The sequence below is a fragment of the Pseudomonas sp. ADAK18 genome (genome assembly GCF_012935695.1).
GTDB lineage: Bacteria > Pseudomonadota > Gammaproteobacteria > Pseudomonadales > Pseudomonadaceae > Aquipseudomonas.
Genome location: NZ_CP052859.1, coordinates 165,001 through 222,671 on the forward strand (window position 1 = coordinate 165,001; position 57,671 = coordinate 222,671).

Below are 57,671 nucleotides of genomic sequence, written 5' to 3' on the forward strand. Positions count from 1 at the left end.
AACCGAATAGGGGAGGCGTAGCGAAAGCGAGTCTTAATAGGGCGTCTAGTCGCTGGGAATAGACCCGAAACCGGGCGATCTATCCATGGGCAGGTTGAAGGTTGGGTAACACTAACTGGAGGACCGAACCGACTACCGTTGAAAAGTTAGCGGATGACCTGTGGATCGGAGTGAAAGGCTAATCAAGCTCGGAGATAGCTGGTTCTCCTCGAAAGCTATTTAGGTAGCGCCTCATGTATCACTGTAGGGGGTAGAGCACTGTTTCGGCTAGGGGTCATCCCGACTTACCAAACCGATGCAAACTCCGAATACCTACAAGTGCCGAGCATGGGAGACACACGGCGGGTGCTAACGTCCGTCGTGAAAAGGGAAACAACCCAGACCGTCAGCTAAGGTCCCAAAGTTATGGTTAAGTGGGAAACGATGTGGGAAGGCTTAGACAGCTAGGAGGTTGGCTTAGAAGCAGCCACCCTTTAAAGAAAGCGTAATAGCTCACTAGTCGAGTCGGCCTGCGCGGAAGATGTAACGGGGCTCAAACCATACACCGAAGCTACGGGTATCACGTAAGTGATGCGGTAGAGGAGCGTTCTGTAAGCCTGTGAAGGTGAGTTGAGAAGCTTGCTGGAGGTATCAGAAGTGCGAATGCTGACATGAGTAACGACAATGGGTGTGAAAAACACCCACGCCGAAAGACCAAGGTTTCCTGCGCAACGTTAATCGACGCAGGGTTAGTCGGTCCCTAAGGCGAGGCTGAAAAGCGTAGTCGATGGAAAACAGGTTAATATTCCTGTACTTCTGGTTATTGCGATGGAGGGACGGAGAAGGCTAGGCCAGCTTGGCGTTGGTTGTCCAAGTTTAAGGTGGTAGGCTGGAATCTTAGGTAAATCCGGGATTCTAAGGCCGAGAGCTGATGACGAGTTACCTTTTAGGTAACGAAGTGGTTGATGCCATGCTTCCAAGAAAAGCTTCTAAGCTTCAGGTAACCAGGAACCGTACCCCAAACCGACACAGGTGGTTGGGTAGAGAATACCAAGGCGCTTGAGAGAACTCGGGTGAAGGAACTAGGCAAAATGGCACCGTAACTTCGGGAGAAGGTGCGCCGGTGAGGGTGAAGGACTTGCTCCGTAAGCCCATGCCGGTCGAAGATACCAGGCCGCTGCGACTGTTTATTAAAAACACAGCACTCTGCAAACACGAAAGTGGACGTATAGGGTGTGACGCCTGCCCGGTGCCGGAAGGTTAATTGATGGGGTTAGCTAACGCGAAGCTCTTGATCGAAGCCCCGGTAAACGGCGGCCGTAACTATAACGGTCCTAAGGTAGCGAAATTCCTTGTCGGGTAAGTTCCGACCTGCACGAATGGCGTAACGATGGCGGCGCTGTCTCCACCCGAGACTCAGTGAAATTGAAATCGCTGTGAAGATGCAGTGTATCCGCGGCTAGACGGAAAGACCCCGTGAACCTTTACTATAGCTTTGCACTGGACTTTGAATTTGCTTGTGTAGGATAGGTGGGAGGCTTTGAAGCGTGGACGCCAGTTCGCGTGGAGCCAACCTTGAAATACCACCCTGGCAACTTTGAGGTTCTAACTCAGGTCCGTTATCCGGATCGAGGACAGTGTATGGTGGGTAGTTTGACTGGGGCGGTCTCCTCCTAAAGAGTAACGGAGGAGTACGAAGGTGCGCTCAGACCGGTCGGAAATCGGTCGTAGAGTATAAAGGCAAAAGCGCGCTTGACTGCGAGACAGACACGTCGAGCAGGTACGAAAGTAGGTCTTAGTGATCCGGTGGTTCTGTATGGAAGGGCCATCGCTCAACGGATAAAAGGTACTCCGGGGATAACAGGCTGATACCGCCCAAGAGTTCATATCGACGGCGGTGTTTGGCACCTCGATGTCGGCTCATCACATCCTGGGGCTGAAGCCGGTCCCAAGGGTATGGCTGTTCGCCATTTAAAGTGGTACGCGAGCTGGGTTTAGAACGTCGTGAGACAGTTCGGTCCCTATCTGCCGTGGACGTTTGAGATTTGAGAGGGGCTGCTCCTAGTACGAGAGGACCGGAGTGGACGAACCTCTGGTGTTCCGGTTGTCACGCCAGTGGCATTGCCGGGTAGCTATGTTCGGAATAGATAACCGCTGAAAGCATCTAAGCGGGAAACTAGCCTCAAGATGAGATCTCACTGGGACCTTGAGTCCCCTGAAGGGCCGTCGAAGACTACGACGTTGATAGGTTGGGTGTGTAAGCGCTGTGAGGCGTTGAGCTAACCAATACTAATTGCCCGTGAGGCTTGACCATATAACACCCAAGCAATTTGCGTCGAAAGGCCAGATTGCGGTGTGTGAAGACGATACAAACCGAAAGTTTGCGTAACACACAAATCTATTACATACCCAATTTGCTGAAGCGAGGCCATCAGGCCGCGACTCAGTACCCGAATTTCTTGACGACCATAGAGCATTGGAACCACCTGATCCCATCCCGAACTCAGTAGTGAAACGATGCATCGCCGATGGTAGTGTGGGGTTTCCCCATGTGAGAGTAGGTCATCGTCAAGATTAAATTCCGAAACCCCATTTGCGAAAGCAGATGGGGTTTTGTTTTGCGCGATCGGAAAGTCAAAAAGCAGCTACGAGCAGTCCGACAAATTTGCACAGTTATTTCTGAACCAGAACACTAGAATAGGCACCTGGTTTTTTTAGAGTCCGAGCCCTATATGCCCGATCCGGTTGATGCCCTCGCGGTATCAGACTTACCGCTGGAAGACTTGGTGGCATGCCATGAGTGCGATTTGCTGATGCGCAAGCCAACGCTTGCCCGCGGCGAGAAGGCCCAATGTCCGCGCTGCGGTTACGAGCTATATGCTCACCGCCACAACGTCGTTGAGCGCAGCCTTGCCTTGGTACTGGCCGCACTGTTGTTGTACGTCCCTGCGAACTTTTTACCCATTATGGAGCTCAATCTACTCGGGCAGTCCTCTCAGGACACCGTGTGGAGTGGCGTTGTCGGTCTGTTTGATACCGGCATGGAAGGCGTTGCCGCAGTGGTTTTCCTCTGCAGCATGGGTATTCCCCTGCTCAAATTGCTGTGCCAATTGGTAGTGCTGCTGAGCATCCGCTGGAACATTGGCCGCAGCTACGGTTTATTGCTGTACCGCATTTATCACCACCTGCGGGATTGGGGGATGCTTGAGGTCTACTTGATGGGCGTGCTGGTCGCCATCGTAAAGCTGTCGGACATGGCTTCCATCAATGTGGGCTTGGGCTTGGCCTGTTTTATCAGTCTATTAATGGTTCAAGTCTTGCTGGAGGTGGTGATGTCGCCTCACCAGATATGGGAAGCGTTGTCAGGGGAGGATGTTCATGCGGGCGATTGATGCGGGCATTCTGATCTGTACTGAATGTCACGAACTGAACAAGCAAGACCCGGACGCTGATGAGCAAACGTGTACCCGTTGCGGTGCTTTGGTCCATGCGCGTCGCCCGAACAGTTTGATGCGCACCTGGGCCTTGCTGATCACCGCCGCCATTCTGTACGTCCCAGCCAACCTGTTGCCGATCATGACCGCGAGCTCCCTGGGTCAGGGTGACCCCAGCACCATCATGTCCGGGGTGATTCAGTTGGCTCAACATGGCATGTATCCCATCGCCGCGGTCGTGTTTATCGCCAGTATCCTGGTACCGACCTTCAAGCTGGTGGGCATTGGTCTACTACTGTTCTCGGTGCAACGCCGCCAGCCACTTTCCGCGCAACAACGCATTATCATGTACCGTTTTATCGAGTTCATCGGCCGCTGGTCCATGCTGGATATCTTCGTGATTGCCATCTTGGTGGCGGTCGTAAACTTTGGACGGCTTGCCAGCGTCGAGGCCAATCTCGGGGCCGTGGCTTTCGCCAGTGTGGTGATTTTGACGATGCTTGCCGCAGTAACTTTCGATCCCCGACTGATTTGGGATAACACGGAGTCGGACGACGACGATGAATGATTTGCCTAAGGCTAAAACCCGCCCAGCTTCCAACTGGTCGGCCATTTGGGTGTTGCCTTTGATTGCTCTGATCATCGGCGGCTGGCTGGGATGGCGTGCCTATCACCAGCAAGGCATCGAGATCCAGGTCCGTTTTGAAAGCGGAGAGGGCATCCAGGCCAACAAGACCGAAGTGGTCTATAAAGGCATGTCCGTGGGCAAGGTCAAAACTCTGGCCCTGGATGATGAGGGCAACAATCGCGGAGTGATTGCCACCATCGAGATGAATAAGGACGTCGAGCAATATCTCCGGACCAACACCCGCTTCTGGTTGGTCAAGCCCAGCGTCAGCCTGGCGGGGATCACCGGCCTCGAAACGCTAGTCTCAGGTAACTACATCGCGGCCAATCCTGGCGATGGCGAACCAACGCGCAAGTTCAAGGCACTCTCCGAAGAGCCTCCATTATCCGATGCCAAGCCAGGCCTGCACGTGACCCTAAAGGCCGAACGACTCGGTTCGTTGAACCGTGGCAGCCCGGTGTTCTACAAACAGATCCAAGTGGGCCAGGTCAAAAGCTACCTGCTCTCCGAAGATCAGACCACCGTCGAAATCAAGGTCTACATCGAGCCAACCTACGCTAACCTGGTGCGCAAACATACGCGTTTCTGGAATGCCAGTGGCATCAGCATCGACGCCAACCTCTCCGGCGTAAAAGTGCGCAGCGAGTCCCTCTCCAGCATCGTCGCCGGCGGTATCGCCTTTGCTACGCCGGAGAACCGCAAGGACAGTCCGCCCACTGACCCGAGCCTGCCATTCCGTCTGTACGAAGACTTCGACGCCGCCGCCGCAGGCATCCGGGTCAAGGTCCAACTCAGCGACTTCGAAGGGTTGCAGGCAGGTCGCACCCCCGTGATGTACAAAGGCATCCAGGTCGGCAGCCTGAAAACCTTGAAGGTCGCCTCCGACCTCTCCAGCGCCAATGCCGAGTTGACCCTGGATCCATTGGCCGAAGATTACCTGGTGCAAGATACCCAGTTCTGGGTGGTCAAACCCTCGATCTCCCTGGCCGGTATCACCGGTCTCGAAGCGCTGGTTAAAGGTAACTACATTGCTATCCGCCCGGGTGACAAGGGCAGTGCGCCGCAACGGGAATTCATCGCTCGGGCCAAGGCACCACCGCTGGACCTGCGTTCCCCCGGCCTGCACATGGTGCTGCTCACCGACAGCCTCGGTTCGCTGGAGGTCGGCAGCCCGATTCTCTACAAGCAGGTCAAGGTCGGCTCGGTGCAGAGCTATCAGTTCTCCCGCAAGAACAAGCAACTGGTGATCGGCGTTCACATCGAGAAAGAATATGAAGGCCTGGTCAATGGTTCGACCCGCTTCTGGAATGCCAGTGGCGTGACGCTCACTGGCGGTCTTACCGGCGGCATCCAAGTGAAGAGTGAGTCTCTGCAAAGCCTGATGGCGGGCGGTATCGCCTTCGAAACGCCTGAGCCGAACGTGCCGCTGAAACACCGTATCCCACGTTTCCGCTTGTTCCCTGACCGTGAAGCCGCCCACAAACGAGGCACTCTGGTGACCATCAAGGTCGACCGCGCCGATGGGTTAAGCACAGGCACGCCAGTTCGTTTTAAGGGCCTGGATGTGGGCAAGATCGAAAGCGTAGACCTCAGCGCCGATATGCAATCGGTACTGCTCGGTGCACGAATCACCGAAGTACCGGAGCGCATTGCCCGCGTCGGTAGCCAGTTCTGGGTGGTCAAGCCAGAGTTGGGGATAATGAAAACCTCTAACCTGGAAACCCTGGTCACCGGTCAATACATCGAAGTCCTGCCTGCCGTGAAAAGCACCGGGCCACAGAAAGACTTCGTCGCCTTGGCACAACCGCCTGAGACCAACGTGCAGGAAGCCGGTTTGAGCCTGGTACTCAGCGCCGCCCGTCGTGGCTCGCTGAAAATCGGTGTACCAGTGACCTACCGTGAAGTCACGGTGGGCAAGGTCACTGGCTACGAGCTAGGCCAAACTGCGGACCGCGTGTTGGTTCATGTGCTGATCGAACCCAAATACACACCATTGGTGCGCAGCGGCAGTCGTTTCTGGAACACCAGCGGCTTTGGTGTCGACTTCGGCCTGTTCAAGGGCGCGACGGTGCGCACCGAGTCCCTGGAGACGTTGATCCAGGGCGGCATCGCCTTTGCGACTCCGGACGGCGAGCGTATGGGCAACCCGGCCCGTCCCGAGCAGACATTCCCGTTGTTCGACCAGTTTGAAGACGAGTGGCTGACCTGGGCACCGAAGATTCCGCTAGGCAAATAGGCTGTATTGCGGTCATCGCGGGCAAGCCCGGCTCCCACATTTGATCGCATCCCAATGTGGGAGCCGGGCTTGCCCGCGTTGAGGCCATCAGAAACACCATAAAATATAAAGATCACAAAAAAAGGCCGCGATCCATTGGATCGCGGCCTTTTGCGTTTCAGTGCAGCCGATCAGACTTCGTCCAGCTCCGGCTCATCTGCCTGCACGTTAACCGTCGCCTTCACCACATCATGCCGGCGAATGTATTTCCAGTCCGCCTCATCAATGTAGATACCGTTTGGCCCGCTGCCACCTTCCAGGTCAATCGCCACCTGGGCGGAAACCTGCGGCTTCACACTGGCCAGGATCGGCACAAAGCCCAGTTGCAAACTGGTTTCCAGCAATGCCGCCTGGTTCTTCTCGTCGATGTCCGCCGCCTCGTCGAGGTAGTAAGGCAGACGCACACGACCGGCCTGGTCGCGGTCCATCAAGTGCAGCAACAAGTACATGTTGGTCAGCGCCTTGATGGTCATGGTGGTGCCGTTGGACGCGGCGCCATCGATGTCGGTGTGAATAATCGGCTGGCCGTTGACCTTGGTGATCTCGAACGCCAGCTCAAACAGGTCCTTGAGACCCAACTGGTTATGATTCGCCGCTACCAGGCGTGCTAGGTATTCCTTGGCCTCTTCGTTCTTGTTGTCCTGCTCGGCACTTTGGCTCAGGTCGAACACCGACAGGGTTTCGCCTTCTTCATACTGACCTGCACTGTGGATGATCTGGTCAATATGTTTGAGGGCTTCCTTGTTCGGCGCCAGCACGATGCGGAAGCTTTGCAGGTTGGAGACCTGACGCTTGTTGATCTCGCGGTTGAACAACGCCAACTGGTGCTCAAGGCTGTCGTAGTCGCTGCGGATATTGCGCAAGGTTCGCGCGATATCGGTCACCGCCGCACGGCGTGCCTTGCCCAAGGTCAGGGCTTCGTCGGTACGGTGTGCATACGCGTTGATCAGCAGGTGCAGACGGCGCTCCATATCATCTTCGCTGTCGAACTTGGCCACACCTTTGAGGCGCACCTGTGCGTACAGCGCGTCGATCTGGCCATCAGCGCGCTGCAAACCCTGCCAACTGTCCTGATAGTCATTGAGCAGCGGCAGCAGGTTATCCATGGAGTCGTCGACCGGGTCCATGAATGGCGTACCAAACGGCAAGTCCGCCGGCAGCAACTGGCGACGACGCAAGGCATCATCCAGCGTGCGCTGCTTGGCTTCCATGTCGCCGATCTGCCGGCCCACCAACTGCAGCTTGGCCGACAGTTGTTGGACGCGTTCGGTAAAGGCATCGCTGGAACGTTTCAACTCATCTTGCGCTGCTTCCATCTGCGCCAGATTTTCCAGCTTCTCGCCTTCCTCGGCGGTCAAGGTCTGAGCGCGACGGAAGTCTTCCAGGGCTTTCTGCGCATCCAGTACTTGCTGGTACAGCGCTTCGGTCTGGGTCTTGCTCGCCGCGCGGTCGGAGGCGACGGCTTGCTGGGTTTTCAGTTGCTTGAGTTCTTTTTCCAGACGCTCTTTCTGGTCGCGCAAGGCTGCGCGGTCGGCCAAGGCCTGCAACGCCGGCGGCTCGATGTGCGAGATGTCGATGGACAGGCCCGGCACTTCAAAACGCTCACCTTTGAAGCCATCGAGGATCAGCTCCAGGGATTTGACCCACTGACCGTCCTCATCCAGCGCGATGCCGTGCTCACCCAGCGGCAAGCTGAACAACGAACTGTTGAACAGACGCATCAGACGCTCGACGTCCTGCTGTGAGAACTCTTCGCGCAGCTTGGCGTAGCTGTTGTTATCCGCGTGGTCGAGTTGCTGCTTGACCGACTTCAAGCGTTTTTCCAGGTCCCGCAGACGCTCATCCAGATCCTCGGCGCTGAACTGCCGGGACTGCGCCAGGGCGCCCGCCAACTCATCGTGGGCATCCTTGGCCGCCAGCAGTTGCTGTTCCAGAACCTTGACGTTATCCACCAGGGCAAAGCGATGCTTGAGCACCGACAACTCGCCCAGCCAGCGCTGGATGCCGCTGATTTCCCGCTCCAGACGCATCAGTTCCTGAGTGCCGCCGCGCTGATCGTTCTGCAGGGCATCTTGCTCGTTACGGTAGTGCTCGGCCTGGATCGTCAGCTCTTCCTTGCGCGCACTGGCATAGTCCGACCAGGTCCCCAGCAGCGAGTCCAGCAACGGCGACAGGCGATGCAGTTTGCCCCGCAGGATCTCCCGCTGCTTTACCCCGTTGGAAAGCGCCTCCACCAGCGGACCGGCGGCCACCAGCGAGTTGTAGTCCTGTTCCATCCGTCGTACATCGCGGAAGGCTTCTTCGCACGCGGCGATGTAATCGACACTGCCGGAACGCAGGCTGTGTTCGAAGGCATCGAGGAACAATTGCTTGAGCTTGGCCGCAGTGATTTCCCGCATGTGCAGCAAGTTGATAAACAGCGCACGGAAGGTCTTCAGGCTCTGTTCGCTGGTGGAGCGTAGCGGAATCAGGGTCAGGTCCAGCGGGATCGAAGTGTGACCCCCCACCAGCAAACGACGCAGTTCATCGGGCTTGAGCTCATAGGCTTTCAGGCCTTCGCGCTCAAGGTTGGTGAACAGCTCTTTCTGGCGCAGACAGGTATCGTTTTTCTGATAATGAGCCAGGTCCAGCTTACCGGCGTAGGCAAAGAATTGGTGCCCGAAACCGCCGCCCGGGCCGCGCCCGACAACACCAATCACGTGTGGGCCGTGGGGCAAGGCCACTTCCACCAGGATGTAGCTGGTGTCGGTAGCAAAGTAGAAACGCCGGGATTGCTCCAGGGTGTACTTGCCGAAGCTCATGTCTGACATGCGCGCCAGAATCGGGAACTGCAGGGCGTTGATCGAAGCCGATTTACCGAGGTTGTTTGCGCCATACACCGACAGCGGTTCTTCCAGCGGGAACAAGCCCAGGCTGTAACCGGCGGTGTTCAAAAGGGCGAAGCGGCGAATGCCGTAGCGTTCCTTGCTCATGCGTCGGTCTCCTGTTCTTCGGCAATGGCGCGGGCCATGGCGTCTTCTTCGCTTTCTTCAGCGAAGCCACTCAAATCCAACGGATCGTCTGTTTTCAGCAGTTTTTCATCGCTGTCTTCGTCGATCAGTACTGGCACTGGCAAAGGCAACACACTGTGCAGGCTGGCAGCCAAATCACGGTCTTGCTGTACGGAGAGGCAAACGTCGAGGAAGCGGTGCATCGGCGGCAGGAAGCGGTAGATACCGTTCTCTTCACTGGCAAAACCGAGCTGGGTCATGCGGCGCATGATTTTTTCTTCCAGCTCTTCCTGGGTCTGCACTTCGGCCTGGATAAACAGGTCGCGGTACTTTTCCAGCAAGGACGGCAATTCATCACGGCCCAGGCTGCCGCCGTCGAGCACGGCAATCGGGTCGCGGCCCTGGTCGGCCAGGTGTTCGACGATAATGAAGGTGAACAACGCCAGGCGCTGGGCGGTCTTGTTGACCTGCGCGGCGGCAACGGCGGTGTCCGGGACGAAGTAGTAGAAACCCCGGGTGTCACACACCAGTTCAAAGCCCAAGGCCTTGAACAGCGTGCGGTACTGGTCCTGGAAGTTCGACAGTTGTGCGTACAGCTCCGGGTCGCGGCGGCTGACGTGGTAACCCTTGAACAGCTCGCGAAAGATCGGTGCCAGTTGGGACAGTTCGGATAGATCAAGATGCATAAGGGGTGCTCGCAGAATTCTCGGCCGCATCAATGCTGGCCGGGAGCAGGGCGAAGGAGCGCAGGCTGACCTGGTGCTCGTGAGTGTGGTAATCCCGTCGTTCCAGACGTTCGCGCTTGAAGCGTTTCTCCCGCGACAGGCGTGAGAACCAGTACAGCAACTCGTCGGTCGCGCCGTCCGGTTCCTGCTCCAGCAGCCAGGTCATCAGGTCTGGCATTGGCAGGGCGTCTTCGCAACGTTCGAGCATTTCCTTGACCGTGCGTGGCGCACGCGGGGCTTCGCCCTTGTGGGATTTGTGAGCCTTGGGGAATCGCGCCGGCTTGGGCTCGAAGTTCGCCAGGGCGTAAACGTAGGCTTCGACCTGGCTGGCACTGCCCAGGAAGGTGCTTTGTGGCCGGGTAAACATTGGCATCGCCGCTTGCGGCACCGCGTCCAGGCCCTTGCGACGAATGGCCGACAACGCCAGTGCAGCGCCACGGGTCACGGCGTTGTGCCGGCGCGCTTCTTCACGCAGCGGCAGCAGCAGTTCGCGGGCATGGCGCAAGGTCAGTTGGGCGCTGGTCTGCATTTCGAGGATGCGCGCATGGGTGCGCAGCAGCATGTCGTCGTCCACCAGGTGACCGAGGCGTTGCTGCTCGGTGAGCATGCGCAACAGCACGTTTTCGACCTTGCGCACGCCTTGTTCGAAGGCACCGTCGGCGTTGACCAGTTGAATCATCGGTTCGACGTATTCGTCCCAGGTCGCCAGTACTTCGGCGTAACGTTGGCGCAACGGGATCTGCCGGTCGCTGGTCTTGGCGCGATCGGCCACGGCTGCGAGGGCTTGCTCGTCGTTGGCGAGTTTTTTCAGCACATCGCGCACGCGCATGTCCAGCAAGCGCAGTTGCCGGGCCAGGTCGTGGCCGTCGCGGATGTCGAAGGCGTCCTGGATATAACCGGCCAGACGCTCAAGGTGGCGCAGGTAGGCTTCGATTTCCAGGCACAGGCCTAGCCGGTGCTCCTTGCGAAGATAGGCGAGGAAGTCGTGGATCTGCGCGTTGAGCTCGAAACGGTTCGGGCTCTTGGCGACAGGCACCAGGATATCCAGGCGAATCCACACGTCCAGCAGGCTGGTGATGTCCTGTGGCGTGCTGTCCAGTTGTTGGGCGGCCAGTTGCGCGCGCAGCTCGGCAAGGCTCAGGGTGCCTTGGTCGAAGTGTTCGCACAGTGGCTCAAGCAGGGCCCAGTGTTCGGCGAGGGCGCGCAAGACGCGCTTGGGTTCGATCATGGGAATGGCCGGCTGGTTGGCGATTAAAAGCAGCGATTGTACTGCATCCTAGGTGGGATTTATCCACAGCCGGTCAGGGCGCGGTCGGGTGATGTTTTAAACGATCAACTGCGGGCGATCTTCGTCGAAGGGCGGTAGAATCCCCGTTCTTTAGTTATCCACAAGTGGCCGACCCTTGCTTATCGAGTCCCGACGCCGTGCCTACTTGACCGCCATGCAGGTGGTCAACTGGCTGCCGCGCACCGAACTGCCCTTTGCCGCACCTTCGCGGCCCGAGTTGCTGGAGGCCCTTGAACCGTTCGAGGCCTTCGAGTCTTCGGGTGAGGAAGCGGCTGTGCCTGTAGCGCTGGTCAAGCCGGCTGCTGAGGTGGTTGCAAGGCCTGCGGAGCGGGTTAAGGTTGAAGTGCCGCGCCCGTCGCCGCTTGCCAAACCTGCCGCTGCAGAAGAGGGGGCTCCCGTGGTCAAGGCCCCAGTCGTGCCGCCGCCACGCTTTGCTCTGCAACTGCTGCGGGCCGGGGGCTGCCTGTTGCTGGTGGAACTGCCCACCGGCGAGCGCTTCCAGACCCGCGACCCAGCCTATCTGCTGCTCAAGGACATGCTGCGCGCCGCCGGCCTGCCGGACAGCCCGCAAATCGTCGGCGAGCCGGTGCGTTGGCCGCTGTTGGTGCGTGGCACGATGGACCAAGGCCCGGAAGCTGCGCGGGATTTCGTACAAGGATTTGTGTCGGCGCGTCTGGAAGATGAGCCGTGCGTTTGCCTATGGCTGATCGGCTTGCCCGCCGTGCGTTTTGCCGGGGAAGCGGATGCTGAAGCCTGGTACCGCGAACTGCAGGTTGAAGGCCTGGGTTCAGTCTGGGCCCTGCCGGGCCTGGAATTATTAATGGAAGAGCCACAGCGTAAGGCTGATGTCTGGCAAGCCATGCGCCGGCTGATGGCGCGTTGGAAAAGTACCGATGAGTGACGCTGTATCCTTTCGCCCGATGACCGAGGCGGACCTCGACGCCGTACTGAAAATCGAATACGCAGCGTTCAGCCATCCCTGGACCCGCGGGATTTTTCTCGATGGGCTGGGCAAGTACCAGATTTGGCTGATGTTTGACGGTGAGCAACAGGTGGGCCACGGCGTGGTGCAGATCATCCTCGATGAAGCCCATTTGCTGAACATCACCGTCAAACCGGAAAACCAGGGCTGCGGCCTGGGCCTGAAATTGCTGGAACACCTGATGTCCCGGGCCTATGCGGCCAATGCGCGGGAATGCTTTTTGGAAGTGCGTGACAGCAATGCCGGCGCATTTCGGTTGTACGAGCGTTATGGGTTCAACGAGATTGGTCGCCGGCGGGATTACTACCCTGCTGTCGGTGGTCGCGAAGATGCAGTGGTCATGGCCTGCACCCTGGTGGATTAAACGCAACAGCCCATGTGGGAGCGGGGCTTGTGTGGGAGCGGCGGTGCGACGATTCGACTTGCTCCCACATTTAGAACAGTGGTACTTCAACGATTGCCGTCTACCGGATCCTGCTCCGCCATCTCCGCTTCATCCAACCCGTTCCCGCCGCCGATATCATCCTCATCGACGATACTCAGGTCCCAATCGGCCTGCTCGCCTTCACCTGCTTCATGGGCATCCCGTGCGCCATCCTCAAGGATCAGCGTCTCCGGGCTCATGTCGTCATCGGTCGACTCATGATCATCGGTCGAAGCCCCGGTCATACCGGCCTCTCGGAACCGTTCGTCGGGCATCAGGTGTTTGCGCTCCCGGCGTGGAGTTTCATTGCCGATCTCCGCCGTCGGCTCCTCCTCGTCAAAGTCCAGCTCCCGCATCGAGCCCATGCGGTCCTCGTTGTCATCAATCGGCTCCGGTTGCGGTGCACCGTAGGGACGTCGTGATTCAGTCATGACCATTCCTCATACTGTGGGGCTTATAGTGTGTGGACAGGCACTACCCACTAAGATTCAAGGTATTTACGGTTTGGCTATCTGCATCCCGGGCGTGACCCCGACGGGCGGTCGTCTGTCAAAGCTGCGCATCATTCCTGAGGCTTTCCCTGATGAACGAACTACAAGACCTGCTTGATAACAACGAACGCTGGGCGGATGCGATCAAACAGGAAGATCCCGAATTCTTCGCCAAGCTCGCCCGCCAGCAAACCCCGGAATACCTGTGGATCGGCTGTTCGGACGCCCGTGTGCCGGCTAACGAAATCGTCGGCATGCTGCCCGGCGACCTGTTTGTGCACCGCAATGTGGCCAACGTCGTGCTGCACACCGACCTCAACTGCCTGTCGGTGATCCAGTACGCGGTCGACGTGCTCAAGGTCAAACACATCCTGGTCACGGGTCACTATGGCTGTGGCGGCGTGCGCGCCTCGATGCAGGACCGTCAGTTGGGCTTGATTGACGGCTGGCTGCGCTCTATCCGCGACCTCTATTACGAAAATCGCGAAGTGCTCGCCCAATTGCCGACGGAAGAAGAGCGGGTTGACCGCCTCTGCGAGCTGAACGTGATCCAGCAAGTGGCCAACGTCGGACACACCAGCATTGTGCAAAACGCCTGGCACCGTGGGCAGAGCCTGTCGATCCACGGTTGCATCTACGGGATCAAGGATGGGCGCTGGAAAAGCCTGAACGCCACCATCAGTGGCTTCGAGCAATTGCCGCCGCAATATCGCCTGCGCCCGGTCGGAGCGGTTTAAGGGCGTTTACGTTGGCGCCACTGCTCCATAAACAGCTGGCCATCGGCATTCAAGGGCTCCTTCATGCCGGTGATCCAGCCTCGGCAGTTGAGTTCGCCGCAATGGCAGGCAAACTGCCGGAACAGCTCGTCTTCGGTGCTGGAGTAATCCATGGTCAGTAAAGTACCGGAGGCGATCGGCTGGACCGACCACAGCTCGAGCTCGCTGATGTCGAGGAACACGTTCGGGTTGCATGAGTGCGACAGCAAACCGCTGAACCAAAGGTCGTACAGGTGAATGCGGGCGGAAATCTGCAGCGTATGCAGCTGCCGCTCACCCAGTGCATAACCGGACACTTTGGCGATACGTACCCGACTGTCGAAAGCAGTCCTGGATTGGATCCCCGCGCCATAGGGGGTCTGTACTATCTGAAAGTCGCGTGTCGACGGATAGCCAGGCTTGTCGAGCAGGGCTTCAAAGGGGTAAAGGCAGTCACTTGCTACAGGTGCCTTATCCATGGCTTGAGTTTTCATCACTCTCCTGAGTTTTTGCTGCACTGACTTGTAGGTGCTAATTGGCATGCTAGTCATGCAACTGATGGGTTCGGCTCAAGATTCGTTGAAGTAGCAGCCAATATCTACTGTCAAATCTGACAGTAGATATTGGCTGTTTTTCGTGTAGGAAAATGTCCGCCCTTAAAGAGCGGGAGCGCTGATGGACGGTGTTGGTGCCGAGCCTTTCAACTGTTTCAACTGGGCTCTGATCCCTGGCGTGGCGCACTTGGCATTTGCCTGTTCGGGTGTCAGCTCGCGAATCGAGGTGTAGAACAGTTCGCAGGTCTGCTCCTTGCGCGTCACCTGCCATGTGTTCATGCAGGCCTTGAGTTGCACATTGGCATCGCTGACGGGTCTTTGCCCCATTGCGGCTTGCCAGCAGGCAGCGCTCAAGTCCTGGCCCATGACTTTCAAACCGGCCTCGTCGGCTTTTTGCGCGTCGCCGTCATAGGTGTCCGGATTGGCGGCATACCAGATGTAGCTGGGATGGTTGGCGCCCAGAACCGCCACCTTGCTGCCTTCGGTTGGGCTGATCTGTGCCAGGCTCAGTACGCCCACCGTTTGTCCGTATTGCTGCTTGATCCAGCTGCGCACGGGCGCACCGAAGGCCACCATCGGCAATGAGCCTCCCGCGTGCTGGCTGAGTTCCTTGACCATCCGCGTCTGGTACTCGGTGAAGTAGCTATAGACGCCCTCCAGATCCTTGCCTGCGGTAGACGGGGCGGCAATCGGGGCGATATCGATGATGGTCTGGTATTCCGGCGTCTGGGGCGCTGGAATACCGTTGGCTGTGAGCAAGGTGGCCCAACGGTCGGTGGTGGCCGACTCTAGGTAATCCTGGAAATGGGTCAGGGAGTAATCCGGCGGAAAGTGCATCAGTTCGATGCTTTTGCGGTTTTCCAGCGCCATGCCCAACGGCAGGAACAAGTACCAGCTGAACTGCCACTTGCCGTCGTTGTTGAGTTTGCTGGCGCCTTGGTAGGCGAGGTCGGCCGTGTTCAGCAGCGTGGTCAACGGCTGGCCGTAGCTGTCCGGTACACCACTGAAGGTTGCGAGGACATTGCCCTGATCGGTTTTTACGCTGACCTTCGCCCGGCTGTAACCGTCACGTTGCAGGCTCTGGTTCAGGTAGTGCTCAACGGTCTGCTCCAACGTCATCGGACGAAAACAGATGACGCCGCAGTTGTTGGGGTAAGCGAACAACTGGGTGACCCGTTGCGGGGTGCCCAGCGCTACCTCGACATCAGCGTGTACGACCGCACTCAAGGTCAGTGCGGCCAGGGTGAAGGACAGCCTGGTCAGTTTAAACATGCTTGATTCCTTGTCAGCGAATGCCCGTCTGCGCGGGATGAATGCCCACCCTCACACAGTAGCGGCTGACCAGGAAAAACGTGCAGTAAATATGCGATTTTGCCGGGCAATCGGCAAAACCCGTTACACCGTGAAGTGCAGGGCGTTACTCAAATCGCCCATGGGCTTCTGGCCTCGGGCGATCATCGCGTCATCGCGCTGCTTGAGACCATCGAGTTTCTCCAGTTGGAAGACCCGGGTGATCAGGCGCAGGGTCGATGCCGTGTCATACACCGTGTGGTCCACCGTGCCTTTGCGGGCGAAAGGCGAGACCACCAGCGCCGGCACGCGCGATCCCGGGCCCCAGCGATCGCCTTTGGGCGGCGCCACGTGGTCCCACCACCCGCCGTTTTCATCGACGGTGACAATGACCACCATGTTCTTCCACTGCGGGCTTTCCTGCAGCACCTTCAAGGCGCGGGCGATATGCCGGTCGCCGGAGGCCACGTCGGCGTAACCGGCGTGCATGTTGAGATTGCCCTGGGGTTTGTAGAAGGTCACGGCGGGCAGCTTGCCGGCTTCGGCGTCGGCGAAAAACTTATTGGTGCTCGACTCGTCTCCCAGGCCGCCGTCGCGCAGGCGCTTGTTGCGTTCTGCCGGGTTCTCTGGCCCTTGTTGCTTGAAGTAGTTGAAGGGTTGGTGGTGGTACTGGAAGTTCGGAATCTTCGGAATGCCGCTCGAGTCCTTGAACTGGTCCAGGGTCGCTTGCCAGGCACCCGCGTACCAGGTCCAGTCGATGTTCTTTTTCGACAGCTTGTCGCCGATGTGTTCGTGGGTTTGCGGCACCAGCACGTTGGGTAAATCAGGCTTGGAGTAGTCCGGATGCTCTGGGTCGCGGATCCAGGTTGGCCAGTAGGGCGGCGCCAGGGTGTTTACGCCGTAGCCGTCGGGGGTCAGCGCGCTGGGGCCGAATTGCGGCGGTCCGGTCATGGCGCTGGCCGGGGATTTATCCAGGGGCTTGAGACGCGGATCCAGCGGATCGTCACTCTGCAACACGGCGATCTGTGCCTTGGCCACCGATTGGGCGGCGTTCGGATAAAAAGGCGCCGTGGCGCTGATCAGGTACTGGTGGTTGAGGAACGAACCACCAAAAGCGCCCTGGAAAAAGTTATCGCAGAGTACAAACTCCTTCGCCACGTCCCACAGCCTCAGGGCGTAGCGGCTCTGGGCGTAATGGCCCATCACCAGGCCACCGGCATCGCCCCAGGCCACGAAACCATCATTCTTGCCGCCATTGATCTGCATCTGGTTCTGGTAAAACACATGCCACAAATCGCGGGTGACCAGGCTTAGGGGCAGGTCTTCGCCGTTGGGACCCTTGAGGGGGAACGGGGCGTTGGGCAGGTTTTCCTGGAATTGCACTTCGCTGGGATAGGTCACCCCATCCACGCTTTGCGGACCGACTTGCAACACACCGCCCCAGGCGGGCGGCAGGGTGCTTAACAGGTTGCCATCGCGATCACGTTGTTGATACTCGACGGCAGAAAGCGCCGACAGCGGCTTTTCAACGCCGGGGAAATCGCCAAACAGGTTATTGAAACTGCGGTTCTCGGCGTAAATCACCACTACGGTTTTCACCTGCTCGTGCAGCGCCTTGTCCAGCTCTTGGGGCGTCAGCGGCCGCTCCACTGGTTTGCCCGGTGCTTCGCTGGTATTGCCGCAGGCACTTAAGGTCGCGCCCACTCCCAGCACTGCCGCCCCTCCCAGAAAGCGCCGCCGGCTGGTGTCGACCGGCGGTTTGGTTGCCGTTTCGGGGGAAGGGCGATCTTCGTGCTCGTCACTCATTGCTGGGAGTCCCTGCTGGCTAGTTGTTGCAAGATATTTCGCCAGAACGGTAGCAATGGAATGTGACGGAACGAAGACAGAACTGTTATTGGGCTATGGCATCACCGGCGGCAAATACTTCAACGTCGTCCCCAACGCCCACAACAAAAACAGCACCAACGGCGTGTGCACCAGCAACTGCACGAACGAAAAGCCAATCAAATCCCGCGCCTTCAATCCCAATACTCCCAGCAGCGGCAGCATATAGAAGGGGTTGATCAGGTTCGGCAATGCCTCGGCGGCGTTGTAGATCTGCACCGCCCAGCCCAGGTGATATTGCAGGTCATTGGCCACTTGCATCACGTAAGGCGCTTCGATGATCCACTTGCCGCCGCCCGACGGGATAAAGAAGCCCAGCACCGCCGAGTACACGCCCATCAGCAGGGCGTAAGTGTCGTGGGACGCGATGGAGGTGAAGAAGGTCGAGATATGGTGAGCCAGGGTCTGGCCGTCGCCGCCTTTGACCACGGTCATCAGCGCCGCGATCGATCCATACAGCGGAAACTGGATCAGCACCCCGGTGGTGGTTGGTACCGCACGGGCCACCGCATCGAGGAAGCTGCGCGGGCGCCAGTGCAGCAGCGCGCCCACCATCAGGAACAGAAAGTTGTAGGTGTTCAGCCCGGAAATGGCACTGATCGCCGGCTTGGTCGAGAACTCATGGAACAGCCACCCGGCTGCGAGCAACGCCAGCAGGATCGTCAGCAATGGGCTGTGCTCCAGCCATTCGCCCGGACGGCTCGGCGGCTGTGGCTTGGGCAGATTGAAGGCCGGATCAACCCCGCAGGCCTCGGCGTCACGGGCGCTGTTCGGCCCCGGTGCGGTGGCATAAGCGATGATCAGCGAGACCACAATCAAGGCCAGCAACAGTACGCCGGACTGCCAGAGAAAGATGGTGTCGGTGAAGGGAATCATCCCGGTGATCGACAGAATCGACGGCGGCAGGCTGGCCGGGTTGGCCTGCAACTGTGCCGCCGACGACGACAGCCCCAGCGCCCAGACGGCACCGAGACCCAGATAGGCCGCAGCGCCGGCGGCGCGGTAGTCCATGCGCAAATCCGTGCGCCGAGCCAATGCCCGTACCAACAGGCCGCCGAACACCAGGGACAAGCCCCAGTTGAGCAACGAGGCGACCATCGAGATCAACGCCACCCACGCCACGGCAGAACGGCCGTTTTTCGGGATTCGCGCCAGGCGATCAATCAACTTGACCGCAGGCGGTGAGCTGGCGACCACATAGCCGCCAATCACCACGAAGGCCATTTGCATGGTGAACGGGATCAGGCTCCAGAAACCATCGCCAAACGCCTTGGCGGCCTCGGTCGGCGCGGCGCCCATGCTTAACGTCGCGACGGCGACAATAATTACCGCGAGGGCGGCAAACACCCAGGAGTCAGGAAACCAACGCTCGGCGAAGTTCGAGCAACGCAGGGCGAAACGGGCATAGCGGCTATCTTCGATATCAGCGGCCATGAAGCTACTCCAGATTTTTATGATTATGGTGGGGCGCCGGGCCGCAGAAGGGCCCTTGGGTTCAGTTGCCCACAGTAAATCAAACCGGGGAGAAAATGGCAGTCCGTTTCAACTGACCTGAGGCTTGGGATTACCCCGCAGGATGAAGTGCCGGGAAAACCCCAACCGACGACTGACGCCAGCAGGTTCGGATACCAGTGGCAAGCGAAACTGCGGGTGTTGCAACAGCTCCAGGTGCCAGGTGGTATCGCCGATAAACCGAAAGCTCAGGGTGTCGCCATCACCCAGCAGCAAGTCGTGAAAATGCCCGCTGCTGTAAGCTCCGCCGAGGGTCGCCGAGTCCAACAGCGCGCCCCGTTCGTCGAGCAGATGAATGTTGAGGCCTTCTTCGAACGGCACGTCATCCGTCAAAAACAGCAGGTAAAAGCTGCGCCATTGCACGGCGGCTTCCAGCACCGCGCCACTGATGAGGGTGCCACTGGCGATGCCCTGCAGCAGCACTTCGCTGGTGGGAATCACGTTTTCATCGGCGTCAGGCTGGTACCGGACGCTGACCTCTGAAGCCAACCGCATCATTGCGTCCCCTTAAAAGAGCATATCCATGCCAAAAGCGGCCAATGCACCACCGACAAAGGCGCCAACGGTGACGCACACCGGCGCTCCAGGCCCGCAGGCCAAACCGGCCAAGGCCCCCGACGCCATACCGCCGACAATTCCCGCGCCCGTGACGGCAATCTCCCGGCCAGCCGCCTGGGTCTTGTCTTCGGCACTCATCACGTTATAAACCGAAACCGCGATCGACAGCACAATCAGCCCGCGTCCAAAGCGGGACAGGTTGCGCATGGTGGCAGTAACCCGGGGGTTGGACTTGCCAGCCGATTTGACGATTTCGGCGTACACCGCGTTCTGCTGTGACGTCGACAAGCGGCTGAAATCCGCCGTCGGCCCATGCAGTTGCAGAGTCTTGCGCGCCACCAGTTCGTTGAGCGTCTTGCCCTCACTCTTCAACTGCTGGGCCATGGCACGGCCAACCGGCGTGCTGCGCGCGCGGATGATTTCCATGATGGCGTTGCGCGCCCCTTGCGCCTGGGACGCGGCCTGGGTCCAAGTCAGACGACCGCTGGCCACCTGCATGCGCAAATCATCGGCCATCAACTTGATGCGCTGGGTATAGGCCAGGCGTGCGCTGGCATCGATACTCAGGTGGGTACCGATGCTGGCGACTTCAGCCTGCAGCGCCTTGATCGAACTTTCAAAGGCGGCTTGTTGCTGACTCTGCGGGGGTGTCGTCATGGCGGGCCTGCATTCGTCCGTGAGGGTTATCGAGTATGCCGCTGGAGATTGTCGGGTGGAAGAACCTGCGCCAATCGGTTGATCGCGCCAGGGTTTGCGTAGACCATGCCCCCGCGTACCGTTATCTCTTCAATATTCAGAGTTTTGTCATGACTGCCATTTCTTATCCACAGGCGCAGCGCTTCTCCCGCTCCGACTACAAAACCCTGGGCCTGGCCGCCCTCGGTGGCGCCCTGGAAATCTACGACTTCATCATCTTCGTATTTTTCGCCCTGACATTGAGCCAACTGTTCTTCCCGCCGGAAATGCCCGAGTGGCTGCGGCTGCTGCAAAGCTTCGGCATCTTTGTCACCGGCTACCTGGCGCGGCCGCTGGGCGGGATCCTGATGGCGCACTTCGCCGATCACCTGGGGCGCAAACGGGTGTTCAGCCTGAGCATCCTGATGATGGCCTTGCCCTGTCTGCTGATCGGGATCATGCCCACTTACGCGCAAATCGGCTATTTCGCACCGCTGATCCTGCTGGCATTGCGCATCCTCCAGGGCGCGGCGGTGGGCGGCGAAGTGCCCAGCGCCTGGGTGTTCGTCGCCGAGCACGCGCCGGCCAATCATCGTGGTTATGCCCTGGGTTTCCTGCAGGCCGGCTTGACCTTCGGCTACTTGCTCGGTGCGTTGACGGCAACGCTGTTGGCGCAAGTGTTCACCCCCGCTGAAATCCTCGACTACGCTTGGCGCTTCCCGTTCCTGTTGGGCGGCGTGTTTGGCGTGATCGGTGTGTGGCTGCGGCGCTGGCTCAGCGAAACCCCGGTGTTCCTGGCGATGCAGGCCCGTCGTCAAAGCGACGCCGAACTGCCTCTGCGTACGGTCTTGCGTGAGCACCGCCATGCCCTGTTGCCGGCGATGATCCTCACCTGCGTCCTCACCTCGGCGGTGGTGGTACTGGTGGTCATTACCCCGACCATGATGCAGAAAACCTTTGGCATGAGTGCCAGCCACACCTTCGCCCTGAGCGCGTTGGGCATCGTCTTCCTGAACATTGGTTGCGTGCTGGCCGGCTTGTTGGTGGACCGCATTGGCGCCTGGCGTGCGGTGCTGATCTACAGCCTATTGCTGCCGGTGGGGATTGCGATTTTGTATGCCAGCCTCATCGCAGGCGGCGTCTGGCTCGGTGCGGCGTATGCGATTGCCGGCTTGAGCTGCGGCGTGGTGGGCGCGGTGCCGTCGGTGATGGTCAACCTGTTCCCGGCGCAGATTCGGGTGTCGGGGATTTCCTTCACCTACAACATTGCCTACGCGCTGTGGGCGAGTACCACACCGTTGATGTTGATCGCGCTGATGCCCACGAGCCCGTGGATATGCGTGGGGTATTGCGCAGTAATGGGGGCGGTGGGGGCGGTGAGTGCGGCGCACTTTGGCAGGCGCCACACCGCCGCTTGACGGTCGTTACGTCAAAAAGTGCCACATCAGCAAGGTGCCGATCAGGCCCACCACCGAAACAATGGTCTGCAAGACCGACCACACCCAGATCGTCTGCTTCAACTGCAAGCCAAAGTACTCGCGCACCATCCAGAACCCGGCATCGTTGACGTGGCAAAAGAACACCGAGCCCGCACCAATCGCCAGAGCCACCAGTGAGCTTTGTGTCGCCGCCAGCCCCGCCATCATCGGCGCCAGGATGCCCGCCGTTGTGGTGGTGGCAACGGTCGCCGAGCCGGTGGCCTGGCGCAGTGCTACGGCAATTAACCACGCCAGCAGCAGGTACGGCATGTGGGCGCCTTCAGCGAACTTGCTGATGGTCTGGCTGACGCCGGCGTCCAGCAGGGTTTGCTTCAAGCCGCCGCCGGCACCGATGGTCAGCAGCAGCACGGCGATAGGCGCGAGGGCTTTGCGCAGGGTGTTGCCGACATCGGCGCGCGGCATGCCGCTGGCCCAACCCAGGCAAATCACTGCGGCAATTACCGCCAGGCCCAGGGCAATCAACGGTTCACCGAGGAATTTCAAGGTCAGGGCGACCGTGCTTTCCGCTGGCATGGCGACCTTGGCCAGAGTGCTGCCGAGCATCAGGATCACCGGTAACAGGATGATCAGCAACGACACACCAAAACTTGGCTGGCGCGGTGCCTTGGGCGGGGCGCTGAACAGCGCGCCGATGTCGGCGGGCTCGTCAACGTGCATGCGTTTGGACAGCCAGTTGCCATAGAGCGGGCCGGCCAGTATCACCGCCGGCACCGCCAGGCAAAAACCCAGCAACATGGTCAGGCCCAGGTCGGCGTGCAGCGCGCCTACAGCAATCAGCGGCCCAGGATGCGGCGGCATCAGTGCGTGCAAGGTGGTCATCCCCGCCAGCGCCGGAATGGCGATTTTCAGCAGCGGCTGGTTCGAGCGCTTGGCCATGACGAAGATGATCGGCACCATCATCACCAGGCCCACTTCAAAGAACAGCGGCAAGCCAATCACCATCGCCACCAGCGCCATCACCCAAGGCAATGACTTGCCCTTGCCCAACCCCAGCAGGGTGGTGGCGATACGGTCGGCAGCGCCGGATTCGGCCATCAGCGCGCCGAGCATCGAGCCCAGGGCAATAATGATCCCGGCCTCACCGAGAATCGCCCCGGCGCCTTTGCTGAACGCCTTTGCCACCTCTTCAGGCGGCAACCCGGCACCGACACCCGCGATAAAGGTGCCAATCAGGATCGACAGAAACGGCGGCAGTTTGGTCGCGCTGATCAGCACAATAATGCTGGCGATGGCCAGCAGGACGCAGAGCATGAGGCGGGTGTCGTGAACCATCCACGCGGCAGTCGATAACTCCAAAACGGGACTCCTTATCGAACAGGTTGGCTAATATGTTTCTTTTTGTTTCCTGTTCGAAAAGCATACCTGATAAGACTATTCCAGAGCGCTCGTGCTCGGTTTTGGTGCGTTCAGCTAACGTTAAACTGGCCAGTGGATGACAATTTTGCAAACCATGCCGGTGGTTTTGGCCTATAGCTCTATGATCAATTTCACATTCAGTTACGAGGATATTCCATGAGCGCAGGACACAGCCACGCCCAAGTACGCGCCGGACACGAACGCAAGTTATGGATGGCCCTGGGGCTGACCGGCAGCTTCATGATTGCCGAGGTCATCGGTGCTTTTGTCACCGGCAGCCTGGCGCTGTTGTCCGATGCCGCGCACATGATGACCGACACCCTGGCCCTGGCGATTTCCCTGGTGGCGATCCAGGTGGCCAAGCGTGCGGCCGACCGCAAGCGCACCTTCGGCTATGCGCGTTTCGAAATCCTCGCGGCGTCTTTCAATGCGCTGCTGCTGTTCGCTGTGGCGTTCTACATCCTTTATGAGGCGTATCAACGCTTGCAGGCACCCGCCGAGATCCAGACCACCGGCATGCTGGTGATCGCCGTGCTGGGGCTGATCGTCAACCTGATTTCCATGCGCCTGCTGAGCGCCGCCAGCGGCGAAAGCCTCAACGTCAAAGGGGCGTATCTGGAAGTCTGGAGCGACATGCTCGGCTCAGTCGGTGTGATCATTGCGGCGGTGTTGATCATGTTCACCGGTTGGGGTTGGGTCGATTCGGTGGTGGCGGCGGCGATTGGCTTCTGGGTACTGCCACGGACCTGGACCCTGCTCAAGGAAAGCATGAACGTCCTGCTACAAGGCGTGCCGGACGGTGTTGATATCGATCAGGTCGAGCAAGCCGTTCGCGCCACCCCTGGGGTCAAGGACGTACACGACCTGCATATCTGGGCGCTGACCAGCGGCAAGAATGTGCTGAGCAGTCATTTGGTGGCGGATGCCACCGTGGGCACTGAGCAACAGATCCTCACCCAAGTGACGGAAATGCTGCATGAGCAATTCGATATTTCCCACGTCACGCTGCAGGTCGAAGGTGAAGACTTTCATCACGACGACCACGACGAGGTGCATGCCTGAGGGTTACTCCCGTTCCTCCAGCACATAACCGACGCCGCGCAGAGTGTGGATAAGTTTGTGTTCGAACGGGTCATCGATCTTGGCCCGCAGGCGGCGGATCGACACCTCCACCACGTTGGTGTCGCAATCGAAGTTCATGTCCCAGACGAACGAGATGATTTGTGTGCGCGACAACACCACGCCGCTCTGGCGCATCAACAGGTGCAGCAGGGCGAACTCCTTGGTGGTCAGGTCGATGCGCTGCAAGCCGCGATAGGCCCGGTGGCGGCCCTGATCCAGTTCCAGATCGGCCACGCGCAGCACATCAGGCACCGGCGAATGCACACTGCGGCGCATCAAGGTACGTACCCTGGCCAACAGCTCGGGGAACTCGAACGGCTTGACCAGGTAATCGTCGGCGCCCAGGTCCAGGCCCTTGATCCGGTCGGCCAATCGGCCTTGGGCCGTCAGCATCATGATCCGAGTGCTGCTGTTCTGGCGGATGCGCCTGAGCACATCCCATCCATCAATCTGCGGCAGGTTCACGTCCAGCATCACCAGGTCATAGGCGTGTTGGCGTGACAGGTGCAAACCGTCGGCGCCGGTGGCGGCACAGTCGACGATGTAACCACTTTCACTGAGACCCTGGTGCAAATAGTCGGCAGTTTTAGGTTCGTCTTCGATAACCAGAATGCGCATGGGTAAAGTCCCTCGGTTTAATGAAGAAGATGAAGTTAAGTTGGAAAGTGTGTTGAAGGTGAAAGTTGAAACTAACTTTTGCTGAGTGTGTGGGTCGCCTTCGATTGACCGGGATCTTAAAGCAAAGGTCCGCAATAGAGCGGTTGATAACGGATTTGTAATGTTCTAGCCACCCCTCTGATAAGTAACGAAAGTTACATTGCCCGTGTTTGGATTTATCCGCTATTTCATGGGCGTGGAACTCTTGTTATGCCAACTCACGTAAGAAAATTACTGTGGATTGCGGGCGCTTTGTCCGCTGTTTTGTTATTTAGTACGGCGACGGTTCAGGGCGCTCAAGCCCAAACGTTGACCCTCGATTCGGCCCTGCAAACCGCCTTCGCCAACAATCCGGACCTGGCCGCTGCACAATGGGAAATCGACATCGACCAAGGCGGTCGACAGCAGGCCGGTTTGATCCCCAATCCTGTGGCCTCTTTCGATGCCGAAGACACGCGTCGCAACTCCCGCACCACCACCATTAAGCTGAGCCAGACCCTGGAGTTGGGCGGCAAGCGCGGTGCGCGAATTGATGTGGCATCGCGGGCCCAGGACGCGGCGGCGTTGACACTGGAGCAGCGGCGCAACGTGTTGCGGGCCGATGTCATCGAAGGCTTTTACGGAGCACTGCGGGCGCAGGAGCGCCTCGATCTGGCTCAACGTTCATTGGCGCTGGCCGAGCGCGGCCTGGTGGTTGCCAATGGCCGGGTCACGGCGGGTAAATCGTCGCCGGTGGAGGCCACTCGTGCTCAGGTGCAACTCTCGGAGATTCGCCTGGAGTTCAGCCGCGCTGAAATGGGCCTGACTGACGCCTACCGCCGTTTGGCCGCGATTACCGGGGCGGCCAGTACCGACTTCCAATCTGTCGCGTCGCAAGCCATGGCCGCGCCGGCATTGCCTCCACCGTCACAACTGCTGGCACGCCTGGATCAAACCGCTGAACTGCGCTTGGCCGAACTGCAAATCCAGCAGCGCGAAGCGGCATTGGGCTTGGAAAAAGCCGAGCGCATTCCCAACCTCGACGTGTCCATCGGCAGCCAATACGACGCCAGCGTGCGTGAGCGGGTGAATGTGGTGGGCGTGTCGATGCCTATCCCGTTGTTCAACCGCAACCAGGGCAACGTGCTCTCCGCCAGCCGCCGGGCGGACCAGGCGCGGGACCTGCGCAACGCCGCCGAACTGCGATTGCGCACCGACACCCGCCAGGCCCTGGACCTATGGTCGACGGCCAACAGCGAAGTGCGTTCCTTCAACCAAGTGATTCTGCCGGCTGCCCAGAGCGCGGTGGACAGTGCCACCCGTGGTTTCGAGATGGGCAAGTTCAACTTCCTGGAAGTCCTTGATGCCCAGCGCACCTTGATTGCGGCCCGCACCCAATACCTCGCAGCGTTAGCCCAGGCCACCGACGCCTGGGTACGTATCGAACGGATTTACGGCGACCTCGCCCGGTTTTGATTTTTCAGGAGCACCCGATGAACAAGAAACAAGGCATTGCTTTGGCCGTTGCGGTGGCCATTGGTCTAGGACTGGTGGTGACGACCGACCTGTTCCGGCCTGCCCCCAGTGTTGCGGTTGAGGAAAAAGCGGCCGCCGCACAAGCGCCGGAAGAAGAAGGCAAGCTCGAACTCAGCGATCAGCAAATCCAGGCTGCGGGTATTCAATTGGCCCAGGCTCAGCCCCGGCAGATCAGCACTGTGCTGTCGTTGCCGGGAGAGATTCGTTTTGATGAAGACCGCACCTCTCACATCGTGCCCCGTGCGGCGGGCGTGGTGGAGTCGGTCAAGGTCAATCTGGGTCAGTCAGTGAAAAAAGGCGAGTTGCTGGCCGTCATCGCCAGCCAGCAGATCTCCGATCAGCGCAGTGAACTGGCGGCCAGCGAGCGCCGGGTTGAACTGGCCCGCACCACCTTCCAGCGCGAACGCCAATTGTGGCAGGACAAGATCTCCGCCGAGCAGGATTACCTGTTGGCGCGCCAGACTTTGCAAGAAGCCGAAATTGCCCTGAACAACGCTCGGCAAAAGATGAATGCCCTGAGCGGCAGCACCGTATTGGCGGGCGGCAATCGCTATGAACTGCGTGCGCCGTTCGACGGCGTAGTGGTGGAAAAACACCTCGGCGTCGGTGAAGTGGTGAGCGAGACCAGCAACGCCTTCACCCTGTCGGACCTGTCCCAGGTGTGGGTCACCTTTGGTGTGTTTCCCAAGGACTTGAACAAGGTCCAGGTGGGCAAGCCGGTGAAGGTCAGCTCCACGGAAATGGGCACCGAAGTGATGGGCAAGGTGGCTTATGTCGGCAACTTGCTGGGTGAACAGACCCGTACCGCGACCGTGCGAGTCACCGTGCCAAACCCCGATGATTCCTGGCGCCCAGGCTTGTTCGTGGCCGTGCAAGTGTCGACTGATACCTATCAGGCCAAGGTCACGGTACCCCAGGAAGCGATCCAGACCGTCGAGGACAAACCCTCGGTGTTCGTGCGCACAGCGGACGGTTTCATGACCCGCCATATCGAAGTGGGCGTGAGTGAAAACGGCTTCGTCGAAGTCCGCGAAGGCCTCGACGCCGGCGCACAGGTGGCCACCGTCGGCAGCTTCATCCTCAAGTCGGAATTGGGCAAAGGCTCGGCCGAGCACGCCCATTGATACGCGCGGGTATCTGTACCTCCTGTGGTTGGCATTACGTAACAGCGGTCGAGTAGAACGAGGCCGCGTCCGACTGCGAAGCGGTCGTAGAGCCTGATGTCCCGGGGTGTCAGATAAACCGCGGACGCAGCCTCTCTAGGGCTCGACAGCTGCTACGCAACGCTGGCCTCAGATTTGTTGAACCCCGTGCATTGATACGCCTTTTTCTGCGAGTGATTTCCCATGTTTGAGCGCCTTATCCAATTTGCCATCGAGCAGCGCATCATCGTGCTGCTGGCGGTGCTGTTGATGGCCGGTATCGGTATCGCCAGCTATCAGAAACTGCCCATCGACGCGGTGCCGGACATCACTAACGTCCAGGTACAAATCAACTCGGCCGCCGCCGGGTTTTCGCCGTTGGAAACCGAGCAGCGCATTACGTTTCCCATTGAGACGGCCATGGCAGGTTTGCCGGGATTGCAGCAGACCCGCTCGCTGTCCCGCTCCGGCTTGTCTCAGGTGACGGTGATTTTCAAGGACGGCACTGACCTGTTCTTTGCCCGGCAACTGGTCAACGAGCGTTTGCAGGTGGCCCGGGAGCAACTGCCCGAAGGCGTCGAGGCGCGGATGGGGCCGATCTCCACCGGGCTTGGCGAGATTTTCCTGTGGACCGTGGAAGCGGAAGATGGTGCCCGTAAGGAGGACGGCTCTGCCTACACGCCGACAGACCTGCGGGTGATCCAGGATTGGATCATCAAGCCGCAATTGCGCAACGTCCCGGGTGTGGCCGAGATCAACACCATCGGTGGCTTTGCCAAGGAATACCAGATCGCTCCAGACCCCAAGCGCTTGGCGGCTTACAACCTGACTTTGACCGACTTGGTCACCGCGCTGGAGCGTAACAACGCCAACGTCGGCGCCGGTTATATCGAGCGCAGCGGTGAGCAATTGCTGATCCGCGCGCCAGGGCAAGTGGCGTCCATCGAAGACATCGCCAACATCGTGATCAACACCGTCGACGGTACGCCGATTCGTGTGCGCAACGTCGCCCAGGTCGACATCGGCCGTGAGTTACGAACCGGCGCAGCCACCGAAAACGGTCGCGAAGTGGTGCTGGGTACGGTGTTCATGCTGATCGGCGAGAACAGCCGCACCGTGTCCCAGGCGGTGGCGAAAAAACTGGAAGAGATCAATCGTTCGCTGCCCGAAGGCGTGGTGGCGGTCACCGTGTATGACCGCACCAACCTGGTGGAAAAAGCTATCAGCACCGTGAAGAAAAACCTCTTCGAAGGTGCACTGCTGGTGATCGTGATTCTGTTCCTGTTCCTGGGCAATATCCGCGCGGCGCTGATCACCGCGATGGTGATTCCCCTGGCGATGTTGTTCACCTTTACCGGAATGTTCACCAACAAGGTCAGCGCCAACCTGATGAGCCTCGGGGCGCTGGACTTCGGGATTATCGTCGACGGCGCGGTGGTGATCGTCGAGAACGCCATCCGCCGCCTGGCCCATGCCCAGCAACGGCATGGACGGCTGTTGACCCGCAGCGAGCGTTTGCATGAAGTGTTTGCGGCGGCCAAGGAAGCACGCCGGGCGCTGATCTTCGGGCAACTGATCATCATGGTGGTGTACCTGCCGATCTTCGCCCTCACTGGCGTGGCCGGGAAGATGTTCCATCCCATGGCGTTCACGGTGGTGACTGCGCTGCTGGGTGCGATGATTCTCTCGGTGACCTTCGTGCCGGCAGCGATTGCGCTGTTTGTCACCGGCAAGGTCAAGGAAGAAGAAAACCTGGTGATGCGCACTGCACGCCGGGCCTATGCGCCGGTGCTGGATTGGGTGATGGCGCACCGTCCGTTGGCCTTCGGCCTGGCGGTGATGACCATCGTGGTATCGGGTGCTGTGGCCAGCCGCATGGGCAGTGAGTTTATCCCCAGCCTCAGTGAAGGCGACTTTGCCCAGCAGGCCATGCGTGTACCGGGCACCAGCCTTACGCAATCAGTCCAGATGCAGCAGCAGTTGGAAAAAACCTTGCTGGCCAAGGTCCCGGAAGTCGAGCGCGTGTTTGCGCGTACCGGTACTGCGGAAATCGCCTCGGACCCAATGCCGCCGAATATTTCCGACAGCTACGTGATGCTCAAGCCGAAGGACCAGTGGCCCGATCCGAAGAAGTCTCGCGAGGCCATCATCGCCGATATCCAGCGCGCCAGTGCGATTGTGCCGGGCAGCGTGTATGAGCTGTCGCAGCCGATTCAACTGCGTTTTAACGAGCTGATCTCCGGGGTGCGCAGTGACGTGGCGGTGAAGGTATTTGGCGATGACATGGCGGTGCTGAACAAGACCGCCGGGGAAATTGCCGAGACCTTGCAGGGGCTCAAAGGAGCCTCTGAGGTGAAGGTGGAACAAACCTCCGGGTTGCCGGTGCTGACCATCAATATCGACCGCGACAAGGCTGCGCGTTTTGGCCTGAATGTGGGCGATGTGCAAGACACTATTGCCGTCGCGGTGGGGGGGCGTCAGGCCGGTACGATGTATGAAGGTGACCGGCGTTTCGACATGGTCGTGCGCTTGTCCGACGCCCTGCGTACCGATATCGACGGGTTGTCACGGTTGTTGATCCCGATTCCGGCGCTGGCCAGTAATGCCGGTGGACAGATTGGTTTTATCGCATTGTCGGAAGTCGCCAGCCTGGACCTGGTGCTTGGCCCCAATCAGATCAGTCGTGAGAACGGCAAGCGCCTGGTGATCGTCAGTGCCAACGTGCGTGGACGTGACATAGGCTCGTTTGTCGAAGAGGCCGCGACGGCCATTACCACTCAGGTGAAAATCCCTGCCGGTTACTGGACCACCTGGGGCGGGCAGTTCGAACAGCTGAAAGAAGCCTCCGAGCGTTTGCGCATCGTGGTGCCGGTGGCGTTGCTGTTGGTATTCGGGCTGTTGTTCATGATGTTCAACAACCTCAAGGACGGGCTGCTGGTGTTTACCGGGATTCCGTTTGCGTTGACGGGTGGGATCATGGCGCTGTGGCTGCGGGATATTCCGCTGTCGATCTCGGCGGGGGTGGGGTTCATTGCCTTGTCTGGCGTGGCGGTGCTCAACGGGCTGGTGATGATTGCCTTCATTCGTAACTTGCGGGAGGAAGGGCGCACGTTGTCGGTGGCGATCAACGAAGGGGCTCTGACTCGCTTGCGGCCGGTGTTGATGACGGCGTTGGTGGCATCCCTGGGGTTTATTCCCATGGCGTTGGCGACCGGGACCGGTGCCGAGGTACAAAGGCCACTGGCGACGGTGGTGATTGGTGGGATTATCTCGTCCACGATCCTGACGTTGTTGGTATTGCCGGCGCTGTACTACTGGGCGCATCGGCGGGATGAAGAGCCCGTGAGCGACTGACCTGTAGCCGCTGGCGCAGCCTGCGATCGGCTGCGCAGCAGTCGTCAGGTCTTGAAACCGCTGAAGGTCCTTCGGCCCTTATCGCAGCCTCGTGCCTCGGCAGCGGCTACAGGGGATGTTTCGGTAACCTGTAGCCGCTGGCGTAGCCTGCGATCGGCTGCGCAGCAGACGCCAGGATCTTGAAACCGCTGAAGGTCCTTCGGCCCTTATCGCAGCCTCGTACCTCGGCAGCGGCTACAGATAAACGCCGGTCACCTGTAGCCGCTGGCGTAGCCTGCGATCGGCTGCGCAGCAGACGTCAGGATCTTGAAACCGCTGAAGGTCCTCCAGCTCTTATCGCAGCCTCGTGCCTCGGCAGCAGCTACAGATAAACGCCGCCACTCTGTAGCCGCTGGCGCAGCCTGCGATCGGCTGCGCAGCAGTCGCCAGGATCTTGAAAGCGCTGAAGTTCCTTCGGTCCTTATCGCAGCCTCGTACCTCGGCAGCGGCTACAGATAAACGCCGCCACCCTGTAGCCGCTGGCGCAGCCTGCGATCGGCTGCGCAGCAGATCGCCAGGATCTTGAAACCGCTGAAGGTCCTTCGGCCCTTATCGCAGCCTGGCGGCAGCGGCTACAGCCAGCTCGCGTCCCATAGTGGATACTCGCCGGCTTTTCTGACCAGGCCTGCGCGTAGGGGGTTGGCTACGATGTAGCGAGCAATGGTTCGCAGGTCATCTTCCTTGCGAATCGCCCTGTCGTGATAGCCTTTTTGCCAGAGCCGTCCGCTGGTCTTTGTTGACTGGTTGATGGACAGGCTGCCTCTGGACTTTACCCTGCACATTACCTGGGGCAGGGACCTTTCCTGCAGTTCGAATAACCAGTGAAAATGGTCGGGCATGATCACCCAGGCCAAGGAAGAAACACTCCCTTCCTCATGGGCGAGCTTCATCTTTTTGACCAGTAATCGGCCCAAATGGAAATCGGTAAAGACAGGCCGGCGCTGATCGGTAACAACCGTCACTGCGTAAATTCGTCCAGGCTCGGAGTAACGACCGGCGAAAAGCCGGTACTCGTTTGAATGAATGGGCAATCCTTTGCACTCACTGTTGTTGTCGACCCATTCACGTTAGTTCGACAAATCGCTTACAACTGCGGCGTAAAGTGAGTAAGTATTTCCCGTAGCCGCTGCCGAGGCACGAGGCTGCGATGGGTTTGGTGCGGCATCCTGACGAAGCGACCCTCAAGGGGAAAAACAATCCAAAAAAAAACGCCCCAATCGGGGCGTTAAAAATTCATCTCTTTCCAAAGGAGCTACACAAAAGCTTCAGAGATGAATGTGCTCGGTGTGCGCAGTTCAGATAGCCTCTTTCGAAGTGTTATCTGCCTCTGCGGACTGTGTTTGGGCTACCGCTTCTGAACCATGAACCTGCTGCTGTTGCTGGCGAAACTCGGCGAGGAACTGCTTGGAGCGGTCGCTGCCGTCGTCAGCCAATGCGGCGGTTGAAATGGTGCCCAGCAAACTGATCAATAACACGTTAAATAGCTTCATAAGGGTCTCCAGACAAGGCCTGTGCCGTTAGTTGAAAACAAACCTCGGCTGGGCTATGCGGCCAGTATATGAAGGTCAACTTAACGAGAAGGTGAGGGCGATATTACAGTTCTGACAGGCTGCAAACTGTGAACAGATGTAGGTCAACGGCAAGTGAATGTAAGCACTTGCCGTTGAGGTGTATCAGAGGATGGCCAGTGGGTATTCGACGATCAAGCGAAGTTCTTCCAGATCCGATTCAAAGGCACTGGAACGCACTGTCGCCTGGCGAACGCGCAGCGACAGGTCCTTCAGGTTGCCGCCTTGCACCACATACTTGGCCTCGATATCCCGCTCCCACCGACGTTGATCGGTCAACGGATTACCAGCCGCATCGCGGCGCATGTACACCGAATTGGCGTTGCTGTAGTCGCCGCCGGTGCCTTTGCCGTAGCGGGTCATGAAGGACAGACCGGGAATGCCGAAGGGCTGCATGTCCAGGTTGTAGGTGACCATCCACGAACGCTCCTTGGGCGAGTTGAAGTCGCTGTACTGGATCGAGTTGTCGAGGAAGATCGAGTCCGACTGGCGCAGGTAATCGAAGTCGTCATTACCGTTGTTGCGCTGGTGCGACAGCGCCAGTTTATGGGCGCCCATCTTTACGCCCACCTTGGCGCTCCAGATGTTGTTATTGAATTCCCCCAGCAGCTTTTTGCCTTCGTCCTGGGCGTTGTAATAGTTGAAACCGCCGAACAACGACACCTCATCCGTCAGCGGATAGCTGGCCGCCGTGCCGAAGTAGTATTGATCCCAGGCATCCTTCAAGCGGCTGCTGTAAAGGCTGACGCTGACATTTGGGTTCACTTGGTAATCACCACCGAAGTAGGCGATCCAAGGGGAGTCGACCTTGCCTGCGTAGAAGGTGGCGAAGCCATTGTTCATGCCGCTGGCGTTGGGCTGACTCATGGCATGCAGACGTCCGCCTTGCAGGGTCAAACCGTCAAAACTGGTGTTTTGTGCGGTGACCCCGCGAAAGCTTTCCGGCAGCAAACGCGAGTCGCCGTAATGCACCACTGGCGTTTGCGGGAACACATCGCCGGCCTTGATCACGGTATCCAGCAGGCGCACTTTCAGGGCGCCGCCGAGCTTGCTGTAGTTGTCTTCGGGACGGTTGTCGCTGTCCACCGGCAATACGCCGAACGATCCCTTACCGCCGCTGCGACCGGTGCCCGAGTCCAGTTTCAGGCCGTACATGGCGAAGGCGTCCAGGCCAAAACCGACGGTGCCCTGGGTGAAGCCGGATTCGAACTTGCTGATCAGGCCCTGGGCCCAGGCTTCCGAATACCCGTTGCCGGTGGGGCTGGACTGGCCCTTGCGGTCATCACGGTTGAAGTAAAAGTTACGGGCCAGCACGTTCAACGTACTGCCTTCGATAAACCCTTCAGGTTGCTCTTCCACGGCCATGGCGGCCAGCGGCGTACAGCCCGCCAGGGCCGCAATGAATGAAAGGGAAAGTTTGCGGTTAGTGCACATGTTTCGCTCCTCGGTATTGGCAGCTATCAGCCTTTTATTAAGTGGGCGTTATTGTTGGTTTGGCCCAGATTGATAGTTGCAAACACGAGATAACGGCGAGGTGGCGCGAGGATTACAATTTTGGAAGTTCTGCCGCACATAACGGATAAGTAATCTCTCGGTGACGCTCCTGACAGGGTTGGTTAGTTAACCTCGGTACTGAATATTTCAGACGAGGAACACCCCATGAATACCCTAAACGTCACACTAGGCGCGTTGGTCCTGGCCCTGTCGTTCGGCGCAATGGCCGAGGGCGGTGGTGACCGCACCTTTACCCAGTTGATGGACAACAACCAGAAGGCCATGGCCCTGTATGCCGCGAAAAACGGCAAGCCAGCGCCCGAGGTTCAAGCCTATCGCTACGGCATGAAGCTGGACATTGCCAAGGTGGTCAACGTGACGCCGCCGATCCGTGCTTGCGAGGTGGTGCCGTCGCGTATGACCTACGAAGACTCCACCGGCAAGCTCAATACCCTGGAGTACCAAGTGATGGGCATGTGCCGTAATAACGGCAGTTGAGGCCGCGCAAAAATATAGTTGAGCATTGCGCTAAACCTCTCTTAAGAAAATGCCGGCAGCGCCGATGGTAAGACAATCAGCCATTGTCCACCGGTGCCTCCCATGTTCAATACCCGCTTGAAGCAGGAGCTGTCCGCTCTTCGCGAAGAACTGTCCAGCCTGCTGCAGGTCAGGGAGAGCCTGGAGAGCGAGATGCTGGCCTTGACCCTGGATCCAGAGGGACGTATCACGTCGGTCAATGCCAACTTTCTCGAAGAGATGGCCTATCAGGGGATCAACCTGCAAGGCCGTCTGATCGATGACCTGGTACCTGCGCACGTCAAGCAGAATGAGTTCCAGCTGCGCTTCAAAAATGCCCTGGCCCGTGGCGAACACTTCGCCGGGACCGTGCGCCTGTTACGAGGCAACGGCAAGGAGGCGTGGCTGCGTTCTATCGTGCAACCGATACGGGGTTCGGATGGGCGGATCAAGCACTTCTCGATTTTTTCCAGTGACTTGACCCGCACCATCGAGGCGTCCCGCGAGCACGAAAACCTGATCGGCGCCCTGGTGCGCTCCACAGCGGTGATCGAGTTTGACCTCAGCGGTAATGTTCTCACCGCCAACGATCGGTTTCTCAATGGTATGGGTTACAGCCTGGCGCAGATTCAGGGCAAACATCACCGTACGTTCTGCGAGCCGGAGGAATACAACAGCGCTGAGTATCAGAACTTCTGGCGGCGCTTGAATGCGGGCGAGTTTGTGGCGGATCGCTTCAAGCGGATCGACAGCCATGGCCGCGTGGTGTGGTTGGAGGCGTCCTATAACCCGGTGGTCGATGCCAATGACCGGCTGTACAAAGTGGTCAAGTTCGCCACCGTGATCACCGATCAAGTCAACCAGGAACAGGCCGTCGCCGAAGCCGCCAATATCGCCTACAGCACCTCATTACAAACCGACAGCAGTGCCCAGCGCGGCACCACGGTGGTGACCCAGGCGGTGGATGTGATGCGTGACCTGGCCAAGCACATGCAACAGGCGGGCGAGGGCATTGAGGCATTGAATGCTCAGTCCCAAGTGATCGGCAGCATCGTCAAGACCATCAGCGGTATTGCCGAGCAGACCAACCTGCTGGCCCTTAACGCCGCCATCGAAGCAGCACGCGCCGGCGAGCAGGGTCGTGGCTTTGCAGTGGTGGCCGATGAGGTTCGGCAATTGGCTTCGCGCACCAGTAAAGCCACCGAGGAAATTGTCGGTGTTGTGCGTCGGAACCAGGACATGGCCCGTGATGCAGTCGCCTTGATGAGTGAAGGCCAGCTCCAGGCCGAACAAGGCCTGGCCCTGGCGGCCGAAGCCGGCACGGTGATCGTCGAGATCCAGGATGGCGCGCAGAAAGTCGTCAGTGCTGTCGGCCAGTTTGCTAATCAGTTGGCCACTTAAGTGCCGCCATGGATTTCAAAGTGCAGCATGTCGAACCATTGCCCATGCAGCAGAAAGCTTTTGTGTGAATGGCCGTACTGCGTGAAACCACTGCGTTCCAGTACGCGGACAGACCCCAGGTTTTCCGGGCGTACTGTGGCTTCGATACGCAGTAATCCATGGTCTTGAAAGGCTTTCTGTAACCCCAGGGCTACTGCCTGCCGAGCCAGGCCGCGGCCGGTGTACTCGGCCCCCATGCGGTAGCCCAGGGACGCGCAATGGTAATAGCGGCGCCGTACCTGGGTGAAGTTGAGTCGCCCCACCAGCAGGCCGTTCTCGCGCACCAGATACTGATAGGTGTGATCTTCGCGAGCTTCCTGCAACGCGGTTTCGATGGCCCGGGTCACGCCGTCGACGCTGTAGTAAGCATCCGGGCGGGCATTGATCCAGCTTTCGAAAAACGCCCGGTTGGCCAGCTCGAACGCCAGCATTTCGTTCATGTCATCCCACTGTGGGGGCGTCAATGTCAGGTTCATCCTTGGCAAGCCTCGCGGTCAGTGTCACTTGTGCCTCCTTCATCTCACGATCCGGCCGGTGGATTCAAGTTTCAGGTATCGTTGGATTTTTCCCGAGCCCCGGAAGACCGTCCATGAGCCTTACCTATCGCCGTCTCGTCCCGCTGTCCAAGGCCTACCGTTTGCTCAACCATGGGCCGACCGTATTGGTGAGCGCTGCCCACAATGGGCAGCGCAATATCATGGCGGCCGCCTGGGCCATGCCGCTGGATTTCGACCCGCCGAAAGTCGCCGTGGTATTGGACAAGGCCACCTGGACCCGGCAGTTGCTCGAAGGCGCCGGCAGCTTTGTGCTCAACGTGCCGTGCGTGGCCCAGGCCGATATTGTGCAGACCGTGGGTAACACCACCGGCAGCGATCGGGACAAGTTCGAAGCCTATGGCTTGCAGACCTTCACCGGCGAACACACCGAGGCGCCGATGCTTGAAGGCTGCGTGGCCTGGCTGGAATGCCGCCTGTTACCCGAGCCGCATAACCAGCAGACCTATGACCTGTTCCTCGCCGAAGTGATCGCCGCCCAGGCCGACGAGCGAGTGTTCAGCGATGGCCGTTGGCATTTCGAAGGCCAGGATGCGCTGCGCACCTTGCACCATGTGGCGGGCGGGAATTTCCTGACGATTGGCCAGCCGGTGGTTGGGCGCCAGCTCGACGTCTGAGGCTTACCACTGCGCCTGGCTCAGCGCCCGAGCATCTTCACCCACCGCGACGGCGGCAACCCGAAGGTGCTGTGAAATTGGCGGGTCATGTGGCTCTGATCGGTGAACCCGGCCGTCAGCGCAGCATCCACCAACGATTGCCCCTGGCCGATCAAGGTCCGCACCAGGTCCAGGCGGCGCATGGTCAGGTAGCGGTAGGGGCTGGTGCCGAACAACAGGCGAAAATCCCGCGACAACGCCCAACGGTCGCGCCCACTGTGCGCAGCCATCTCCTCCAGCGTGATGGGGCGGCCCAGGGCGCTGTGGATGAGTTCCCGGGCTCGCTCGGCGGCCTGGTAGTCAAAGGTCTTGCGGACGACGCTGATCCCCGAGGCATTGTTCAGGGCTTGAGCCAGGTCGAACAGCGCGTCTTGTTCCTGCAACGGATCAATCGGGCAGTCCAGGCTTTGCAGCAGCACTTCACTGGCCCGGTACAACCACGGGTCGCGTGACAGGCCATTGTGGATAAATGGCAACGGCTTGCCGCCGAGGATCTGCTGGATCAGCGCCGGCTCCACATAAATCATCCGGTACTTGAAACCTTCCTCGCTGCTGGCCCAACCGTCATGGACTTCGTCGGGATGCAGCACCATGGTGGTGCCTGGCAGGCTGTGGGTCTTGTTGCCGCGGTAATGAAAACTCTGCACCCCGAACAGGGTGCGGCCGATGGCATAGGTGTCGTGGCGATGGGGATCGAAGCCGAACCCGGAAAAATACGCCTCGATACGCTCCAGGCCGCTGGCGTGGGGCGCGCGGTGCAGCCAGTCGATGTTGGAAGTCGGTTTGCCCATGGTGGCTTGTCGCAAGGTGAGGTGGAAACACGTTAACCCAGTCTGAATCCACTGTCTGCCGGGGTCTTGAATGATTGTGCGGCGTGGGCAGACAGCCTTGCCGGCCTAGCCTATGATCCCAGTTCATGTACTGCTCTGGTGCAACCCTCATGGAATTTCTCAACCCGGCCTACGCTGCGCCGCTGGTATCGCTGGCCCTGCTCTGGGCCGTCGCGGTTGTAACGCCAGGGCCTAACTTTTTCAACACCGCGCAACTGGCGGCCAGTTGTTCGCGCCGCCATGGCGTGGTGGCTTCGTCTGGTGTGGCTACCGGCACGGTGATGTGGGGGCTGGCGGGTGGCTTGGGCATCAAGTCGCTGTTCACCGCCGCGCCCATGTTGTATCTGGCGTTCAAAATCATCGGCGGCTGTTACCTGATTTATCTGGGGTTGAAACTGTTCAAACGCTCGACGCCAGCCATGAGTCAGAGCCTGTTGCCGGACGAGCCCCGACGCTCGCTGTTTTCCGCCTGGCGCCTGGGCTTGCTGGGCAATCTGTCTAATCCCAAGGCCGCGTTGTTTGTCGCCACTGTCTTTGCTTCGACCATGCCGCCGTCACCCTCGCCGATGTTGCTGACCTTGGCCGTGATCACCATGGCGACGCTGTCATTCAGTTGGTACTCCTGCGTGGCGCTGGTGTTTTCCAGCGAGCGCATGGCCAATCTTTATAGCCGCTCGCGCAAGTGGTTGGACCGGTTCGCCGGCAGTTGTTATGTGTTGTTCGGGGCTCATCTGGTGACCACTCGCTGAAACGGAGTCAAGACCATGGATTGGCAAGACGTTGCGATACCAGCAGTCATCATCACCTGCCAGGCTTTTGCCTTGTGGGTGGTCTACCGAGTCTGGAAGCACGTGCGCAAGGCGCGGGTGTCAGCGACCACGCCCTATGCGCCAGGGACCGGGCTCAAGGGTGCCAACATCCCGGTACTGGCGACTTTTATGGGTATTCGCGTACTGCCTTGGGTGGCACTTGCCAGTAACAACCTCAACCCGGTGTTGCGTATTGACGGTGAAAACCTGGTGTATCGAGTCTTGCGTCAGCAGCAACGATTACTGTCTTCGGTGCTTCAGGTGGACGTGCGCAGCGCCTATGGCACCTTCAACCTGATATTCGAGTTCCGGGACTCACCCTTGACCTTCATCGCCAACCTTGGCAGCCCGGAACGCGGTGCGTATGTGCTGGCGATGCTGCCCGTCAGCGTTGCGCTTTCCGAACGGGCGCGTGCGGCGAAAATCGCGCTGCCTCTTTAAGTCCGGGCGAGCCTCGTGTTAAGTAGCGTGACTTTTCAGAACACGTTCAACGCGAGGCCGGTCATGAGCAAGCTGCGGGTAGGTATTATTTTTGGTGGGCGTTCGACCGAGCACGAGGTGTCGCTGCAGTCGGCGCGCAATATCGTCGATGCTTTGGACCGTACGCGCTTCGAGCCGATCCTGATTGGTATCGACAAGGCTGGCCACTGGCACCTCAATGACACCTCGAACTTCCTGATCAACCAGGAAAACTCGGCATTGATCGCCCTCAACCAGTCCAACCGCGAACTGGCGGTGGTACCGGGCAAGGCCAGCCAGCAACTGGTAGAAACGTCCAGCCAGACGATGCTGGAACACGTCGATGTGATCTTCCCCATTGTCCACGGCACCCTCGGCGAAGACGGCTGCCTGCAAGGTTTGCTGCGCATGGCGGACTTGCCGTTTGTGGGCTCCGACGTGCTCGGTTCGGCCGTGTGCATGGACAAGGACATCAGCAAGCGCCTGCTGCGTGATGCCGGAATTGCCGTCACGCCATTCATTACCCTCAACCGTGGCAACGCGGCGCGTACCTCGTTCCAGCAAGCGCAGCAGAAACTCGGCCTGCCGCTGTTCGTGAAACCGGCGAATCAAGGTTCTTCCGTGGGCGTGAGTAAAGTCGGCAACGAAGCCGAGTATCTCGCGGCGGTTGAATTGGCCTTGGGCTTTGACGAAAAAGTACTGGTGGAATCGGCGGTCAAGGGCCGGGAAATCGAATGCGCCGTACTGGGCAACGACCGACCTGAGGCCAGCGCCTGCGGTGAGATCGTGGTGCGTGACGGGTTCTATTCCTATGACAGCAAATACATCGACGGCCAGGCCGCCCAGGTGGTCGTGCCGGCCGATATCAGCGTCGAGGCCAGCGAGCGTATTCGAGCCTTGGCCATCGAAGCGTTTGAAACCCTGGGCTGCGCCGGGCTGGCGCGGGTGGATGTATTCCTTACCGACGACGGCGAAGTGCTGATCAACGAGATCAACTCACTGCCGGGTTTTACCCGTATCAGCATGTACCCCAAGTTGTGGCAAGCCGCCGGAATGAGTTACAGCGAATTGGTCAGCCGCTTGATTGAGTTGGCGCTGGAGCGGCATGCGGGGCGCGAGGGGTTGAAGATCAGCCGGTAAAGTCAGGCTTGGTTGGGTCGAGCGATATCGCCCAGGCAACGAAGCACTAATGTGGGACCTGACAAGCCAGCTCCCACACTAGATTTGCTTCGTTTCACGGGCTGTACGCGCAATCCACGAATACAATAACGTCTTCTTTTCCTCGCTGTGATGAGTCCGCCTGCGATAGCTGGCAAACGAGGATGAGGTGCAATAAGTGCACACCTCACTGACCTCAACCTGTTGGCGCGCAACCCCCGCCGCTTGCAGCAAAATCAGCGCGTATTGGCTCAGGTCAAACCACGCACTCAACGCCTGCCGTGCTTCGGGCGGTGTAATGGTCGGCGTCAGCAGCGGCGCAGGCTGTTCGAATGTCCAAGGCGCGTCACCGTCTTGCCACAAGTGACCTTGGCTCGCTTGCAACTGGGCAATGAACGACTCACTCACCTCATAGCAGCAGGGCTTGATCGACGGGCCGATGGCGACTTGCAGTTGGCCCAGGGCAATCCCCTCGGCGGCAAAGCGCTGCATGGCGTTGGCGATGATTCCGCCTTGCAGGCCCTTCCAGCCACCGTGGAGCGCGGCCACCAACTCTCCCTCTTTCGAAGCAATCAGCAGCGGCAAGCAATCGGCGGTGATCACGGCGATGGGGTGTTTGTCGCGGGTGAAAATGCCGTCGGCCTCGATGGTATTGGCCACCTGATCGCGGTGCCATTCAATGATCGTCGCGGTATGTGCCTGCTTGCAGAAGAACACCTCGTCAGGACGCAGAGGGTCGTTGATCGAGCAGAAGCCGTGGTCGACGCCGGGGATGGCGTTGAGGTTGCTTGCCTGGTGCACGCGGTTCTCTCCGTTCAATAAAACGAGTAGACGGGGCGACGACCGATGGGGTCAATCGTCACCCTGCAATGTTCAATCTCCCAGCGCTTCGCCTTCACGCCGAGGATCGGCGCCACCGCTCCACGATGGCTTGCCTTGGGCATCACGCACCCGAACGATGGCCTGGGCGCCGCTGGTCATGTCGATCTCACTGAGGGCGTGGCCTTTGTCTTTGAGCGCCTGCTTCAGTTGTGGGCTGAACAGCCCTTGCTCCAGCTCCGTGGCGCCATTGCGACTGCCGAAGTTGGGCAGGCCAACGGCGGCTTGCGGGTCCAGGTTCCAGTCGAGCATCGCCACCAGGGATTTGCTGACGTACTCGATGATTTGCGAACCGCCCGGTGAGCCGACGGTGGCCAGCAGCTCGCCGCTCTGGCGGTCGAACACCAGCGTGGGGGCCATGGATGAACGTGGGCGTTTGCCCGGCTCGATGCGGTTGGCAACCGGCTGGCCGTTTTCTTCGGGAATGAACGAGAAGTCGGTCATCTGGTTATTCAGCAAAAAGCCCTGGACCATGACGTGAGAGCCAAATGCCGCCTCCACCGTGGTGGTCATCGACACGGCACCGCCCTGATCGTCCACGGCCACCACTTGCGAGGTAGAAATGCGCAGCGGTGAGCGGTCTGGCGCGTAAGCCACCTGGATCCCCGCTGGCTTGCCGGGTTTAGCGACGCCCATACTGCGATCGCCGATCAACGCGGCGCGGCTGGCGAGATAGTTAGGTGCAACCAGGCCTGCGACGGGTACGGGTACAAAGTCTGAGTCGGCGACGTACAGGGCGCGGTCGGCGTAGGCCAGCCGGTCGGCCTCGGCGATCAGGTGGACTGCCTCCGGCACCGGCTCCAGGCCCGCCGGGCTATCGGTTTTCACCGGTTTGAGCGGCGCCAGGGCCAGGCTCGGGTCCCGGGTTTCCAGGGCCTGCAAGGTGCCGAGGATCTGCGCAATGGCGATCCCGCCCGAAGACGGTGGCGGCATGCCGCAGACTTGCCAACGCTTGTAGTCGGTACACAGCGGCGCGCGTTCTTTGGCGGTGTAGCCTTTGAGATCATTCAGCGACAGGCTGCCAGCGTTGCTGTTGCCCTGGACCTTGCGGGTGATCTCTTCGGCAATCGCACCATGGTAAAGCGCGTCCGGCCCTTCCTTGGCGATACGCTTGAGTACATTGGCCAACGGTTGGTTTTTCAACAGGGTGCCGGTGGCTTTGGGTGTGCCATCGGTGTTGAGGAAGTAGGCAGCCATTTCCGGCGAGCGGGTGATGTAGCGGTCGGCGGCGATCAGGCTGTGCAGGCGTGGGGAAATCGGGAAGCCCTGTTCGGCCAGGCGAATGGCCGGTTCAAACAATGCCGCCCACGGCAGGTGGCCGGTCTTTTTGTGCGCCATCTCCAACGCGCGCAATACGCCGGGTGTTGCGACCGAGCGGCCGCCAATCTGTGCCTCGGGGAACGACATCTGCGAACCGTCAGCTTTCAGGAAAAGACGCTCGGTGGCGCCCGCCGGTGCGGTTTCGCGACCGTCGTAGGCGTGCACCTGTTTGCCATCCCACAGCATGATAAAGGCACCGCCACCGATGCCTGAGGATTGCGGTTCCACCAGCGTCAACACGGCTTGCATGGCAATCGCCGCATCAATGGCCGAACCGCCCTTGCGCAGAATTTCCCGCCCGGCTTCGGCTGCCAGCGGATTCGCCGCCGCTGCCATATGGCGTTCGGCGTGACGAGTGTTCATGTCGGTGCGATAGCCCGAGCCGAGTTCCGGTGCCGGTGGCAGTTCCGGGGCGGTGGCGTTATGGCAGGCGGCGAGGGTGAGGGCGGCGGCTATCACCGAGAGGGTGGTAAGCCGTTGATGGAGGGGAATCGAAAACACGCGATGAACTCCGTTCATTTTGAGAATGATCTGTTGTCCTTGGGGTAGCGCTCTACAGGTAAATCACGGCTTGTATGCAAGGGAGCTCGGACACTAGCAGTGGAGGAGGGCGACCGTCAAAAGTGCGAGATAGTTGTGCCGCACAACCTAAGCTCATATAGTTGCTTCGCACAACTAAATTGCACTATTCAGATGAAGGTGGCCCCTGTGAATGCTTTCCAACCAGACCTCATTGATCAAATCCGTTCGGCCTCCCGTCTCATGGTTCGGGAGCTGGGCTTCATGCAGCCGAAGTTGGCGGTTTCCAGCTACCCACCTTCATCGGTGCACACAATTGTGGAGCTGGGGGAGCGTGGATCACTGACGGCAGGTGAGCTGGTGGAGCTGCTGGGGTTGGAAAAGTCCTCGGTGAGCCGGATGGTTCGCAAGCTGATCGAGGCGGGCGAGATTGAAGAGTTCGCTAATGCTGACGATGCGCGCTCGAAAGTACTGCGCCTCACGGTACAAGGCACGAACACATTGCGCGAGATTGAAGCATTTGCCAGGCGCCAGGTGGGGGATGCGCTAGGGCTGTTGTCGGGTGAGCAACAGCAAGCGGTGAGCCAGGGCATCGAACACTATGCGGATGCTTTGCGAGTGCATCGACTGGGGGGCGAGTGTTCTATGCCGCAACGTTTCAGCATCGTTCGAGGCTACCGGCCGGGTGTGATCGGACGCATTGCTGAAATGCACGCCAATTACTACGCAAAGCACGCCGAATTCGGCCAGCCTTTCGAAAGCCTGGTGGCCGCCGATATGGCGCAGTTGATGGGCCGTTTGGCCAACCCTCGCAATGAAGTGTGGGCGGTGCTGGATGCCGGGCGGATTGTTGGTTCGATTGCGATTGATGGTGAGGGCGAAAACGGTGAAGCCATACTACGGTGCTTCATTCTTGATCCTTCGGCTCAAGGTCACGGGTTGGGTAAACGCCTGTTGAACGAGGCGATTACCTTTTGCGATGAGCACCGCTTCTCCGCCGTTCGCCTCTGGACGTTCAAGGGGCTGGATGTGGCACGCAAGCTCTATGAGGACGCGGGCTTTGTGCTGGAGACGGAACAGGAAGGGCAGCAGTGGGGGCGGTTGGTGGTTGAGCAGTGTTTTGTGCGGCAGGGCGGTGTTTGATGTGCCGTGATCCGTCCGCGCCCTGAGCGGGCCAGAGGCAGCCGGACGAACTAGGGCGCGAGGGAGCGAAGCGAGTACAAGATGTGGAACCAAAAGCTTCAAATGTTCACTAGGTATTGCGATCAGGACTTTCAGGAGATTGCAATGAATCTAGAGACAGAGGGCGTGGTTGGTTCGCGACGTAGTGCCATTGAGCTGGCGGTGGTGCCATCCGCTGAGAAGCTTCCTCAGGAGGCGCGTGGCAATCGTACTGTCCGAGATTTTTCATCAAAAGACAGGAATGCCCCGGCACCTGTCGAATTGACCCATTATCAATCGCTGCAACCGAGCTCGATGTTATTCGACGTCAGGCTCAAGGACGGAGGGGTGCAGACTGACGCGTCCGTGGTAGGGCAGGATATTGCGCGACAGCTCAATGGGATGAACAGGCAGTATGTCGCTGAGGGGCCTGCCGACGCTGGGACAAACACGTTGCGTATCAAAGATGAGCGGCAACATCTGTTTCATATCCAGTCCACACCTGCCGTTGCCGCAGTGTTCAAGCACGTTCCTCCTGCTGTGGCCGGCAAGGGACCTGCACAGCCTCCCGCGGGCTCTGGCAGGGCCCATCTCGGACAGATCAGCCAGGTGCAAACCACCGTTGATGGTCAGCAGTTCCGTTTGGCGAGCGGACGCCTGTATCGCTTTGAGCCACAGATCAACACCTGGCTTCCCGATGTCGACAACCGCCCGCTCAGTCGTATTGGCCTGACCCGGGAGGGCCAGTTGCTGAAAATGCCCGAGGGCGTGGTAGACGGCAGCGCCGAGGGCCGGGCTGCGGTTTCCTTGAGTCACGCCCAGGGTGTTTCGGTCTTGCATCTTCAAGGTGCTGGCGAGCAAACCCTGCGCCCGTTGGATGAGGCCGGTGCCCCATTGCAGCTGACGCGCATAGGGCTGTCCGGAAATACTCTCTATGCGAGCAACACCTATGGCGAGTTGCTGCGTGCTGATCTGCGCCCATCCCGGACCGGTGTGCTGACAATGACCCGGCAACCTGTTGAATCACTGGAGCGGGCCTTGAGCGGGGCGGTCAGCGTCAAGGGTTTTTTCCATGACGATGCGGGACAACTCAATGCCTTGGTCCAAGATTCACGCCAGCAACTGCATAGCGCCCCACTGACGGGGACGGATTCGCTGAGGCCGGAGTGGAACCTTAGTGATGTGCTGGTCAAGGGCATCGAGAAAGGCTTGCCGCAGCCCAGTCAGCAGGCACTGGCCGGGGCGATTGATCTCGGGCAGCGCGGAAAGGTTGCGTTTGACGCGGGCAACCTGTTGGCCTGGGATACGGTGGCGCAACGTTGGGAAGGCAGCCCTCAGAAGGGTATTCGAGGTCTGGAGAGAGGGTTGGATGGTCGTGCCTATGTGTTGCAGGAAGGACAGCTGAAGGCGGTGGCGATCCAGCAAGTTCGGGCGCCGATCCATGAGGGGGCCAGCCACGAGTTGTCGTCTGTTCCCAAGCCTAGGCCGCAGGTCCTACTTGATGAAGTATTGGTACCCGGCCTGTATCGGCTGAGCTTGGCAGCCGCCTCGCTTCCTTGGGTGAGCCTGGGCCACACCAGGCGTTGGCCAAGGCAATCAGCAGTGCGCTGATTCAGGTGGAAAAAAACAGTGAATCAACCGCTCGACGTCTGGGAGAGGTGCATGGCTTGGTATTTGATCCCAAGCCAGGGTTAAACCGAGCGACCATTGAGTCTGGGTCGACACTTCATCAACTCTATGAGGCTTTCAAAAGGGTCTCGCCGTCCTCGCAGAAACCCACCGCTGCATTGCTTGCCAATTACGAGGGCCAGGCCCTGTCGCTTCCGAAATGGGACCCCGAGCGCAAGCGTGATCTCAACCATCCCACGGCGATAATTGAGGGTGATCTGATTCACCATGCGGGCACCCTCAAGCAACTTACCGATCTGGCGGTCGAGCTTGAGACTGCCTCAGGTCATAGCCCGAGTGCCCTGGCGAGAATTGAACAGTCCCTGAAAACCGTGATGCAGGCCTATGACCAGAGCCCTGTGCATAAACTGTCGACTCAGAACATCGCCAGCTATGACCAGGCAGAAACCCTTTACAAGAACTTCAAATCGCTGGCCAAGGACCTTGGAACGCCAGGGTCCGCTCTTCATTGGCATCTTACGCGGTTGCTGGGTTTACCGGCCGATGCGGGCATCAAAGAGGCAATGACCCGGGAAGTGCAGCAGCTAGGTAGTGGCCAGACTCTGGCCTCGGGTCGTACCCAGGGTAAAAGCCTTGGCGTCATGGTGACCGGAATAAAACCCGTGGCACCGGTGGAGTTTTTCGTGGGGGTTTCCAAGTCCCACGCAAACGGCGTCAGCATCAGTCGAACCGATAAAGGCGCCCGGGTTGAAATCAGCATGGATGACACCCGGCGATTGGCGGCCTCGGTGGCGTCGGGGCTGACCCTGGGGCGAGGAGCGCAAGCCGTGGGGCCTGGGCTGAGGGTCGCTGCGGAAGTGACTGCGGCCATAGCAAGAAATACCGGCTCGACCATCAGCTTTGATGTGAAGGAAGCGGACTTTCCGAAAATGATGTCGATCCTCATGGGAGAGCAAGGCAATGTCTACGACTTGCTGGCCTTGGGGCAGGCGCATGTGGCGGGTAAAAGTTCGAAAAACAACGCTGATCTCAGCCTGGATGGGTTGGCGCAATTGCGTTTGCTCTACAACCCCCAAGAGGACATCGACGAGCTGGCTACGGTGATTCGAGCCGGCATTGGTGTGGTGGGCAACCTCAACGTGGCGCACGCAGACAATAGCCGGTCCACCAGCCGTGGCGCGACAAGTACCAGCCACAGTGGCGGAGCGAATCTGCAACTTGGCAGGCAGGGCGGTGTAGGTGTCAACGTTGCTCCCCTCAATATAGTGGCGATGGGCATTCCGGGTGGCGGTGCGCCTAACGTCGCCGCGTTCGCGCTACCTGAGGTGTCGTTCATGGTGAAGTTTGATCGCACGCAATCGCGGGGTTTCAGCTTCAGCTTCAAGCAGCCTGAGCCGGTGACACAGTTGCAGATTGACGGCGTTGTCAGCAGCTTGTCACGTTATTCCCCGGCGTTCAGGCAGGACCTGGGTGCGCTCGGGCTCTCGGGCAATACACCGGGTGAGCAATTGACCCAACTGCAGCAGTTTCTGGCGAGCCATCCACCGGTGCCGACAAAGTCCGAGGCTTACGATGCTATTGCCCTGTCACTGGATAAGCTGACTCACCAGCAGTACCTGCAGCAGAACGGGCTTCGCCAACTGGCGTCGGTCGAAGCTTCGGTCACCGCTGTTGGCTTACGTGACAATGGGCAGCATGCCTGGCTGAACGATGTTGCACCGGCCAATAAGGCTGCCATTGTGCAGTGGCTCAAGGATGATCCACAGTTTGCCCAGGTACTCGACCAATTGCAGAACGGTGAGGGGACCTCGGTAAGAGTCGGCCTGGAGCTGAAGCCGGATGTGTTGCGGGCCATCGAGCGCAAAATCCTTGACGGTGACAACCCTGAACCGCTGATCAAAAGTGCCCTGAATAACCGTGAGAACCTGCGTATCAAAAGTATGAGCCTCAGTCATACCGCGAGCCAGTCCCATGCCCTGTCAGTACCGGCAATGACGAATATCGGCTTTTCGAGCAATGCAGGACTTAGCCATACCCATAAACGGGTCAACGCCGACCTCGAGTACGGGGTGGATATGAACAAACCGTTAAGAATGAACCTGAGCGACACACTGGGCAGCCTGCCGAGCTACGATTTGACTATTGATTTGGCGGACCAGCGGGTGAGGACTCCCAGCTCGCCAGTGGCCTGAGTGGCCTGACGCGTGGCGGCAGGCGCAGGACTTTTCTTCAGGCATAAAAAAACGGCCTACCTTTCGGTAAGCCGTTTTTAGTACTTGGTGGTACACAGTCATTTGAACTGGTCTTGTAATGTGCTGTATTTAAAGGGTTTTGTATGGTGTATTTCAGTTAGGCATACATGTAGGCATACACGCTGCTTGCTTCTGCCTACGGATGTAGTGGTATTCCCGCTAGGTAAAGCACCACCAGGTGGTAGGTGATGTGTAGCCATTCGGCCAGGTAGTCACTTCTTTGTCCGACCTTCTGCCGACAGTGAGGCGAGGGCAAGGGCGATGAATCCTGCATTTCCATCCAGGGTATCCAGTGCCCCTCGAATGTTCTGTGCCACTTCTGTAGATCCTCTTTGCTCAACCCAGTTTGACAGCTCCTCGATAGCTGCCCCCAGGGCCAGTTGGTTTTCATTCATGCGCTTGAGTATTGAAGCAAGCAAAGGGGTGTCTTCCATGATGTTCTCCCGCCGTGTTGTCAGGTAGTCAATCTACCTCGAGCCAGTGGCATTGCATATCAGCTGTCCTCACCATCTGCTGATGAAAAATCACGCCGACCATCGCGCTTCACTAGATGCCATCAGTGTGGTGTAGGGCCAATTTGGATAGCTAGCATGAGAGCACGCACCCGGCCCCTCAAAAACTGGTGTAACCGGTGTTACGAGTGTAACGCCCTTCACCAAGCGCCCGGTTTCATTGGCTTTCACGCCTGTTACACAGTTGAGCGGCATCGCGTACATCGGATGTAACGCTGCCCGTGCGTGTAACGCTAAAGTCAGCATCCAGGCGTTGCGGCAGGCGCTGTGCGCTCGAGCCTACCAAGCGAGTTTCGCTAGCTCCGCCTCTTGATGAGAGGAAATCATGCAAGCAGTGGGACACACAACCACACTGAACCTGGCCATTGCGCCGGCTTTTTGCTTTTAAGGGGCTAAGGCGTTACTAGCTTCTGGGCCTGTTTCTTGTCCTCAAGCTGAAACATGACGATTACGGCTAGCGAGGCTACGGTAAAGACTCCCAGGCTCATAAAATTCATCAGGAGTAGAAAAACATCGAGTCGAGTCATCGGCTCGCTGCTGATGACGAACTCCAACATTTTCCAGATGCCAGTCGCGACAAGCAAAAAGCAGGAGAAATATACCCAGCCTCTGTAGACCTTGCGCCGTATCCAAGCCCAGACGCTTCGGAATTTTTCTTTTGCTTCATCAGATGCCTGTACCCATGCCAAAACGAAACCGGGCACACCAATGACGGTAATCAACAAACTTATAGCGCCGATGACAACGCTGAGTAGGTCAAGTGGGCTCATGTGAACTCTCCAAAAAGTCAGCGATTGAATGTGATCAACGTTCGATTAATGCGCGAGCGCGAAAACAGACTCGCCCTATATCATCGATATCAAACAGGAAATTGTATGACAAAAGAGCAGCAAGCGCTTTTTGAGATGCAGGTCTTAATCGTGATCGTACTGTTCCTGGTTGGCGGTATATACGGCGAAGCATGGCGGGCCGACAAGGCGGGAGTAAGCGGCTGGTCCCTAGTTCGCCGATTGCTCCCTCGGTCCGGGGCCTGCGTTGTCTGCGGGCTTTTCACCATGATGTTGCTGCATGCATCGGGTATGTCTGTGCTGGCGGCAGGTAGCATAGGCTGCCTCACTCCCATGGCCGGCGCCGATGTAGCAATTGGCTTATACGAGCGCTGGGCCGCCAAGCGGTTGGGTTTGTCCGGATAAATATATTTGATGAACAGCGCTTACCGGAAGGTGCCAAAATTCTTCATCTTTATTAGATGCTCTAAACCTTCAACAACGGTTTGCGGTGCGTAGTCAGGGCCTCGTGTGGTTACATTTAGTAGAGACGGTGAGCTGATAGTCGACGGGTTCCATTCGGCGCTTCTTGAGCCACTGTAGCTACTGAGAAGTAGAAACGTGAATTCAAGGATTGCATCTTTGAATTTGGTATTCATTTTCTCCGCGATTGGATTGATCACGTTTAATACGGCTTGTCCAAAGTCTATTGCATCTTGCCTTTTAGGAATAAGGCCCTTGTGTATTACGTCGTTCCTAAACTTTGTATTGCTTTGGCTCAGCAGCAAAGGCTCTTCGTTGAAGGTTTGTGTATAAAAAAGAATGAAGGCGCCAAGCTGTCTTTCAGACTGTTGAGCCACACTTTTCCAAGATTTGTCGACTGCGCTTGAATCGATCTTTTCGTGCAGCAACTTTACTTTTATGAAGAATTCATAAAATCTTTCTAAACTCGAAGCGAATGACGCGACTGCCTCCCTGTAGTATCCGTCAGTGATGGCGTGCATTCCGATGTTGAACAAAACCTCCAGCTTTTGCTGCTGTAATATAGTAGAAGACTTATGTCCATTAGGGCATTCGAACTCATATAGATGGCTGTCTTGGTATTCAACCCAAAGTGGGTATTGGGGAGTGTTAAGTTCATTAAAGCATTGAAAACAGGTCATGGGCAGTTTCATAAAATTCTCTGCTGATATTTTGTAAGCATTGTGCCATCACTCTGAGCTTGGTTGAAAGTCAGGGTTATGGCGCGCTCCGGGGACCCTGGCGACATTCGAGGCGCACGGGGCATGAAACCCGCGGGATCGAGTTAGCGGGAGACGTTGGAGGTTACTGAAATTTCAATCGTTGAAATTGAAAGGTTCTTGAAGAAAAAGGACCATCGTTACAGCTTCGGTAAAGGTGGCTATATCTGTTGCTGATAGTGAACACCTGCATGGCGTCAACCATGGTGATGCATGTCAACCACGTCAACCTGTCAACCGACGTAGGAAAGATTGCGGCTAGCACGATCCCGCGGGTTACTCGCCCCGTGTCGAGAGGCATTTCTCAGGGGCCCTGCCGCAATCTGGGTGTAACCGATTCTTTTCTTCGGTCAGGCACCTAGCTCGCGGGTTTCCGACCCCGTCTGAAGGGAGCCCTACAGGGGCACTGCCATTTCTCAAAGGCTGCATTGTTGCGCTGATGGTGTCATTGCCTACGGGGTGCAGGGGGACGCAATCCGAAGGGGGCAAATTAGTGGTGTTACGCGTGTTACAGGTGTGACAGAAATTGCCAACCTATTGATTCAGCTGGTTTTTTGTTGTGTTACACAATCGTATTCCTCATCGGGATTCGAGTGTTACAAGTCCCGCAGGTGTTACAGCAGAATGACTTAAGAGTTTATTGGGCGTAGGGCCACACATTGTGTGACAGTAGAATGAGTTCTTTAGGATTCGCTTCGACTAATTGGGAGGAGCGACAGTACGATGTATGCTGAAAAAATTCGCTAGGGATAGTCCGCCTGTGTGGCGCGTGATGAGGGATTCGTAAGTGAAAGCACTGATAAAACCAACTCAGTTGACGCGAGTCGGATATTCATATCAAGACCTCGTGTGCATAAAGATCCTTCTCGACTGGTTCCACGATCCCAGTAAGTATCAATGGGTTTCTATCGAGAGTACCGGAACAGACGAAGGGATGTTGAATGGGTTGGATGATGTCGTTGCGTTTGATGGGGGCGGGCGATATGAGCTATATCAAGTAAAATTCACGATCGACAGTGAAAGAGCTGATTTGGCTCTGGGTTTTGATTGGCTCTTAAAAAAGAAACCAAATGGTACGTCTTTGCTTAAGAAGTGGTCGAGTGATGTTGATAAGTATCGCGCCTTAGGAATGTTATCTAAGGCGGCTCTTGTTACAAATAGAGTTCCTGACTCTGTGTTTGCGCGATGCCTTAGGGGTGATAAGGTTGATGTTGATCTTATACCAGATGAGTTTTTAACTAGGCTGCAAAATGAGCTAGACGGGCGTATTGGTGTAGAGTGTTTCTTTAGGGACTTTACTTTTCAACATAGCCAGCCTCAAATAGATGACTTGGAAACAAAGCTGTACGACAGTGTTGTTCCTGACCATACCACTAATGAGGGTTGGTTCAGGTTTCTGAAAGCTATTGAGAGACAGGCAACTAGAAAGCCAAACCTAGAGAGCGGAGCAAAAATCACTCTTGAGTACTTAAGGGACTTATTTGAGCAAGGCATTAGTAAGACACTCAGTCAGTACCTCAGCGTCCCAGATGGCTACAGTCCTCCGTCAGAAGAGTTTCATCTAAGCATGATGGAGAAGTGTGCCAGTCAAGGGTGCTGGGTAGTTTCGGGTAAGCCTGGAACTGGTAAAAGCACCTATTTGTCATATTTGAATGATGTGTTAATCGAGTCAGGTGTTCCCGTTATCAGGCACCATTATCATTTGTCTGCGCAAAGTGATATAGATAGGATTGCATTCCAGAATGCTGCTCGTTCCCTGGAGGCGCAATTAAAGGACTATCTGCCCTCGACTTTTTCTGGAAGAGAATTGAAGGCTGAAGAGCTGGATCAATGGATTTTACTCGCTGCTAACGAGTTTCTTAGGCAAGGCAAAACGCTGGTAATAGTTATAGACGGACTCGATCATGTATCGCGCGAGAGATCAGAGATAACTCAGCTTGAGCACATGATTAATCGAATAATCCCGTTCAAAGGGACAACATGCCTTATATTTGGTACTCAAGCCGTTAGTGATTCACAGCTTCCTTCAAAAATGGTTTCAGAGGTGTCGAGGAGTGAGGACTGGCTAGAATTGCCGTTCATGAGTTTGAAATCGATTAGAAGCTGGGTTGAGGGTCTGGTTAAGAGTAAGAGCATATCAATAAATTGTGCGCGTGATGGTGAGTCAAGAGAACTCGTGGAAATTGCGGAAGCGCTCCATAAGGTTTCGAGTGGCTATGCATTGTATCTTGTTTATTCGATAAGGCGTTTGCAGCAAAAAAACAAGGTTGTGAGTGCATATGAAATAGAGCAACTGCCAATTTTTTCAGGCGGCGATATTACAAAATACTATGATTTGCTTTGGTCGAATCTTTCGGTGTCGGCGAGAGAGATATTGCAGTTGATAGCGTCTGTAGAGTTTGCATGGCCAGATAGAAATGCTTTAAGTCTGTGTTTTGATAACAACATGCAATTTGTTGAGTCATTTGATCGTATTCAGCATCTCTTTCATTTTGGAAGAAGTGGGATTACTCCTTTTCATAGTAGTATTATTGTGTATGTGAAAGGTCGTGATGGATTTGAGGTTTCTGCTAATGGGCTACTTAAAAAAGTTAACGCTTGGTTAGAAGGTTCGGCTCCATCTTATTGGCGGTGGGCATGGTATTGGGTAGTTAGGGCCCGTTTGGGTGACACTCGTCCGCTGTTGAAGGGTGTAACCAGGGAGTGGATGATCGCTTCGTTTTGTCTTGGATATCCTTTATCCCATATTGAAAAAATTATATCTTTAGCCGAATTTTTTGCAATGAGTGAAGGGTTGTTTCCAGAGTTAGTAAAGCTGCGTCTAATTAAGATTCGTTTGGTTAATGGTCCTGGGTACCAATTACAACGTTATGATCTGTTTTATAGGTGCGCCCAGAAGTGGAGCGATGAGTCGTATAGCTTGCATTGGAAGGCTGACAATCTCCGTATTCTTGGTGATGCTGAGATCTCAGCTGTAGCTATACTGTTCAGAGGTAAAGATGAATCAGTTGTTTACGATTGTTTTGAAGAACTAGTAAGGAGGGTACATTTTTATCATCAGTGTGGCGACGATTCGCATTTTCAAAAAATTGAGGCGTTAATTTATTTTGCACTTGATACTTTGATAAATTCAGTCGCACCTGATTTGCAGAAAATATTCTGGATTGCAGGTTGGTTTGATGAGCAGGATGCGGTGTATCAATATATTTTCAAGGGGTTGGTGGCTGCGGGGAACGGGGATTTAATACTTGATATACCAGTGGAAAATATTCCTGATGGATTCGTTTCCATGTACTGGAGTTTTTTCGTGCTGGCTTGCTGCGATGCTGGCGTATCATTTTTGGCAAGACCAGAAGCAGCAAATGTCGGAAAAAGCTCGTTCGTAGCTATTTTAACTTGCTTAGAAAATCAGCCTTGTCCTGAAGAGTTGCTAGATCGCAGAGAGTTTACTTTTATAGATAAGCCTGATGATGGTTTGTTTTATGAAGCGTTTTTTTATTTTTTTGCTCGTCAGTTGATGGATGCTGAAACTAGGCTGGCAGTAGAAATGCCAACGCTCTCTGAGTCGTTCGGAAATCGCGCGTTGGCTTTTTTTAAATATGCAGGATGTGTAATTGCTGATGAAGTAAAAAGAAAAAATGCTATATCAATATTTCATATTTATGATCTGATTTTAAGTATAAATCCTCCAGAGCGAACTAAGTGTTCATTTGATGAGCAAGGTATTTGGCACTCCGTATCTAGGGCGTTGACTGATGTGTCCATTGATACTGCTAGATTGCTTGAAGGCTCGGGGTTAATCGGTGGGTTAACGCAAGGTGATTACGAAAAGGTTAAGCCGAATGTAATGTGGGTTGCGAAAAACTGGCTTGGTAAGTGCATTGAAAAAAATGCGGCTCATATCTTATCAAGTGATTTGGCGAAGCAAATGGTCGTGCCAATAATTTCAGCTCTTAAGCTGGAGAAGAATGATACCTCGGTTTTAGCAAATGATTCTCTTGAGTTAGTTTCAATTGCATCAAGCTTGGGGCTTGAGCATGAGGTAAGGCTGGGGCTGAAACTGGCAGCAAAAAATACTCTAGGTTATGGTTATCGAAAAGATACGAGTTTTAGTGAGTTGTATGAAGCAATTGAAATCTATGCTCAGTCAACTGAGGGCGACGTGTCTAACTGGCTACGCCGCATAGCACCATTCACTAGTGATATGTTTGATTTTACAGAGCGTGAAATCGGTCATATTCCAAGGCTGTTTATAGATTTGTTAGCGCGATATTCACCAGAGCGACTTGTGGATGAATTTGAATATAGTGTGAGTCAACAGAACTGGCGGTTGGCTCGAGATATTTTAGAAAAATATGTGGTGCACTATCGGTTAGACGACCCAGCAGCGAAAGCTTTAGTGCTTTCTCAGACTACTTATCAAGTGTTCAAAGCTCTCGAAAATAGATCTGAAAGTGAGCCCGATGTGAAGCTTCTTTTTGATGAGCTATCTGAAGGGTTGGGTGGAACTCCTATGCCGCCGAGAGAGCGTTCGTCAGGCTCAAATTTTGTGGAGAAGCCGGTAAATATTGAACCAGCCAAGTATCCTCCGAAGGATATACGGCTATTGCACGCCAAATTTATTGATGATGGTGTGTATTCAGCACATGAATTCATGCGTGCGTGGATGAGTTATTGGGTTGAGTTGGGAAAGGGGTTGGATGTTATAAAAGCTTTTGAAACATTTTATATGGACGGTGAAGAGATTCCTTTTAGAATGGCACCTTATCTTGATGATGTATTTGATTTGAGCTTAAAACTCTGTGGTGCGAAGAGGTCTTACTGTTGGGCTGTGAGAAGTGTGAAAGCCAATAGTCATTGGGGACGCTATACCGGCTCTAGCTCTGATCAAATAATAAAGCGGTATGGCGCATTATACGCCGGCAGCTGGAAGACGTTTTTAAAGGATACCCTGGGTGGTATTGCATTCTCTTCCCGTGGGGATGAATGGGTTATAGTCCCGACTGTGAAGCTTGTTATTTTCTTTTTGGCGGTGAAACAACCAGTACTTGCGCAGCAAGTAGTGGAGGTTATGTTAGAAATTTTGGAAGATGAGATATCCCATCTCCCCATAGAGGATTTGCATTGGAGAGACACTCCAGTTTTGTCCAGCGAAATATCTAGAGAGTTGTTGCTTTGTTATTGGTGGTGGCCGGATCGGATGGCTCGTGTGCGTGCCGCAAATCAGATAGCTTTAATTATCGAGCAAGAAGCGGCTTTTGGAAGTGTATACCTGGAACATTTGAATGGCTTGACGAGTGAGATTGACGTAGCTGATTTTCTGTCAATTTTACTGCTGGTCAAAAGGCAAGTTTTTATGCTGGAAGAAATTGTTGCGTCTATTCGTTATCCTTCGATTCTTTCTGATCTTATTCTCGTCCGTTTAGGTTATTTTCCGATACGTGGAGTTCGTAGGTATTTTACTTTGTTTGAGGAATGTGATTTTAAGGAGGGCAATGATTTCAAACGTGCTTGTAATGGCGTTCCTTCCAGGTATGCTCATGTATTAAGTGGGTTGGAGGACGAATTTAATACAAGGCTACTCGATCGGTTCAGTGCTGAGTGGAGGGTAATATCAGAGAGAGAACAGGTTTATGTTTTTGATCCATATGCTTTTTGCAACGAATACTTTTATGGTCAAGATAATATAGGTTGTAGTTTTTCGTCTCGGAGCGAAGGTCTAGTTATCTCTGCGTATTTAAGGGTGCTGGCGTACGTAGACGAAAATTTTGAGATGTCTGCTGATAAACTTCAATGGTTGGTTAACGAAGCAGCTTCTATTGGGGGGGAGTATGCGCATCTGCTTCCCAGTATTAAGCCTGATGGCTGGCCATCTATTGATGTAATCAAGAGTGATGATCCTTTGCCGACAGAGGGGGACTTAATAGGGTACCTCAGAGGGTTTTTATCCAAACAGGAATTTGTTATTAGATCTAATGGCCCTGTTATTCGAGATTTGGCTGGGGTTAGTTGTGATTTAGAAACGAGGTTGATCTATTGTGGATGGGATATAGAAGAGAGTGCCGAAACCGTATATTCCATGGTTTCGCGCAGGAGTAGTATGGGTGGAGGTATAAAGGAGATGGCTGGTGTATATTTTCCAGAGGATTTTGGGCGATGGGAAACTGATCTATTAATGCGTGGTTATTTTGTTCCAAACTTTACACTTGGTTCGTTTGAGTCAAGCGTTGAGGTCACTAAGAGCGCAGTGGAGTTTTTTAGCGGCGACTCACCTTTCGCCAATTGGAAATATTGGTGTGAAGAGTGGTACCCAGTATTTTATCGTGGTTTGGGGCCGCAGCTTGGAACTTATATTGGCATTCCTAACGAAGTTTTTGAGTCTTTTAAGCCATCCGGCACCGGAGGATTTTACCTCCTTGGAAAGCTCACTATGATAGATCGTCGGGGATACAAGCCTAAAGATCCGCCTGTTGAGGTATTTGCAATGCTCCCCATACCCTGAGTGGGGAGCGGTTTCTTTTGGCTATTCTGTTCTCTGCTTTCCTTTACATAGATAAGTTCTGACTTGATAGCATTTATGGATAGTTTTTGTAGATTGTTTAGCGGTAATCTTGAGTCGAAGGTTTCTAATATTTTAAGCAGGTAAGAGGCCCTTGTTTTTAACGATTCAGAAAGCTTTGAGGTTTGCTGGTTTTGTATACTCAAACGATCACCTGTGACTGAGCTGGATAAATAGCCCGCCAGGCGGGCTATTTCGGAGTTTTCAAAAAGGCATAGCG

Annotated in this window: 44 protein-coding genes and 2 rRNA genes (1 of these 46 running past the window's edge); 24 read left to right on the top strand and 22 right to left on the bottom strand. The window is 57.0% G+C overall.

What is annotated here, in order from left to right; translation table 11 throughout:
- The 5 genes from HKK55_RS00710 to HKK55_RS00730 all read left to right on the top strand — a co-directional run.
- A 23S ribosomal RNA gene (locus HKK55_RS00710) occupies positions 1 to 2,293 on the top strand (it extends 598 nt beyond the left edge of the window).
- A 144-nt stretch (positions 2,294 to 2,437) separates the two neighbouring features.
- Positions 2,438 to 2,553: ribosomal RNA gene (gene rrf / locus HKK55_RS00715) — 5S ribosomal RNA — on the top strand.
- A 158-nt stretch (positions 2,554 to 2,711) separates the two neighbouring features.
- Positions 2,712 to 3,371: a paraquat-inducible protein A gene (locus HKK55_RS00720; RefSeq protein WP_169352909.1), complete on the top strand. Its 660-nt coding sequence runs from the start codon at positions 2,712 to 2,714 to the stop codon at positions 3,369 to 3,371.
- Positions 3,358 to 3,981: a paraquat-inducible protein A gene (locus HKK55_RS00725; RefSeq protein WP_169352910.1), complete on the top strand. Its 624-nt coding sequence runs from the start codon at positions 3,358 to 3,360 to the stop codon at positions 3,979 to 3,981. Before HKK55_RS00720 ends, HKK55_RS00725 begins: the two co-directional genes overlap by 14 nt.
- Positions 3,974 to 6,277 carry a PqiB family protein gene (locus HKK55_RS00730; RefSeq protein ID WP_169352911.1) on the top strand — a complete coding sequence of 768 codons (2,304 nt, stop codon included), beginning with the start codon at positions 3,974 to 3,976 and terminating at the stop codon, positions 6,275 to 6,277. The genes HKK55_RS00725 and HKK55_RS00730 overlap by 8 nt, the downstream gene beginning before the upstream one ends.
- Positions 6,278 to 6,447: 170 nt before the next feature.
- Here HKK55_RS00730 and mksF read toward each other — a convergent pair whose 3' ends face one another.
- Genes mksF through mksB form a run of 3 tightly spaced genes read right to left on the bottom strand, consistent with a single transcriptional unit; the run spans position 6,448 to position 11,259 of the window.
- Entirely contained in the window at positions 6,448 to 9,288 is a 2,841-nt protein-coding gene (gene mksF / locus HKK55_RS00735) for an Mks condensin complex protein MksF (RefSeq protein ID WP_169352912.1), read from the bottom strand.
- A complete protein-coding gene (gene mksE, locus HKK55_RS00740; RefSeq protein WP_169352913.1) occupies positions 9,285 to 9,992 on the bottom strand; it encodes an Mks condensin complex protein MksE in 708 nt (235 codons plus the stop codon). Before mksE ends, mksF begins: the two co-directional genes overlap by 4 nt.
- Positions 9,982 to 11,259 (bottom strand): Mks condensin complex protein MksB, encoded by a 1,278-nt coding sequence (gene mksB, locus HKK55_RS00745; protein WP_169352914.1) that lies wholly within the window; start codon positions 11,257 to 11,259, stop codon positions 9,982 to 9,984. Before mksB ends, mksE begins: the two co-directional genes overlap by 11 nt.
- Positions 11,260 to 11,473: 214 nt before the next feature.
- Here mksB and HKK55_RS00750 point away from each other — a divergent pair, with 214 nt between their 5' ends.
- Both HKK55_RS00750 and rimI read left to right on the top strand, forming a co-directional pair.
- A complete protein-coding gene (locus HKK55_RS00750) occupies positions 11,474 to 12,220 on the top strand; it encodes an energy transducer TonB (protein ID WP_169357752.1) in 747 nt (248 codons plus the stop codon).
- On the top strand, positions 12,213 to 12,665 hold the full coding sequence (rimI, locus tag HKK55_RS00755; RefSeq protein ID WP_169352915.1) for a ribosomal protein S18-alanine N-acetyltransferase: 453 nt from the start codon (positions 12,213 to 12,215) through the stop codon (positions 12,663 to 12,665). Before HKK55_RS00750 ends, rimI begins: the two co-directional genes overlap by 8 nt.
- A gap of 86 nt (positions 12,666 to 12,751) precedes the next feature.
- On the opposite strand, the gene HKK55_RS00760 is transcribed toward rimI, so the two are convergent.
- Positions 12,752 to 13,156, bottom strand: coding sequence for a serine kinase/phosphatase (locus tag HKK55_RS00760; protein WP_169352916.1), 405 nt, complete (start codon positions 13,154 to 13,156; stop codon positions 12,752 to 12,754).
- A gap of 152 nt (positions 13,157 to 13,308) precedes the next feature.
- Between HKK55_RS00760 and can the strand changes: the two genes are divergently transcribed.
- The gene (can, locus tag HKK55_RS00765; RefSeq protein ID WP_169352917.1) at positions 13,309 to 13,953 is read left to right on the top strand and encodes a carbonate dehydratase; all 645 of its coding nucleotides are present in this window, start codon (positions 13,309 to 13,311) and stop codon (positions 13,951 to 13,953) included.
- Here the strand turns inward: can and HKK55_RS00770 are convergent.
- The 6 genes from HKK55_RS00770 to HKK55_RS00795 all read right to left on the bottom strand — a co-directional run bounded on the left by HKK55_RS00770 (position 13,950) and on the right by HKK55_RS00795 (position 20,426).
- On the bottom strand, positions 13,950 to 14,465 hold the full coding sequence (locus tag HKK55_RS00770; protein ID WP_169352918.1) for an SET domain-containing protein-lysine N-methyltransferase: 516 nt from the start codon (positions 14,463 to 14,465) through the stop codon (positions 13,950 to 13,952). The two genes, can and HKK55_RS00770, sit on opposite strands and share 4 nt — an antisense overlap.
- A gap of 162 nt (positions 14,466 to 14,627) precedes the next feature.
- The gene (locus HKK55_RS00775) at positions 14,628 to 15,797 is read right to left on the bottom strand and encodes a hypothetical protein (RefSeq protein ID WP_169352919.1); all 1,170 of its coding nucleotides are present in this window, start codon (positions 15,795 to 15,797) and stop codon (positions 14,628 to 14,630) included.
- A 123-nt stretch (positions 15,798 to 15,920) separates the two neighbouring features.
- A complete protein-coding gene (gene acpA / locus HKK55_RS00780) occupies positions 15,921 to 17,621 on the bottom strand; it encodes an acid phosphatase (protein WP_169352920.1) in 1,701 nt (566 codons plus the stop codon).
- A gap of 93 nt (positions 17,622 to 17,714) precedes the next feature.
- Complete coding sequence (locus HKK55_RS00785; RefSeq protein WP_169352921.1) at positions 17,715 to 19,133, bottom strand: short-chain fatty acid transporter; 1,419 nt, start codon at positions 19,131 to 19,133, stop codon at positions 17,715 to 17,717.
- 108 nt (positions 19,134 to 19,241) lie between these two features.
- Positions 19,242 to 19,706: a hypothetical protein gene (locus HKK55_RS00790; RefSeq protein ID WP_202020919.1), complete on the bottom strand. Its 465-nt coding sequence runs from the start codon at positions 19,704 to 19,706 to the stop codon at positions 19,242 to 19,244.
- 12 nt (positions 19,707 to 19,718) lie between these two features.
- Positions 19,719 to 20,426: a hypothetical protein gene (locus HKK55_RS00795; protein ID WP_169352923.1), complete on the bottom strand. Its 708-nt coding sequence runs from the start codon at positions 20,424 to 20,426 to the stop codon at positions 19,719 to 19,721.
- 149 nt (positions 20,427 to 20,575) lie between these two features.
- On the opposite strand from HKK55_RS00795, the gene HKK55_RS00800 reads away from it, so the two are divergent.
- Positions 20,576 to 21,862, top strand: a complete 1,287-nt coding sequence (locus HKK55_RS00800; protein WP_169352924.1) for an MFS transporter — start codon at positions 20,576 to 20,578, stop codon at positions 21,860 to 21,862.
- A 6-nt stretch (positions 21,863 to 21,868) separates the two neighbouring features.
- Here the strand turns inward: HKK55_RS00800 and HKK55_RS00805 are convergent, their stop codons facing one another.
- Positions 21,869 to 23,239, bottom strand: a complete 1,371-nt coding sequence (locus HKK55_RS00805; protein WP_169352925.1) for a gluconate:H+ symporter — start codon at positions 23,237 to 23,239, stop codon at positions 21,869 to 21,871.
- A gap of 216 nt (positions 23,240 to 23,455) precedes the next feature.
- Here HKK55_RS00805 and HKK55_RS00810 point away from each other — a divergent pair, with 216 nt between their 5' ends.
- Complete coding sequence (locus HKK55_RS00810) at positions 23,456 to 24,361, top strand: cation diffusion facilitator family transporter (RefSeq protein ID WP_169352926.1); 906 nt, start codon at positions 23,456 to 23,458, stop codon at positions 24,359 to 24,361.
- A gap of 3 nt (positions 24,362 to 24,364) precedes the next feature.
- On the opposite strand, the gene HKK55_RS00815 is transcribed toward HKK55_RS00810, so the two are convergent.
- Complete coding sequence (locus HKK55_RS00815; protein WP_169352927.1) at positions 24,365 to 25,039, bottom strand: heavy metal response regulator transcription factor; 675 nt, start codon at positions 25,037 to 25,039, stop codon at positions 24,365 to 24,367.
- A gap of 249 nt (positions 25,040 to 25,288) precedes the next feature.
- Between HKK55_RS00815 and HKK55_RS00820 the strand changes: the two genes are divergently transcribed.
- The 3 genes from HKK55_RS00820 to HKK55_RS00830 all read left to right on the top strand — a co-directional run bounded on the left by HKK55_RS00820 (position 25,289) and on the right by HKK55_RS00830 (position 31,089).
- Positions 25,289 to 26,533, top strand: a complete 1,245-nt coding sequence (locus HKK55_RS00820) for a TolC family protein (protein ID WP_169352928.1) — start codon at positions 25,289 to 25,291, stop codon at positions 26,531 to 26,533.
- 17 nt (positions 26,534 to 26,550) lie between these two features.
- Positions 26,551 to 27,717 (top strand): efflux RND transporter periplasmic adaptor subunit, encoded by a 1,167-nt coding sequence (locus tag HKK55_RS00825; protein WP_169352929.1) that lies wholly within the window; start codon positions 26,551 to 26,553, stop codon positions 27,715 to 27,717.
- 222 nt (positions 27,718 to 27,939) lie between these two features.
- Entirely contained in the window at positions 27,940 to 31,089 is a 3,150-nt protein-coding gene (locus tag HKK55_RS00830) for a CusA/CzcA family heavy metal efflux RND transporter (protein ID WP_169352930.1), read from the top strand.
- Positions 31,090 to 31,700: 611 nt separating this feature from the next.
- Here HKK55_RS00830 and HKK55_RS00835 read toward each other — a convergent pair.
- The 3 genes from HKK55_RS00835 to HKK55_RS00845 all read right to left on the bottom strand — a co-directional run bounded on the left by HKK55_RS00835 (position 31,701) and on the right by HKK55_RS00845 (position 34,130).
- Positions 31,701 to 32,090, bottom strand: coding sequence for a transposase (locus tag HKK55_RS00835; protein WP_336604603.1), 390 nt, complete (start codon positions 32,088 to 32,090; stop codon positions 31,701 to 31,703).
- Between the two features lie 333 nt (positions 32,091 to 32,423).
- Positions 32,424 to 32,618 (bottom strand): hypothetical protein, encoded by a 195-nt coding sequence (locus HKK55_RS00840; protein ID WP_169352932.1) that lies wholly within the window; start codon positions 32,616 to 32,618, stop codon positions 32,424 to 32,426.
- A gap of 183 nt (positions 32,619 to 32,801) precedes the next feature.
- Complete coding sequence (locus tag HKK55_RS00845; RefSeq protein ID WP_169352933.1) at positions 32,802 to 34,130, bottom strand: OprD family porin; 1,329 nt, start codon at positions 34,128 to 34,130, stop codon at positions 32,802 to 32,804.
- 225 nt (positions 34,131 to 34,355) lie between these two features.
- On the opposite strand from HKK55_RS00845, the gene HKK55_RS00850 reads away from it, so the two are divergent.
- On the top strand, positions 34,356 to 34,688 hold the full coding sequence (locus HKK55_RS00850) for a DUF2790 domain-containing protein (RefSeq protein ID WP_169352934.1): 333 nt from the start codon (positions 34,356 to 34,358) through the stop codon (positions 34,686 to 34,688).
- Between the two features lie 102 nt (positions 34,689 to 34,790).
- Positions 34,791 to 36,107: a PAS domain-containing methyl-accepting chemotaxis protein gene (locus HKK55_RS00855; protein ID WP_169352935.1), complete on the top strand. Its 1,317-nt coding sequence runs from the start codon at positions 34,791 to 34,793 to the stop codon at positions 36,105 to 36,107.
- On the opposite strand, the gene HKK55_RS00860 is transcribed toward HKK55_RS00855, so the two are convergent.
- A complete protein-coding gene (locus HKK55_RS00860; protein WP_169352936.1) occupies positions 36,104 to 36,622 on the bottom strand; it encodes a GNAT family N-acetyltransferase in 519 nt (172 codons plus the stop codon). The genes HKK55_RS00855 and HKK55_RS00860 overlap by 4 nt on opposite strands.
- Before the next feature lie 113 nt (positions 36,623 to 36,735).
- Between HKK55_RS00860 and HKK55_RS00865 the strand changes: the two genes are divergently transcribed.
- Entirely contained in the window at positions 36,736 to 37,317 is a 582-nt protein-coding gene (locus tag HKK55_RS00865) for a flavin reductase family protein (protein ID WP_169352937.1), read from the top strand.
- Positions 37,318 to 37,337: 20 nt separating this feature from the next.
- On the opposite strand, the gene HKK55_RS00870 is transcribed toward HKK55_RS00865, so the two are convergent.
- The gene (locus HKK55_RS00870; protein ID WP_169352938.1) at positions 37,338 to 38,147 is read right to left on the bottom strand and encodes an AraC family transcriptional regulator; all 810 of its coding nucleotides are present in this window, start codon (positions 38,145 to 38,147) and stop codon (positions 37,338 to 37,340) included.
- Positions 38,148 to 38,296: 149 nt separating this feature from the next.
- On the opposite strand from HKK55_RS00870, the gene HKK55_RS00875 reads away from it, so the two are divergent.
- The 3 genes from HKK55_RS00875 to ddlA all read left to right on the top strand — a co-directional run bounded on the left by HKK55_RS00875 (position 38,297) and on the right by ddlA (position 40,594).
- A complete protein-coding gene (locus HKK55_RS00875) occupies positions 38,297 to 38,935 on the top strand; it encodes a LysE family transporter (RefSeq protein WP_169352939.1) in 639 nt (212 codons plus the stop codon).
- Between the two features lie 15 nt (positions 38,936 to 38,950).
- Positions 38,951 to 39,436 (top strand): hypothetical protein, encoded by a 486-nt coding sequence (locus tag HKK55_RS00880; RefSeq protein WP_169352940.1) that lies wholly within the window; start codon positions 38,951 to 38,953, stop codon positions 39,434 to 39,436.
- A 63-nt stretch (positions 39,437 to 39,499) separates the two neighbouring features.
- Positions 39,500 to 40,594: a D-alanine--D-alanine ligase gene (ddlA, locus tag HKK55_RS00885; protein ID WP_169352941.1), complete on the top strand. Its 1,095-nt coding sequence runs from the start codon at positions 39,500 to 39,502 to the stop codon at positions 40,592 to 40,594.
- A gap of 78 nt (positions 40,595 to 40,672) precedes the next feature.
- On the opposite strand, the gene HKK55_RS00890 is transcribed toward ddlA, so the two are convergent.
- Together HKK55_RS00890 and ggt are read right to left on the bottom strand one after the other, a co-directional pair.
- The gene (locus tag HKK55_RS00890) at positions 40,673 to 41,413 is read right to left on the bottom strand and encodes a polyphenol oxidase family protein (RefSeq protein WP_169352942.1); all 741 of its coding nucleotides are present in this window, start codon (positions 41,411 to 41,413) and stop codon (positions 40,673 to 40,675) included.
- 72 nt (positions 41,414 to 41,485) lie between these two features.
- Positions 41,486 to 43,330, bottom strand: coding sequence for a gamma-glutamyltransferase (ggt, locus tag HKK55_RS00895; protein ID WP_178128824.1), 1,845 nt, complete (start codon positions 43,328 to 43,330; stop codon positions 41,486 to 41,488).
- A 243-nt stretch (positions 43,331 to 43,573) separates the two neighbouring features.
- On the opposite strand from ggt, the gene HKK55_RS00900 reads away from it, so the two are divergent.
- From HKK55_RS00900 to HKK55_RS29210, 3 genes are all read left to right on the top strand, one after another.
- Entirely contained in the window at positions 43,574 to 44,473 is a 900-nt protein-coding gene (locus HKK55_RS00900) for a helix-turn-helix domain-containing GNAT family N-acetyltransferase (protein ID WP_169357753.1), read from the top strand.
- 81 nt (positions 44,474 to 44,554) lie between these two features.
- A complete protein-coding gene (locus HKK55_RS29205) occupies positions 44,555 to 46,102 on the top strand; it encodes an AvrE-family type 3 secretion system effector (protein ID WP_237151306.1) in 1,548 nt (515 codons plus the stop codon).
- Positions 46,075 to 48,312, top strand: a complete 2,238-nt coding sequence (locus tag HKK55_RS29210) for an AvrE-family type 3 secretion system effector (RefSeq protein WP_336604604.1) — start codon at positions 46,075 to 46,077, stop codon at positions 48,310 to 48,312. Before HKK55_RS29205 ends, HKK55_RS29210 begins: the two co-directional genes overlap by 28 nt.
- Positions 48,313 to 48,584: 272 nt before the next feature.
- On the opposite strand, the gene HKK55_RS00910 is transcribed toward HKK55_RS29210, so the two are convergent.
- Together HKK55_RS00910 and HKK55_RS00915 are read right to left on the bottom strand one after the other, a co-directional pair.
- Entirely contained in the window at positions 48,585 to 48,806 is a 222-nt protein-coding gene (locus HKK55_RS00910; protein WP_169352944.1) for a hypothetical protein, read from the bottom strand.
- Between the two features lie 470 nt (positions 48,807 to 49,276).
- Positions 49,277 to 49,654: a hypothetical protein gene (locus HKK55_RS00915; protein WP_169352945.1), complete on the bottom strand. Its 378-nt coding sequence runs from the start codon at positions 49,652 to 49,654 to the stop codon at positions 49,277 to 49,279.
- Between the two features lie 105 nt (positions 49,655 to 49,759).
- Here HKK55_RS00915 and HKK55_RS00920 point away from each other — a divergent pair, with 105 nt between their 5' ends.
- A complete protein-coding gene (locus tag HKK55_RS00920) occupies positions 49,760 to 50,077 on the top strand; it encodes a phage holin family protein (protein ID WP_169352946.1) in 318 nt (105 codons plus the stop codon).
- Positions 50,078 to 50,097: 20 nt separating this feature from the next.
- Here HKK55_RS00920 and HKK55_RS00925 read toward each other — a convergent pair whose 3' ends face one another.
- The gene (locus tag HKK55_RS00925; protein ID WP_169352947.1) at positions 50,098 to 50,826 is read right to left on the bottom strand and encodes a hypothetical protein; all 729 of its coding nucleotides are present in this window, start codon (positions 50,824 to 50,826) and stop codon (positions 50,098 to 50,100) included.
- 853 nt (positions 50,827 to 51,679) lie between these two features.
- On the opposite strand from HKK55_RS00925, the gene HKK55_RS00930 reads away from it, so the two are divergent.
- Positions 51,680 to 57,394 carry an ATP-binding protein gene (locus HKK55_RS00930; RefSeq protein WP_169352948.1) on the top strand — a complete coding sequence of 1,905 codons (5,715 nt, stop codon included), beginning with the start codon at positions 51,680 to 51,682 and terminating at the stop codon, positions 57,392 to 57,394.
- Positions 57,395 to 57,671: the final 277 nt, after the last annotated feature.

Coding starts and splice junctions, on each gene's coding strand:
- HKK55_RS00720 (WP_169352909.1), top strand. CDS start 2,712: ATGCCCGATCCGGTTGATGCCCTCGCGGTATCAGACTTACCGCTGGAA.
- HKK55_RS00725 (WP_169352910.1), top strand. CDS start 3,358: ATGCGGGCGATTGATGCGGGCATTCTGATCTGTACTGAATGTCACGAA.
- HKK55_RS00730 (WP_169352911.1), top strand. CDS start 3,974: ATGAATGATTTGCCTAAGGCTAAAACCCGCCCAGCTTCCAACTGGTCG.
- mksF (WP_169352912.1), bottom strand. CDS start 9,288: ATGAGCAAGGAACGCTACGGCATTCGCCGCTTCGCCCTTTTGAACACC.
- mksE (WP_169352913.1), bottom strand. CDS start 9,992: ATGCATCTTGATCTATCCGAACTGTCCCAACTGGCACCGATCTTTCGC.
- mksB (WP_169352914.1), bottom strand. CDS start 11,259: ATGATCGAACCCAAGCGCGTCTTGCGCGCCCTCGCCGAACACTGGGCC.
- HKK55_RS00750 (WP_169357752.1), top strand. CDS start 11,474: ATGCAGGTGGTCAACTGGCTGCCGCGCACCGAACTGCCCTTTGCCGCA.
- rimI (WP_169352915.1), top strand. CDS start 12,213: ATGAGTGACGCTGTATCCTTTCGCCCGATGACCGAGGCGGACCTCGAC.
- HKK55_RS00760 (WP_169352916.1), bottom strand. CDS start 13,156: ATGACTGAATCACGACGTCCCTACGGTGCACCGCAACCGGAGCCGATT.
- can (WP_169352917.1), top strand. CDS start 13,309: ATGAACGAACTACAAGACCTGCTTGATAACAACGAACGCTGGGCGGAT.
- HKK55_RS00770 (WP_169352918.1), bottom strand. CDS start 14,465: ATGAAAACTCAAGCCATGGATAAGGCACCTGTAGCAAGTGACTGCCTT.
- HKK55_RS00775 (WP_169352919.1), bottom strand. CDS start 15,797: ATGTTTAAACTGACCAGGCTGTCCTTCACCCTGGCCGCACTGACCTTG.
- acpA (WP_169352920.1), bottom strand. CDS start 17,621: ATGAGTGACGAGCACGAAGATCGCCCTTCCCCCGAAACGGCAACCAAA.
- HKK55_RS00785 (WP_169352921.1), bottom strand. CDS start 19,133: ATGGCCGCTGATATCGAAGATAGCCGCTATGCCCGTTTCGCCCTGCGT.
- HKK55_RS00790 (WP_202020919.1), bottom strand. CDS start 19,706: ATGCGGTTGGCTTCAGAGGTCAGCGTCCGGTACCAGCCTGACGCCGAT.
- HKK55_RS00795 (WP_169352923.1), bottom strand. CDS start 20,426: ATGACGACACCCCCGCAGAGTCAGCAACAAGCCGCCTTTGAAAGTTCG.
- HKK55_RS00800 (WP_169352924.1), top strand. CDS start 20,576: ATGACTGCCATTTCTTATCCACAGGCGCAGCGCTTCTCCCGCTCCGAC.
- HKK55_RS00810 (WP_169352926.1), top strand. CDS start 23,456: ATGAGCGCAGGACACAGCCACGCCCAAGTACGCGCCGGACACGAACGC.
- HKK55_RS00815 (WP_169352927.1), bottom strand. CDS start 25,039: ATGCGCATTCTGGTTATCGAAGACGAACCTAAAACTGCCGACTATTTG.
- HKK55_RS00820 (WP_169352928.1), top strand. CDS start 25,289: ATGCCAACTCACGTAAGAAAATTACTGTGGATTGCGGGCGCTTTGTCC.
- HKK55_RS00825 (WP_169352929.1), top strand. CDS start 26,551: ATGAACAAGAAACAAGGCATTGCTTTGGCCGTTGCGGTGGCCATTGGT.
- HKK55_RS00830 (WP_169352930.1), top strand. CDS start 27,940: ATGTTTGAGCGCCTTATCCAATTTGCCATCGAGCAGCGCATCATCGTG.
- HKK55_RS00840 (WP_169352932.1), bottom strand. CDS start 32,618: ATGAAGCTATTTAACGTGTTATTGATCAGTTTGCTGGGCACCATTTCA.
- HKK55_RS00845 (WP_169352933.1), bottom strand. CDS start 34,130: ATGTGCACTAACCGCAAACTTTCCCTTTCATTCATTGCGGCCCTGGCG.
- HKK55_RS00850 (WP_169352934.1), top strand. CDS start 34,356: ATGAATACCCTAAACGTCACACTAGGCGCGTTGGTCCTGGCCCTGTCG.
- HKK55_RS00855 (WP_169352935.1), top strand. CDS start 34,791: ATGTTCAATACCCGCTTGAAGCAGGAGCTGTCCGCTCTTCGCGAAGAA.
- HKK55_RS00860 (WP_169352936.1), bottom strand. CDS start 36,622: ATGAACCTGACATTGACGCCCCCACAGTGGGATGACATGAACGAAATG.
- HKK55_RS00865 (WP_169352937.1), top strand. CDS start 36,736: ATGAGCCTTACCTATCGCCGTCTCGTCCCGCTGTCCAAGGCCTACCGT.
- HKK55_RS00870 (WP_169352938.1), bottom strand. CDS start 38,147: ATGGGCAAACCGACTTCCAACATCGACTGGCTGCACCGCGCGCCCCAC.
- HKK55_RS00875 (WP_169352939.1), top strand. CDS start 38,297: ATGGAATTTCTCAACCCGGCCTACGCTGCGCCGCTGGTATCGCTGGCC.
- HKK55_RS00880 (WP_169352940.1), top strand. CDS start 38,951: ATGGATTGGCAAGACGTTGCGATACCAGCAGTCATCATCACCTGCCAG.
- ddlA (WP_169352941.1), top strand. CDS start 39,500: ATGAGCAAGCTGCGGGTAGGTATTATTTTTGGTGGGCGTTCGACCGAG.
- ggt (WP_178128824.1), bottom strand. CDS start 43,330: ATGAACGGAGTTCATCGCGTGTTTTCGATTCCCCTCCATCAACGGCTT.
- HKK55_RS00900 (WP_169357753.1), top strand. CDS start 43,574: ATGGTTCGGGAGCTGGGCTTCATGCAGCCGAAGTTGGCGGTTTCCAGC.
- HKK55_RS29205 (WP_237151306.1), top strand. CDS start 44,555: ATGTGGAACCAAAAGCTTCAAATGTTCACTAGGTATTGCGATCAGGAC.
- HKK55_RS00910 (WP_169352944.1), bottom strand. CDS start 48,806: ATGGAAGACACCCCTTTGCTTGCTTCAATACTCAAGCGCATGAATGAA.
- HKK55_RS00915 (WP_169352945.1), bottom strand. CDS start 49,654: ATGAGCCCACTTGACCTACTCAGCGTTGTCATCGGCGCTATAAGTTTG.
- HKK55_RS00920 (WP_169352946.1), top strand. CDS start 49,760: ATGACAAAAGAGCAGCAAGCGCTTTTTGAGATGCAGGTCTTAATCGTG.
- HKK55_RS00925 (WP_169352947.1), bottom strand. CDS start 50,826: ATGAAACTGCCCATGACCTGTTTTCAATGCTTTAATGAACTTAACACT.